General features: G+C 63.8%; 57 protein-coding genes (2 of these 57 only partly in view). 29 read left to right on the plus strand and 28 right to left on the minus strand.

Annotated features, from left to right (window positions below; genetic code table 11):
* From HX851_RS01045 to HX851_RS01060, 4 genes are all read right to left on the minus strand, one after another.
* Positions 1-708 carry the 5' portion of a M16 family metallopeptidase gene (locus HX851_RS01045; RefSeq protein WP_177064640.1) on the minus strand. 639 nt of this gene lie to the left of the window's left edge, so the window shows 708 of its 1,347 coding nt (coding positions 1-708); it begins with the start codon at positions 706-708; its stop codon lies beyond the left edge, outside the window.
* Between the two features lie 125 nt (positions 709-833).
* Complete coding sequence (gene rsmD / locus HX851_RS01050; RefSeq protein ID WP_177064641.1) at positions 834-1,448, minus strand: 16S rRNA (guanine(966)-N(2))-methyltransferase RsmD; 615 nt, start codon at positions 1,446-1,448, stop codon at positions 834-836.
* Complete coding sequence (locus HX851_RS01055; RefSeq protein WP_177055942.1) at positions 1,448-2,938, minus strand: M16 family metallopeptidase; 1,491 nt, start codon at positions 2,936-2,938, stop codon at positions 1,448-1,450. The genes rsmD and HX851_RS01055 overlap by 1 nt, the downstream gene beginning before the upstream one ends.
* A complete protein-coding gene (locus tag HX851_RS01060; protein ID WP_177055944.1) occupies positions 2,935-4,287 on the minus strand; it encodes a M16 family metallopeptidase in 1,353 nt (450 codons plus the stop codon). Before HX851_RS01060 ends, HX851_RS01055 begins: the two co-directional genes overlap by 4 nt.
* A 174-nt stretch (positions 4,288-4,461) precedes the next feature.
* On the opposite strand from HX851_RS01060, the gene ftsY reads away from it, so the two are divergent.
* From ftsY to rpoH, 4 genes are all read left to right on the plus strand, one after another.
* Positions 4,462-5,895, plus strand: a complete 1,434-nt coding sequence (gene ftsY / locus HX851_RS01065; protein WP_177064642.1) for a signal recognition particle-docking protein FtsY — start codon at positions 4,462-4,464, stop codon at positions 5,893-5,895.
* A complete protein-coding gene (gene ftsE, locus HX851_RS01070; RefSeq protein WP_017124871.1) occupies positions 5,892-6,563 on the plus strand; it encodes a cell division ATP-binding protein FtsE in 672 nt (223 codons plus the stop codon). The genes ftsY and ftsE overlap by 4 nt, the downstream gene beginning before the upstream one ends.
* Complete coding sequence (ftsX, locus tag HX851_RS01075; protein ID WP_177055948.1) at positions 6,560-7,582, plus strand: permease-like cell division protein FtsX; 1,023 nt, start codon at positions 6,560-6,562, stop codon at positions 7,580-7,582. Before ftsE ends, ftsX begins: the two co-directional genes overlap by 4 nt.
* Positions 7,583-7,711: 129 nt before the next feature.
* A complete protein-coding gene (gene rpoH / locus HX851_RS01080) occupies positions 7,712-8,566 on the plus strand; it encodes an RNA polymerase sigma factor RpoH (protein WP_017124869.1) in 855 nt (284 codons plus the stop codon).
* Positions 8,567-8,772: 206 nt separating this feature from the next.
* On the opposite strand, the gene mtgA is transcribed toward rpoH, so the two are convergent.
* Entirely contained in the window at positions 8,773-9,495 is a 723-nt protein-coding gene (gene mtgA, locus HX851_RS01085; RefSeq protein WP_177055950.1) for a monofunctional biosynthetic peptidoglycan transglycosylase, read from the minus strand.
* Positions 9,496-9,565: 70 nt separating this feature from the next.
* Between mtgA and HX851_RS01090 the strand changes: the two genes are divergently transcribed.
* The 4 genes from HX851_RS01090 (at position 9,566) to trmB (ending at position 11,952) form a co-directional block, all read left to right on the plus strand.
* Positions 9,566-9,946, plus strand: a complete 381-nt coding sequence (locus HX851_RS01090) for a DUF423 domain-containing protein (protein WP_177055952.1) — start codon at positions 9,566-9,568, stop codon at positions 9,944-9,946.
* A gap of 87 nt (positions 9,947-10,033) precedes the next feature.
* Complete coding sequence (thiS, locus tag HX851_RS01095) at positions 10,034-10,234, plus strand: sulfur carrier protein ThiS (protein WP_177055954.1); 201 nt, start codon at positions 10,034-10,036, stop codon at positions 10,232-10,234.
* A 188-nt stretch (positions 10,235-10,422) separates the two neighbouring features.
* Positions 10,423-11,217: a thiazole synthase gene (locus tag HX851_RS01100; protein ID WP_017124865.1), complete on the plus strand. Its 795-nt coding sequence runs from the start codon at positions 10,423-10,425 to the stop codon at positions 11,215-11,217.
* Positions 11,218-11,226: 9 nt separating this feature from the next.
* Positions 11,227-11,952 carry a tRNA (guanosine(46)-N7)-methyltransferase TrmB gene (gene trmB / locus HX851_RS01105; protein WP_177055956.1) on the plus strand — a complete coding sequence of 242 codons (726 nt, stop codon included), beginning with the start codon at positions 11,227-11,229 and terminating at the stop codon, positions 11,950-11,952.
* A gap of 131 nt (positions 11,953-12,083) precedes the next feature.
* Here trmB and HX851_RS01110 read toward each other — a convergent pair whose 3' ends face one another.
* From HX851_RS01110 to HX851_RS01150, 9 genes are all read right to left on the minus strand, one after another.
* Complete coding sequence (locus HX851_RS01110; RefSeq protein ID WP_177055958.1) at positions 12,084-12,407, minus strand: DUF3392 domain-containing protein; 324 nt, start codon at positions 12,405-12,407, stop codon at positions 12,084-12,086.
* Between the two features lie 9 nt (positions 12,408-12,416).
* Positions 12,417-13,619 (minus strand): radical SAM family heme chaperone HemW, encoded by a 1,203-nt coding sequence (gene hemW, locus HX851_RS01115; protein WP_256262313.1) that lies wholly within the window; start codon positions 13,617-13,619, stop codon positions 12,417-12,419.
* The gene (gene rdgB, locus HX851_RS01120; RefSeq protein WP_177055961.1) at positions 13,616-14,212 is read right to left on the minus strand and encodes an RdgB/HAM1 family non-canonical purine NTP pyrophosphatase; all 597 of its coding nucleotides are present in this window, start codon (positions 14,210-14,212) and stop codon (positions 13,616-13,618) included. The genes hemW and rdgB overlap by 4 nt, the downstream gene beginning before the upstream one ends.
* Positions 14,209-14,643: a DUF4426 domain-containing protein gene (locus tag HX851_RS01125; protein WP_177055963.1), complete on the minus strand. Its 435-nt coding sequence runs from the start codon at positions 14,641-14,643 to the stop codon at positions 14,209-14,211. The genes rdgB and HX851_RS01125 overlap by 4 nt, the downstream gene beginning before the upstream one ends.
* A gap of 26 nt (positions 14,644-14,669) precedes the next feature.
* Entirely contained in the window at positions 14,670-15,290 is a 621-nt protein-coding gene (metW, locus tag HX851_RS01130) for a methionine biosynthesis protein MetW (protein ID WP_177055965.1), read from the minus strand.
* A 7-nt stretch (positions 15,291-15,297) separates the two neighbouring features.
* Positions 15,298-16,437, minus strand: coding sequence for a homoserine O-succinyltransferase MetX (gene metX / locus HX851_RS01135; RefSeq protein ID WP_177055967.1), 1,140 nt, complete (start codon positions 16,435-16,437; stop codon positions 15,298-15,300).
* A 204-nt stretch (positions 16,438-16,641) separates the two neighbouring features.
* A complete protein-coding gene (locus HX851_RS01140) occupies positions 16,642-17,232 on the minus strand; it encodes a YggT family protein (protein ID WP_017124856.1) in 591 nt (196 codons plus the stop codon).
* 18 nt (positions 17,233-17,250) lie between these two features.
* Entirely contained in the window at positions 17,251-18,069 is an 819-nt protein-coding gene (gene proC, locus HX851_RS01145) for a pyrroline-5-carboxylate reductase (protein WP_177055969.1), read from the minus strand.
* Between the two features lie 33 nt (positions 18,070-18,102).
* Positions 18,103-18,789 carry a YggS family pyridoxal phosphate-dependent enzyme gene (locus HX851_RS01150; RefSeq protein ID WP_177064644.1) on the minus strand — a complete coding sequence of 229 codons (687 nt, stop codon included), beginning with the start codon at positions 18,787-18,789 and terminating at the stop codon, positions 18,103-18,105.
* Positions 18,790-18,845: 56 nt separating this feature from the next.
* On the opposite strand from HX851_RS01150, the gene HX851_RS01155 reads away from it, so the two are divergent.
* A complete protein-coding gene (locus HX851_RS01155; RefSeq protein WP_017124853.1) occupies positions 18,846-19,880 on the plus strand; it encodes a type IV pilus twitching motility protein PilT in 1,035 nt (344 codons plus the stop codon).
* Positions 19,881-19,946: 66 nt separating this feature from the next.
* The gene (locus HX851_RS01160) at positions 19,947-21,053 is read left to right on the plus strand and encodes a PilT/PilU family type 4a pilus ATPase (protein WP_177055973.1); all 1,107 of its coding nucleotides are present in this window, start codon (positions 19,947-19,949) and stop codon (positions 21,051-21,053) included.
* 186 nt (positions 21,054-21,239) lie between these two features.
* Here HX851_RS01160 and HX851_RS01165 read toward each other — a convergent pair whose 3' ends face one another.
* Positions 21,240-21,896 (minus strand): C40 family peptidase, encoded by a 657-nt coding sequence (locus HX851_RS01165; RefSeq protein ID WP_177055976.1) that lies wholly within the window; start codon positions 21,894-21,896, stop codon positions 21,240-21,242.
* A gap of 251 nt (positions 21,897-22,147) precedes the next feature.
* On the opposite strand from HX851_RS01165, the gene HX851_RS01170 reads away from it, so the two are divergent.
* Positions 22,148-22,567, plus strand: a complete 420-nt coding sequence (locus HX851_RS01170; protein WP_177055978.1) for a TM2 domain-containing protein — start codon at positions 22,148-22,150, stop codon at positions 22,565-22,567.
* A 72-nt stretch (positions 22,568-22,639) separates the two neighbouring features.
* On the opposite strand, the gene HX851_RS01175 is transcribed toward HX851_RS01170, so the two are convergent.
* The 7 genes from HX851_RS01175 to gshB form a co-directional block, all read right to left on the minus strand.
* A complete protein-coding gene (locus tag HX851_RS01175) occupies positions 22,640-23,911 on the minus strand; it encodes a dihydroorotase (protein ID WP_177055980.1) in 1,272 nt (423 codons plus the stop codon).
* A complete protein-coding gene (locus tag HX851_RS01180; protein ID WP_177055982.1) occupies positions 23,908-24,912 on the minus strand; it encodes an aspartate carbamoyltransferase catalytic subunit in 1,005 nt (334 codons plus the stop codon). The genes HX851_RS01175 and HX851_RS01180 overlap by 4 nt, the downstream gene beginning before the upstream one ends.
* A gap of 23 nt (positions 24,913-24,935) precedes the next feature.
* Positions 24,936-25,442 (minus strand): bifunctional pyr operon transcriptional regulator/uracil phosphoribosyltransferase PyrR, encoded by a 507-nt coding sequence (gene pyrR, locus HX851_RS01185; protein ID WP_177055984.1) that lies wholly within the window; start codon positions 25,440-25,442, stop codon positions 24,936-24,938.
* 68 nt (positions 25,443-25,510) lie between these two features.
* Positions 25,511-25,951 (minus strand): Holliday junction resolvase RuvX, encoded by a 441-nt coding sequence (gene ruvX, locus HX851_RS01190; protein WP_177055986.1) that lies wholly within the window; start codon positions 25,949-25,951, stop codon positions 25,511-25,513.
* Complete coding sequence (locus tag HX851_RS01195; protein ID WP_177055988.1) at positions 25,951-26,520, minus strand: YqgE/AlgH family protein; 570 nt, start codon at positions 26,518-26,520, stop codon at positions 25,951-25,953. The genes ruvX and HX851_RS01195 overlap by 1 nt, the downstream gene beginning before the upstream one ends.
* Before the next feature lie 332 nt (positions 26,521-26,852).
* Complete coding sequence (locus HX851_RS01200; protein ID WP_177064646.1) at positions 26,853-27,752, minus strand: energy transducer TonB; 900 nt, start codon at positions 27,750-27,752, stop codon at positions 26,853-26,855.
* A gap of 77 nt (positions 27,753-27,829) precedes the next feature.
* Positions 27,830-28,783 (minus strand): glutathione synthase, encoded by a 954-nt coding sequence (gshB, locus tag HX851_RS01205; protein WP_177055992.1) that lies wholly within the window; start codon positions 28,781-28,783, stop codon positions 27,830-27,832.
* Positions 28,784-29,032: 249 nt separating this feature from the next.
* Here gshB and pilG point away from each other — a divergent pair, with 249 nt between their 5' ends.
* From pilG to madM, 15 genes are all read left to right on the plus strand, one after another.
* The gene (gene pilG / locus HX851_RS01210; protein WP_017124841.1) at positions 29,033-29,440 is read left to right on the plus strand and encodes a twitching motility response regulator PilG; all 408 of its coding nucleotides are present in this window, start codon (positions 29,033-29,035) and stop codon (positions 29,438-29,440) included.
* A gap of 45 nt (positions 29,441-29,485) precedes the next feature.
* A complete protein-coding gene (pilH, locus tag HX851_RS01215) occupies positions 29,486-29,851 on the plus strand; it encodes a twitching motility response regulator PilH (protein WP_042934830.1) in 366 nt (121 codons plus the stop codon).
* 12 nt (positions 29,852-29,863) lie between these two features.
* A complete protein-coding gene (locus HX851_RS01220) occupies positions 29,864-30,403 on the plus strand; it encodes a chemotaxis protein CheW (RefSeq protein WP_177064648.1) in 540 nt (179 codons plus the stop codon).
* Positions 30,404-30,406: 3 nt separating this feature from the next.
* Positions 30,407-32,464: a methyl-accepting chemotaxis protein gene (locus HX851_RS01225; protein ID WP_177055997.1), complete on the plus strand. Its 2,058-nt coding sequence runs from the start codon at positions 30,407-30,409 to the stop codon at positions 32,462-32,464.
* A 7-nt stretch (positions 32,465-32,471) separates the two neighbouring features.
* Positions 32,472-38,396 (plus strand): hybrid sensor histidine kinase/response regulator, encoded by a 5,925-nt coding sequence (locus tag HX851_RS01230; RefSeq protein ID WP_177064650.1) that lies wholly within the window; start codon positions 32,472-32,474, stop codon positions 38,394-38,396.
* Complete coding sequence (locus HX851_RS01235; RefSeq protein WP_177056007.1) at positions 38,389-38,844, plus strand: chemotaxis protein CheW; 456 nt, start codon at positions 38,389-38,391, stop codon at positions 38,842-38,844. The genes HX851_RS01230 and HX851_RS01235 overlap by 8 nt, the downstream gene beginning before the upstream one ends.
* Positions 38,845-39,309: 465 nt before the next feature.
* On the plus strand, positions 39,310-40,986 hold the full coding sequence (gene mdcA / locus HX851_RS01240; RefSeq protein ID WP_177056009.1) for a malonate decarboxylase subunit alpha: 1,677 nt from the start codon (positions 39,310-39,312) through the stop codon (positions 40,984-40,986).
* Entirely contained in the window at positions 40,987-42,105 is a 1,119-nt protein-coding gene (locus tag HX851_RS45325) for a triphosphoribosyl-dephospho-CoA synthase (protein WP_177056011.1), read from the plus strand.
* Positions 42,105-42,404 (plus strand): malonate decarboxylase subunit delta, encoded by a 300-nt coding sequence (locus HX851_RS01250; RefSeq protein WP_177056013.1) that lies wholly within the window; start codon positions 42,105-42,107, stop codon positions 42,402-42,404. The genes HX851_RS45325 and HX851_RS01250 overlap by 1 nt, the downstream gene beginning before the upstream one ends.
* Positions 42,397-43,248, plus strand: coding sequence for a biotin-independent malonate decarboxylase subunit beta (locus HX851_RS01255; RefSeq protein WP_177064652.1), 852 nt, complete (start codon positions 42,397-42,399; stop codon positions 43,246-43,248). Before HX851_RS01250 ends, HX851_RS01255 begins: the two co-directional genes overlap by 8 nt.
* Complete coding sequence (gene mdcE, locus HX851_RS01260; protein WP_177056017.1) at positions 43,245-44,048, plus strand: biotin-independent malonate decarboxylase subunit gamma; 804 nt, start codon at positions 43,245-43,247, stop codon at positions 44,046-44,048. Before HX851_RS01255 ends, mdcE begins: the two co-directional genes overlap by 4 nt.
* 6 nt (positions 44,049-44,054) lie before the next feature.
* Positions 44,055-44,684, plus strand: coding sequence for a malonate decarboxylase holo-ACP synthase (locus HX851_RS01265; RefSeq protein WP_177056018.1), 630 nt, complete (start codon positions 44,055-44,057; stop codon positions 44,682-44,684).
* Positions 44,681-45,610: a malonate decarboxylase subunit epsilon gene (mdcH, locus tag HX851_RS01270; RefSeq protein WP_177064654.1), complete on the plus strand. Its 930-nt coding sequence runs from the start codon at positions 44,681-44,683 to the stop codon at positions 45,608-45,610. Before HX851_RS01265 ends, mdcH begins: the two co-directional genes overlap by 4 nt.
* 65 nt (positions 45,611-45,675) lie before the next feature.
* On the plus strand, positions 45,676-46,092 hold the full coding sequence (gene madL, locus HX851_RS01275) for a malonate transporter subunit MadL (RefSeq protein WP_177056022.1): 417 nt from the start codon (positions 45,676-45,678) through the stop codon (positions 46,090-46,092).
* Position 46,093: 1 nt separating this feature from the next.
* A complete protein-coding gene (gene madM, locus HX851_RS01280) occupies positions 46,094-46,858 on the plus strand; it encodes a malonate transporter subunit MadM (protein WP_177056024.1) in 765 nt (254 codons plus the stop codon).
* Between the two features lie 4 nt (positions 46,859-46,862).
* On the opposite strand, the gene HX851_RS01285 is transcribed toward madM, so the two are convergent.
* From HX851_RS01285 to HX851_RS01295, 3 genes are all read right to left on the minus strand, one after another.
* The gene (locus HX851_RS01285) at positions 46,863-47,777 is read right to left on the minus strand and encodes a LysR family transcriptional regulator (protein ID WP_177056026.1); all 915 of its coding nucleotides are present in this window, start codon (positions 47,775-47,777) and stop codon (positions 46,863-46,865) included.
* 64 nt (positions 47,778-47,841) lie between these two features.
* Positions 47,842-48,384: a chromate transporter gene (locus tag HX851_RS01290; RefSeq protein ID WP_177064656.1), complete on the minus strand. Its 543-nt coding sequence runs from the start codon at positions 48,382-48,384 to the stop codon at positions 47,842-47,844.
* Positions 48,385-48,387: 3 nt separating this feature from the next.
* Complete coding sequence (locus HX851_RS01295) at positions 48,388-48,954, minus strand: chromate transporter (protein WP_177056030.1); 567 nt, start codon at positions 48,952-48,954, stop codon at positions 48,388-48,390.
* A 182-nt stretch (positions 48,955-49,136) separates the two neighbouring features.
* Between HX851_RS01295 and trhA the strand changes: the two genes are divergently transcribed.
* Entirely contained in the window at positions 49,137-49,754 is a 618-nt protein-coding gene (gene trhA, locus HX851_RS01300; protein WP_177056032.1) for a PAQR family membrane homeostasis protein TrhA, read from the plus strand.
* A 123-nt stretch (positions 49,755-49,877) separates the two neighbouring features.
* Here trhA and HX851_RS01305 read toward each other — a convergent pair whose 3' ends face one another.
* Together HX851_RS01305 and HX851_RS01310 are read right to left on the minus strand one after the other, a co-directional pair.
* A complete protein-coding gene (locus HX851_RS01305; protein WP_177056034.1) occupies positions 49,878-50,597 on the minus strand; it encodes a 16S rRNA (uracil(1498)-N(3))-methyltransferase in 720 nt (239 codons plus the stop codon).
* A 173-nt stretch (positions 50,598-50,770) separates the two neighbouring features.
* Entirely contained in the window at positions 50,771-52,177 is a 1,407-nt protein-coding gene (locus HX851_RS01310; RefSeq protein ID WP_177056036.1) for an adenosylmethionine--8-amino-7-oxononanoate transaminase, read from the minus strand.
* 341 nt (positions 52,178-52,518) lie between these two features.
* Between HX851_RS01310 and HX851_RS01315 the strand changes: the two genes are divergently transcribed.
* Positions 52,519-53,070, plus strand: a complete 552-nt coding sequence (locus HX851_RS01315; RefSeq protein WP_177056038.1) for a cytochrome b — start codon at positions 52,519-52,521, stop codon at positions 53,068-53,070.
* Positions 53,071-53,101: 31 nt separating this feature from the next.
* A complete protein-coding gene (locus tag HX851_RS01320; RefSeq protein ID WP_177056040.1) occupies positions 53,102-53,680 on the plus strand; it encodes a YceI family protein in 579 nt (192 codons plus the stop codon).
* 87 nt (positions 53,681-53,767) lie between these two features.
* Here the strand turns inward: HX851_RS01320 and rhlE2 are convergent, their stop codons facing one another.
* Positions 53,768-55,060, minus strand: partial view of an RNA helicase RhlE2 gene (gene rhlE2 / locus HX851_RS01325; RefSeq protein WP_177056042.1) — the 3' portion only. Its footprint extends 576 nt past the window's final position; 1,293 of the gene's 1,869 nt are visible here — the last part of the coding sequence; the start codon falls outside the window, past its right edge; the stop codon is at positions 53,768-53,770.

Consider the following 55,060-nt stretch of genomic DNA (forward strand, 5'->3'; position numbering starts at 1 on the left):
CCCGGGCAGGTCGGCGAAGTAGCGACGGGCCAGGGTTTCGACCTCCTCGGCTGTCACATCGCCGACCACCACCAGGGTGGCGTTGTTCGGTGCATACCAGGCGGTGTACCAGCGGTGCAGCTGTTGCACGCTCATGCGTTCCAGGTCGTGTTGCCAGCCGACGGTCGAGGTGCGATAGCCGCTGGTGCCAAAGGCAATAGCGCGCATTCTCTCGTCGAGCAGTTCACCGGGGCTATCGTCGACGTTCTGCCATCGCTCGTTCTTGATGACCTCGATTTCACGCTGGAAGGCGGCCGGCGACAGTTGGGCGGTGCTCATCTGGTCAGCCATGATTTCCAGCGCGACCCCCAGGGCATGGCGCGGCATAAGGTATTCATAGGTGGTGGTGTCGTGGTTGGTGAAGGCGTTGATCCTGGCGCCGAGGCGTTCCATGATCGGGAAAGCATGGCCTGGGCAGACTTTGCTGCTGCCCTGGAACAGCATGTGCTCCAGCGCGTGGGAAAGACCGGATTCACCCGGCGGTTCGTGGCTGGAACCGACCTTGTACCAGAGCTGGGCGGCCACGACGGGGGCGCGATGATCTTCGCGGACGATGATTTTCAGGCCGTTGTCCAGCCGGAGTTCGTGGGTGTCGGGTGTAGGCGCTGCGAGGGCGACGGCCGGCAGCAGGAGCAAGCCGAACGCGAAGCGTAAGGTGGGGCGTTTCATCGGTAGGGGATCCTTGTGTCCTTGCGATTTTCGAAGGAACACAGTGATCCGGCTGGCGGCTGCGATGGCGGTACAGGAATAGTGATGACGGCCGGCGGATCACCTGGCCGTCATCAGGGATCGCTCTACAGGTCGGCTACGCTACGTTGCCACAGCGCATAGTAGACCCGTCCCGACTTCTGCTCGCGGTGCAGGCGCCAGTTGCCCGGCAGACCAAGGGTCGAGGGCGCGGTTTCGCTTTCGGTGTAGACCCAGGCGTCGTCCGCCAGCCACTGGCGTTCTTCCAGCAGGGCACAGACACCGGGCAGCAGGTTCTGGTTGAACGGCGGGTCGAGGAACACCAGGTCGAACGCCGTGGCCGTCTGGGTTTCCAGGTAGCGCAGGGCGTCGGCGGTCTGCACCTGACCGACGCTGCAACGCAGGGTGCCGAGGTGTTCGTGCAGGCTCGATACCGCCACATTGCTGGCGTCCAGCGCCTGGCCCATGGCGGCGCCACGGGACAAGGCTTCGAGAAACAGGGCACCGCTGCCGGCGAACGGGTCGAGCACCTTGGCCCCGGCGACATAGGGCGCCAGCCAGTTGAACAGGGTTTCGCGCACACGGTCCGGGGTTGGGCGCAGGCCCAGGACATCGGGAAAGCTCAGGCGTCGGCTGCGCCATTCGCCGCCGATGATACGCAACTGGTTCACGCCGTTATGCGTGTGTGCGGGTTTCTTGCTGGGACGGGATGAACTGGCCATTAATGCTCCGGAACCCCGAGTGGCTGCTCGGCGGGTTTGTCAGTCGGCGGCGGCAACGGCTTTTGCGGCACCGTGGGACCTGCGGTGACGACGATCATCTTGTCGACATCCAGGTGTTTGTTCATGGCCGCCTTGACCTGCTCGACGGTCAGCGCCTGGGTCTGCTGCATGAAATCTTCCAGGTAGTTCAGCGGCAGGTCATAGAAGCCCATGGAACCCAACTGGCCGACGATATCGCTGTTGCTGGCGTTGGACAGCGGGAAGCTGCCGGCCATTTCGCGCTTGGCATCGTCGAGTTCCTTCTGGGTCGGGCCGGACTTCAGGTAGTCGGCCAGGACTTCTTCAACCAGTTTGCGCGTGCCTTCGCTCATCTCGGCACGGGTCTGCAGATTGATCATGAAGGGGCCGCGGGCCTGCATCGGGCTGAACCCGGAGTAGATGCCGTAGGTCAGGCCGCGTTTTTCCCGCACTTCACTCATCAGGCGCGTACCGAAGCCACCGCCGCCGAGGATCTGGTTACCCAGGGACAAGGCCGCGTAGTCGGGATCGGCACGGTCGATGCCCATCTGCGCGAGCAGGATGGTGGTCTGCTTGGACGGGAACTCGATATGCCCGGTGCTGGGCTGCGGGTCCTTGGCCGGGGCGATTTTCGCCAGGGCCGGGCCTTTTGGCAGCGCGGCCGAGACCTGGGCGGTGAGGGCTTCGGCTTCGCCGCGCGAGAGGTCGCCGACCAGGGCGATCACCACGTTGCCGGCGGCATAGGCCTTGGCATGGAACGCCCGCAGCTGCGCGAGGGTGATCGGCGGGATGCTTTTTGCGGTGCCATCGCTGGAATGAGCATAAGGATGATCGCCATAAAGACGCTGGGACAGGTCCTGGCTCGCCAGTTTGCCGGGGTTCTGCTTCTGGAACTCGAAGCCGGCCAGCAACTGGTTCTTGATCCGGGCCAGGGAACCGGCCGGGAAGGTCGGCTTGCCGACGACTTCGGCGAACAGCTTCAGCGCCGGTTCGCGTTTGTCGGCAGCGCTGAGGCTGCGCAACGAGGCAATCGCCATGTCCTTGTAGGCACCGTTGCCGAAGTCCGCGCCGAGCCCTTCGAAGCCCTGGGCGATGGCACCGACGTCCTTGCCGGCCACTCCCTCATTGAGCATGGCGTTGGTCAGCACGGCCAGGCCGGGGACCTTGCCATCCTGGCTGCTGCCGGCGGCGAAGGTCAGGCGCAGGTTGAACATCGGCAGCTCGTGGGCCTCGACGAACAGCACCTTGGCGCCTTCGGCGGTGTTCCAGGTCTGCACGTTCAAGGTCCGGCGCGCCGGGGCCTTGTCGTCGAGTTCGGCCAGCGATTGCAGCTTGTGGCTCGACTTGGCGTCTTCCAGCACCTCGCTGGCCCGGGCGCTGCGGGTGTCGAGCAGGGACAAGCCCAGACTGCCCGTGGCAATGATCAGGGCCAGGCCGAGCAGCGTGAAACGGGAACCCTTGGGCGTGCTCATGGGCGGGTCTCCTCGGGCAATACATGGGCGACGCTGAGACGTTCGCGGATAAAGTAGGTGCGGGCGGCCTTCTGGATATCTTCCGGCGTCACGCTCTGCAGCTCGGCCAGTTCGCTGTCCATCAGTTTCCAGGAGAGGCCGACGGTTTCCAGCTGGCCGATGGCACTGGCCTGGCTGGTGATGGAATCACGCTCGTAGACCAGCCCGGCGATGACCTGGGCGCGCACGCGTTCGAGTTCCTCGGCGGTGGGCGGCTTGGTCTTCAACTGGTCCAGCAGGCGCCAGAGGCCGGCTTCGGTATCGGCCAGGGTTTTCTTCTTCTGCGTGTTCGGTGTCGCCGACAGGGTAAAGAGGCTGTCGCCACGGGTGTAGGCGTCGTAGCTGGCCGAGCCGCCGGAGATCAGCTCTTCGCCGCGTTCCAGCTGGGAGGACAGGCGGGCACTGTAGCCGCCGTCGAGCAGGGCGGCGATCAGGCGCAGCGCGTTGACCGCGCGCGGGTCCTGGGCGGTGGCGATGCTCGGCACGTTGAACCCGAGCATCAGGCTCGGCAGTTGGGTCTTCACGTGCAGGGTGATCAGCCGCTCGCCGGGTTCGTCCAGCTCGCGCGGGATCTTCGCCGGCGGCGTGTCCCGCCGCGGGATCGTGCCGAAATAGCGCTGGGCCAGGTTTTTCACCTCATCCGGGGTCACGTCGCCGACCACCACCAGGGTGGCGTTGTTCGGCACGTACCAGGACTGGTACCAGTGGCGCAGTTCCTCGACCTTCATGCGGTCGAGGTCGGCCATCCAGCCGATGGTCGGCGTGTGGTAGCCGCTGGCCGGGTAGGCCATGGCCTTGAAGCGCTCGTAGGCCTTGCCCATCGGCTTGTCGTCGGTGCGCAGGCGGCGTTCTTCCTTGATCACTTCGATCTCGCGGCTGAACTCGTCGGCCGGCAGGCGCAGGCTGGCCATGCGGTCGGCTTCGAGTTCGAAGGCAACACCCAGGCGATCGCGGGCCAGGACCTGGTAATAGGCCGTGTAGTCGTCGCTGGTGAAGGCGTTTTCCTCGGCCCCCAGGTCCCGCAGGATCAGCGAGGCTTCGCCGGGGCCGACTTTCTCGCTGCCCTTGAACATCATGTGTTCCAGGGCATGGGAAAGACCGGTCTGGCCCGGTGTCTCATAGCTCGAGCCGACCTTGTACCAGATCTGCGAAACCACCACGGGCGCGCGGTGATCTTCACGGACGACGACCTTCAAGCCGTTGTCGAGGGTGAACTCATGGGTCGGTTGTGGATCGGCAGCCAGGGCTGCAAGCGGCAGACAAAGCGTGCTGAGCAACAGGCCAGCGGCGCGGCGGGCTAGAGCATTCATTCGTTTTTAAACCTGTAGGACGGCCCGCTTGGTCTTAGCGTCGGCGGGCGAGGAGGTGCTAGGATACTGTGTTGCGCGCGAACAATCTGGTCAAAAAGCAGTCTGTTACGCATCAGAATATTATTTGCCGAAGCGCCCCCTTGGCGCGTCGCTACCTTGAGATAGCCGTCCTCCATGTTTGGTTCCAACGACGACAAGAAGACCCCAGCTGCGGCTGGCGAGAAAAAAAGCCTGTTCGGATGGCTGCGCAAAAAGCCGCAGGAAGCCGTCGTCGAACAGCCACAAGCCCAAGCTGAAGCCGCACCGGCCCCGTTGGTCGAAACCGCCCCGGTCGCCGTCGAGCCGTTGCCGCGGGTTGCGCCGCTGATCGAACCCGCGCGGGTCGAAGTCGCTGCGGCGCCCGAGCCATGGCTGACCCTGCCAGTGGCCGAAGAGCCGGTGGCACTGGTTGAAGATGTGCGGGCCGAACATCTCGTGCCGCCGATTCCACCGGTGGCTGAAGTCGTCGCGCCCACACCGTTCGTCGTGGCGCCGGAGCCGACGGTGGTGTCCGTGGTGCAGCCGGCGGTTGTCGAGGCACCTGCGCCGGTTATCGTTCCTGTAGTCGCCCCCGCCCCGGTAGCGTTTCCCGAGCCCGAGCCCGAGCCAACGGCCACGCCGGTTGCCGAGGAAGCCAGGGCCGGCTTCTTTGCCCGCCTCAAACAGGGCCTGTCGAAGACCAGCGCCAGCCTTGGCGAAGGCATGGCCAGCCTGTTCCTCGGCAAGAAGGCCATCGACGATGACCTGCTCGAAGAACTCGAAACCCGCCTGCTGACCGCCGACGTCGGCGTCGAAGCCACCGGCGTGATCATCCAGAGCCTGACCCAGAAGGTCGCGCGCAAGCAGTTGACCGACAGCGATGCGCTCTACAAGTCGCTGCAGGCCGAGCTGGCCGCCATGCTCAAGCCCGTCGAGCAGCCGCTGCGGATCGACACGCGGCACAAGCCTTTCGTGATCCTGGTCGTCGGTGTCAACGGCGCGGGCAAGACCACCACCATCGGCAAGCTGGCCAAGAAGCTGCAACTGGAAGGCAAGAAGGTCATGCTGGCGGCGGGCGATACCTTCCGCGCCGCCGCGGTGGAGCAATTGCAGGTCTGGGGCGAGCGCAACAGTATTCCGGTGATCGCCCAGCACACCGGCGCCGACTCGGCTTCGGTGATCTTCGATGCGGTGCAGGCGGCCAAGGCCCGTGGCATCGATGTGCTGATCGCCGATACCGCCGGACGCCTGCACACCAAAGACAACCTGATGGAAGAGTTGAAGAAGGTCCGTCGGGTCATTGGCAAGCTCGACGCCGACGCGCCGCACGAAGTGCTGCTGGTGCTCGATGCCGGTACTGGGCAGAACGCCATCAACCAGGCCAAGCAATTCAACCAGACGGTCCAACTGACCGGCCTGGCATTGACTAAGCTCGATGGCACCGCCAAGGGTGGGGTGATCTTCGCCCTGGCCAAGCAGTTTGGCCTGCCGATCCGCTACATCGGTGTCGGTGAAGGCATCGACGATCTGCGTACCTTTGAAGCCGAGCCCTTTGTCCAAGCCCTTTTCGCCGAGCGGGAGCGTTCATGATTCGTTTCGAACAGGTCGGTAAACGCTATCCGAACGGTCACGTCGGCTTGCATGAGCTGAGCTTTCGGGTGCGTCGTGGTGAATTCCTGTTTGTGACCGGGCACTCCGGCGCGGGTAAAAGTACTTTGCTGCGGCTGCTGCTGGCGATGGAACGTCCGACCACCGGCAAGTTGCTGCTGGCCGGTCAGGACCTGGGCCAGATCAGCAATGCGCAGATTCCCTTCCTGCGTCGGCAGATCGGCGTGGTGTTCCAGAATCACCAGCTGCTGTTCGATCGCACGGTGTTCAATAATGTCGCCTTGCCGTTGCAGATCCTCGGCCTGTCCAAGGCCGAAGTCGCCAAGCGCGTGGATTCTGCCCTGGAGCGTGTGGCGCTGTCGGACAAGACCGACCTGTATCCCGGCGACCTGTCCACCGGCCAGCAACAGCGCGTGGGTATTGCCCGGGCCATCGTCCACCGCCCGGCATTGCTGCTGGCGGACGAGCCGACCGGTAACCTCGACCCGCGCCTGGCCGCGGAAATCATGGGGGTGTTCGAGGATATCAACCGCCTCGGCACCAGCGTGCTGATCGCCAGTCACGACCTGGCGCTGATCGCCCGCATGCGCCATCGCATGCTGACCCTGCAGCGTGGTCGATTGATCGGCGACGGGGAGGCCGGCGTATGAGTGCGACCCGCAGCCCGAAAGTGGCCGAACGCGTGGCTCCGAAAGCCTCCGATCAGCAGCCGCCGAAGAAGAAACGCGACGAAGACGACGGCCCGGACTTCAGCACCCTGCTGCACGCCTGGATCGAAAGCCATCGTGCCAGCCTGCTGGACAGCCTGCGCCGCCTGGGCAAACAGCCGATCGGCAGCTTCTTTACCTGCCTGGTGATGGCCGTGGCCCTGAGCCTGCCGATGGGCTTGTCGCTGCTGCTCAACAACGTCGAGCGCCTGGGCGGCTCCTGGCAGCGCGCGGCACAGATTTCGCTGTACCTGCAACTGGACGCCAGCGCAACGGAAGGCGAGAGCCTGAGCGAGCAGATCAAGGCCATACCGGGCGTGGCGGATGCCGAGTTCATCAGCAAGGAAAAAGCCCTGGACGAGTTCCAGCAGCAGTCCGGGCTGGGCGAGGCGCTCAAGGAACTGCCGCAGAACCCGCTGCCGGGCGTGGTCCTGGTGACGCCGAACGAGGTCGACAAGGCGACACTGGAAGCCTTGCGCCAGCGCCTGTCCGAGTTGCCCAAGGTGCAACAGGCCCAGTTGGACCTGGTCTGGGTAGAGCGTCTGGCGGCAATTCTCAAGCTGGGCGACCGGTTTGTCTTCGGCCTGACGGTGCTGCTGGTTTCTGCATTACTTTTGGTGATAGGCAATACCATTCGTCTTCATATTGAAAACCGCCGCACCGAGATCGAAGTGATTAAACTGGTGGGCGGAACGGATAGTTATGTGCGTAGGCCGTTTCTGTACATGGGCGCGCTTTATGGCTTCGGTGCAGGAATTCTTTCCTGGGGCGTCCTGGCTTTCGGCCTCAACTGGCTGAACGAGGCGGTTGTCGGGCTGGCCGGCCTGTATGGCAGCGATTTCGCTCTGGCGGGCGTGCCGTCTGCCGATGGTCTGTCGCTCTTGCTTGGCGCCGTGCTGTTGGGGTATATCGGTGCTTGGATTGCGGTCGCACGGCATCTTCGCGAGCTGGCGCCGAAATAGTTAATGTCAAATTAATGTGTTTTTGTTGGTATTGACCGTAATGGCTGCTCTTGGAACTTGTTCTGCGGTTCCCGGTCAATTTTCGCAGTGCTTCACTGCACGAGTCATGTGAGTCGGAGGTTTTTTCGTATGACCACTTCTTTGCAACCTGCCTATGCGCTGGTCCCGGGTGCGAACCTGGAGGCCTACGTCAATACGGTGAACAGCATTCCACTGCTGACGCCGGAGCAGGAGCGTGAACTGGCCGAGAGTCTCTATTATGAGCAGGATCTGGGGGCGGCTCGGCAGATGGTGCTCGCCCACCTGCGTTTTGTCGTCCATATCGCCCGTAGCTATTCCGGCTACGGCCTGGCCCAGGCTGACCTGATCCAGGAAGGCAATGTCGGCCTGATGAAGGCCGTGAAACGCTTCAACCCGGAAATGGGTGTGCGCCTGGTGTCGTTCGCCGTGCACTGGATCAAGGCGGAAATCCACGAATTCATCCTGCGCAACTGGCGGATCGTCAAAGTGGCGACCACCAAGGCCCAGCGCAAGCTGTTCTTCAACCTGCGCAGCCAGAAGAAACGTTTGGCCTGGCTGAACAACGAGGAAGTCCATCGCGTGGCGGAAAGCCTTGGCGTGGAGCCACGTGAAGTGCGCGAGATGGAAAGCCGGCTGACCGGCCAGGACATGGCGTTCGATCCGGCGGCGGAAGCCGACGATGACAGTGCGTTCCAGTCTCCGGCCAACTACCTGGAAGACCACCGCTACGATCCGGCACGCCAGCTGGAGGATGCCGACTGGAGCGAAAACTCCAACAGCAACCTGCACGAGGCCCTGGAAGTTCTGGACGAGCGCAGCCGTGACATCCTCTACCAACGCTGGTTGGCGGAAGACAAAGCCACGCTGCACGACCTGGCGCAGAAGTACAACGTCTCCGCCGAGCGTATCCGTCAGTTGGAAAAGAGCGCGATGAACAAGCTCAAGCTGTCGATTGCCGCGTAAGCACTCAAGGCAATAAAAAACGCCCCGATCTGATCGGGGCGTTTTTGTATGCAAGGGTCAAGTCTTGTGGTGCGGCTGAAGGCCCATTCGCGGGCAAGCCCGCTCCCGCAATGGGGAGCGTCGAACGCAGGTTTTGTGTACGCCCACGCCCCGTGGGAGCGGGCTTGCCCGCGAAGGCGTCCTTCCAGTCACCGCCATATCCGGGCTTATAGCGCCCACGGCGCCTTGCGTGAATTGTTCAGCCCCACCAGGTACTCATCGCCGCCCAGCTGGCTCATCTGCTGGCGAATCCAGCCGGCGCGACGGGCGACGTAGGTGCTCGGATGGCTGGCACTCCATTCCCGGGGATTGGGCAGCACCGCCGCCAGCAGGCTGGCCTGCTGACGCGACAAGGCCGCGGCACTGACGCCAAAGTGATGCCGCGCGGCGGCTTCGGCGCCAAACACCCCTTCGTCCCACTCGACGCTGTTGAGGTATACCTCGAGAATTCGTTGCTTGGGCCACATCACTTCGATCAGCGCGGTAAACCAGGCTTCCAGCCCCTTGCGCAGGTAACTGCGGCCGGACCAGAGGAACAGGTTCTTCGACACCTGCTGGCTGAGGGTGCTGGCGCCGCGGATCGAGCCGCCGCGCTCGTTATGGGCAAAAGCAGCCTGGATCGCACCGAAATCGAAGCCCCAGTGCTCGGGAAACTTCTGGTCCTCGCCGGCCATCACCGCCACCTTGAGGTCGTCGGAGATCTGGTCCCAGGATTTCCAGGTGCGTTGCAGGTCGATCGGCTCACCGTCGCTCCATGACTCGATCTTGCGCTCGACCATCAGCGCGGTGCCCGGTGGCGGCACCCAGCGGAACAGCAGCACCAGCAGTACGCTGGCGATGGCGAACCACTTCAGGGCGGTAGTGAGGCGACGGAAAAGAAAACGCAGCATAGAGATGGCTTGGCCGGGGCGTGGGAGCGGGCCATTATACAGACCCTGTGCCCCCTGAATGGAGTTCGTCATGCTGCGTGGTTTTCTGCTGCTCGCCGCGTTTTTCGGTTTCACCGGTGTCGCCCTCGGCGCCTTCGCTGCCCACGGCCTGAAGAACCGCCTGAGCGCGGACTACCTGGCGATCTTTCATACCGGCGTGACCTATCAATTGGTACATACCCTGGCGTTGTTCGGCGTCGCCTTGCTGGCGGCGCATATTCCCGGACGCCTGGTCACCTGGGCCGGTGTTTCATTCGCCATCGGGATTATCCTGTTCTCCGGCAGCCTGTACCTGTTGACCCTGACCGGTATCAGCAAGCTGGGGATCATCACCCCGTTGGGTGGGCTGGGCTTCCTGATCGGCTGGTTCTGCCTCGGTCTGGCCGCCTGGCGCTTGCAAGCGGCAGCTTGAGCGGATCGCCAGGTCGACGAATGGCTTGGGTCACCCGGACTGATCGGGCTAGAATGCTGGCCCCTAAAAATGATGGCAGCCCGGCGCATGCGCATTCAATTGAACGGTGAATCCTTTGAACTGCCCGACGGCGAAACCGTCGCGGCATTGCTGACCCGGCTCGACCTGACCGGGCGGCGGGTAGCGGTGGAGCTGAACCTGGATATCGTCCCGCGCAGCCAGCATGCCGGGACCGCCCTGCGTGAAGGCGATCAGGTCGAAGTGGTGCACGCCATCGGCGGCGGTTGAGCCAAACCCCGTGAAAACTACTGTGCTCGGTAATACTGCGTTAAAAACAGGCTCGGACTGCTCATTTACAGCCAGTAAACTCCGCGTCCTCGCCTGTTTTTGCCTTGTCTTCCCTTCGCTCGCTACGTTTTCACGCGGTTTTTTTGATCCACTCTGCAAGCCCTCAAACCTTTCAAGAGGATTTCCGAATGAGCACTGTTCGCAGCGACAAGCCCTTCGTGCTGGCCGGCCGTACCTTCCAGTCCCGCCTGCTGGTCGGTACCGGTAAATACCGCGATATGGAAGAAACCCGCCTGGCCATCGAGGCCTCGGGTGCCGAGATCGTCACCGTGGCCGTGCGCCGCACCAACCTGGGCCAGAACCCGGGTGAGCCGAACCTGCTGGATATCCTGCCGCCGGATCGCTACACCATCCTGCCGAACACCGCCGGCTGCTACGACGCCATCGAGGCCGTGCGCACCTGCCGCCTGGCCCGTGAGTTGCTGGACGGCCACAACCTGGTGAAGCTGGAAGTCCTGGCCGACCAGAAGACCCTGTTCCCCAACGTGATCGAAACCCTCAAGGCCGCTGAAGTGCTGGTCAAGGAAGGTTTCGACGTGATGGTCTACACCAGCGATGATCCGATCATCGCCCGCCAGCTGGCGGAAATCGGCTGTATCGCGGTCATGCCGCTGGCCGGCCTGATCGGCACCGGCCTGGGGATCTGCAACCCGTACAACCTGCAGATCATCCTGGAAGAAGCGAAGATCCCGGTGCTGGTGGACGCCGGTGTCGGTACCGCCTCCGACGCCACCATCGCCATGGAACTGGGTTGCGAAGCGGTGCTGATGAACTCGGCCATCGCCCATGCCCAGCAACCGATCCTGATGGCCGAAGCGATGAAGCACGCCATCGTTGCCGGCCGCCTGGCCTACCTCGCCGGCCGTATGCCGAAAAAACTCTATGCCAGCGCTTCCTCGCCGCTGGATGGTCTGATCAAGTAAGAGCCTTTGATGACTGAATCGAACGACACGCCCATTTCCACGGAAGACGGCGAAGAGCGCCAACACCGCCGCATCAAGAGTTTCGTGATGCGCGCCGGGCGCATGACCGAAGGCCAGCAGAAGGGCCTGGAGCAGGGTACGCCGCTGTTCGTCCTGCCGCTGGCCGATGCGCCGGTGGATTTCGACCAGGTGTTCGGCCGTTCCGCGCCGCGCTCCCTGGAAATCGGCTTCGGCATGGGCCATTCCCTGCTGGAAATGGCGGCTGCTGCGCCGGAGCAGGACTTTATCGGCGTTGAAGTGCATCGTCCGGGTGTTGGCGCGCTGCTTAACGGCGTGCTGACCCAGGGCCTGAAAAACCTGCGGGTCTACGACTGCGACGCCATCGAAGTGCTCAACCGCTGCGTGGCGGACAACAGCCTGGACCGGCTGATGCTGTTTTTCCCGGATCCCTGGCACAAGAGCCGCCATCACAAGCGCCGTATCGTCCAGGCTTCCTTCGCCGAACTGGTGCGCAGCAAGCTGAAGGTTGGCGGGATCCTGCACATGGCCACCGACTGGGAGCCCTATGCCGAATACATGCTGGAAGTGATGAACGTCGCGCCGGGTTATCGCAATCTGGCCGAAGACGGCCAATGCGTACCGCGCCCGGCGGAACGCCCGATCACCAAGTTCGAACGCCGCGGCGAGCGACTGGGGCACGGGGTCTGGGACCTGAAGTTCGAGAAGCTGGCCTGACGCCTATGGCTCACACCGCAACCCCTGTAGGAGCCGGCTTGCCGGCGATGGCGTCCGTCAGGTTGATGCAAGGCTTGCGGGCCTCATCGCCGGCAAGCCGGCTCCTACACTGAGCGCGTTAACCTTCTGAGTCAGCGCCGATCCGCCACCACCCCGATCAGCACCAGAACCACCAAAAGCACCGGCGCCAGGCTGTAGTTGTTGAACTGGCTCAGGCCCCGCACCACCCAGGGCGTGGCATAGATCAATGCCAGGCCGCTGCCGATCATGCACAGCAGGGCCAGCAGCGGCACGCGCAGGGCGCCGGCGATGCTGCCCAGGCGCTGATCGATCCAACCCTTGATATCCGCGCCAAACAGCACCAGCAGGCAGCCCACCAGCGCCAGGGAGATTTCCGATAGGTTGCTGCGGCTCCAGCGTGACACCGTGGCGAGCAGGTCGAGTACCAGGTCCATGGGGTTTCCTTAGGTCAAGAAGTATTGCAGCAGGTCATTGAGAAACAGCTGGCCGCGGGCGGTCGCCGCCAGGCGTGTGGGTTCGACCTGCAACAGGCCGCTTTGTTCTGCCTCGGCCCGCCCTTCGTTCAAGCTGTCGAGACCCAGCCCGGTGCGTTGCGCAAACAAGGCCGCATCGACACCCTCGGTCAGCCGCAGGGCATTCATCAGGAACTCGAACGGCAGCTCGTCGTTGCCCAGGGTTTTCTCCCCGGCCTTGAAGCTTTTGGCCGGGTTCAGGTAGTCCTTGGGCAGGCGGGTTTTCCAGGTGCGGATGATGCGTCCGTCCGGGTGGCTGAGCTTGCCGTGGGCCCCGGCACCTATGCCGATAAAGTCACCGAAGCTCCAGTAATTGAGGTTGTGCCGCGCCGGACGCCCGGGCTGGGCATAGGCCGAGACTTCGTACTGGACGTAGCCGTGGTCGGCCAGCAGGGCCTGTCCGGCTTCCTGGATATCCCACAGGGTGTCGTCTTCGGGCAGCGTCGGCGGTTGGTTCCAGAACACGGTGTTGGGTTCCAGGGTCAACTGGTACCAGGACAGATGCGTCGGCTTCAGCGCGATGGCCTGGCGCAGGTCGCCGAGGGCGTCTTCCAGGGATTGGTCGGGCAAACCATGCATCAGGTCCAGGTTGAAGTTGTCGAAGCCGGCCTGGCGCGCCATGTCCGCTGCCCGCACGGCTTCGCCGCCGGTGTGGATGCGACCCAGGGCCTTGAGTTTTTCTTCCTGGAAACTCTGGATGCCGATCGACAGCCGGTTGATCCCCAACTGCCGGTAGGCGACGAATTTTTCCTGTTCGAAGGTCCCGGGATTGGCTTCCAGGGTGATTTCGATATCGCTGGCGAACGGGATGCGCGCCTCGACACCCTTGAGCAGGCGGCCCAGCGCCTCGGCGCTGAACAGGCTCGGCGTACCGCCGCCGAAGAAAATCGAACTCAGTTCACGGCCATAAACGGCGTGCAGGTCCTGGTCGAGGTCGGCCAGCAGCGCGTCGACATACTCCTGCTCCGGCAGCACCGGGCTGGCGGCGTGGGAGTTGAAGTCGCAATATGGGCATTTGCGCACGCACCAGGGGATATGGACGTACAGCGCCAGGGGCGGCAATTGTGGCAAGGCCGCCCGAGGAGGTTGCGCACCGCCATGGATCAGCGGCTGCGCGGAAGAAGTCCGGGTCATTTCAGGCCCAGGCGTTGCCGCAGCAGGACCATGGCGCGGGCGCGATGGCTGAGCTGGTTCTTTTCCACGGGGTTCAGTTCGGCACTGGAGCAGTCGCGTTCCGGTACCCAGAACAGCGGGTCGTAGCCGAAGCCGTGGTCGCCGCTGGCGGCGGTCAGGATACGGCCGTGCCACAGGCCTTCACAGAGGATCGGCAACGGGTCGTCGGCATGCCGCACCAGGGCCAGGACGCAGACGAACTGGGCGCCGCGCTCGGCCTGCGGGACATCCTTGAGGGCGTCCAGCAGCTTGGCGTTGTTCGCCGCATCGCCCTGGCCGTCGGCGTAGCGGGCCGAGTAGATGCCTGGCGCACCGCCAAGGAAGTCCACGGCCAGGCCGGAGTCGTCGGCCAGCGCCGGCAAGCCGGAAATGCGTGCGGCATTGCGGGCCTTGAGGATGGCGTTCTCGACGAACGACAGGCCGGTCTCTTCCGGCTCGACGCTGCTGAACTCGCCGATCGAGCGCAGTTGCACCGAGTCGCCGAGCATGGCCTGGAGTTCTTTGAGTTTGCCAGCGTTATGGCTGGCCAGTACCAGTTGGGTGAAGTTCATCATTCGCTTGGGAAAAGCTCTTGGTTGAAGCTGAATTTATGGGTCTGGCCGCCAGCGGTGACCGCGATCTCGAAAGTCCGGATTTCCTGCTGGGGAACCGGATACTGGGCGATATAGTAGACCGCGCCCTGCTCGGTGATCTGCTTGAAAGTCAGCGGCAGGCTGTTGCTGGTCAGGTCCTTGATGGTGCCGCTGACCTGGGCAACCAGCGGTTTGTCGCCCTTGAGCACGGAAATATTGATCACGCCCTGATTCTTGCTGCGGATCAGCTCGGCAGCCTTGGCGATATCCGGTTGCAGGTAGGTGGAGTTGAAGGTGTTGTAGTGCACGGTGGTGTCACCGAACACTTCCTGACGCTCGCCCTTGATGATGTCGGCGGCCATGGCCGAGACACCCAGGCAGGCAGTCAGCAGGAAAATTGCCAGACGACCCATGATCATGCTCCTTGAAGTCACGTGATTCATACCGCGATCTGGTGTTCCAGCAGGCCGGGGCTGCTGACGCGGTAGATGCCGATCTCACCTAACAGATTAGGCCATAGCTTGCTTGCCCACCCATGGCGGTGCTGTTGATCCACGGCCAGCCGATCAATGACCTTGGCTTCACGTTCGCGACACAGCGCTTCGAAGTCTTCGAAGGTGCAGAAGTGGATGTTCGGCGTGTTGTACCAGGTGTACGGCAGGAATTCCGAAACCGGCATCCGGCCCTTGCTCGCCAGGTACCAACGGCAGCGCCAGTGACCGAAGTTGGGGAAGGTGATGATGCACTGGCGTCCGACCCGGAGCATTTCGTCGAGGATCTTGTCCGGGTAATGCACGGCCTGCAGGGCCTGGGTCATGACCACGACGTCGAAGCTGTTGCTGGCGAAGTTGCCCAGGCCCTTGTCCAGGTCCTGCTCGATAACGTTGATGCCCTTGGCCACGCACTCGGCGATGTTGTCCGGGTCGTTTTCCAGGCCGTAGCCGGTGACCTGCTTGTTGTCGCGCAGCCAGGTCAGCAGTTCGCCATCACCGCAACCGAGGTCGAGCACGCGGCTGCCGGCGGGGATCCACTCTTGGATGATTTCCAGGTCGGCTCTCATGGCGTTCTCACACTTCAACTCGGTTCATGTAGTTACCGAATGCCTGCAGATAACGCGGGATCGGAATCAGGAAGGCGTCATGGCCTTGCGGAGCATCGATTTCCAGGTAGCAGACATCCTTGCGGGCCGCCATCAGCGCGTCGACCAGTTCCCGCGAACGGGCCGGGGAGAAGCGCCAGTCGGTGGTGAAGGACATCACGCAGAACTTGGCCCGGGCGTTGGCGAAGGTCTTCGCCAGGTCGTCGTCGAAGTTCGCCGCCGGATCGAAATAATCCAGGGCCTTGGTCATCAGCAGGTAGGTGTTGGCGTCGAAGCGCCCGGAAAACTCTTCACCCTGGTAACGCAGGTAGCTTTCGACCTGGAACTCCACGCTGTGGAAGTCGTAATTGAGCTTTTCACTCTTGAGCCCACGGCCGAATTTCTCGCCCATGGAGTCGTCGGACAGGTAGGTGATGTGCCCGACCATCCGTGCCAGCATCAGGCCGCGCTTGGGGATCACGCCGCGTTCCTGGAAGGAGCCGCCATGGAACTCCGGATCGGTGAGGATCGCCTGGCGTGCCACTTCGTTGAAGGCGATGTTCTGCGCCGACAATTTCGGCGCCGAGGCGATAGCCAGGCAATGGCGCACGCGATCCGGGTAGGTGATGGTCCATTGCAGGGCCTGCATGCCGCCCAGGCTGCCGCCGATCACCGCGGCCCATTGGCCGATGCCCAGGCGGTCGGCGAGACGGGCCTGGCTGTGGACCCAGTCTTCCACGGTCAGCACCGGGAAGTCGGCGCCGAAGGGTTTGCCGGTCTCGGGGTTGATGCTGCTCGGGCCAGTGGAGCCGTTGCAGCCGCCGAGGTTGTTCAGGCTGACGACGAAGAATTTGTTGGTGTCGATAGGCTTGCCGGGGCCTATGCAACTGTCCCACCAGCCGGGCTTGCGCTCGTCGGCGCTGTGATAGCCCGCCGCGTGATGATGGCCGGACAGGGCATGACAGATCAGCACGGCGTTGTTCGCCGTGGCGTTGAGGCTGCCGTAGGTTTCGTAGATCAGGTCGTAGGCGGGCAGGGAGCGACCGCAGGCCAGGGCCAGGGGTTCGCTGAAATGTGCCGTTTGCGGCACGACCAGCCCGACGGAATCGTGGGGAAAGACAGTGGACATCAACCCTGCTCACGCTTGAATGAGGCGTAAGTCTAATGAGCGGGGGGGTTAGCGGCAAGCAGGGAGACCGCAGTGTGTACTGCTGGCGGCTGTATGAACATCGTGGGAGCCGGCTTGCTGGCGATAGCGGCGCGTCAGGCGACAATGATGTCGGCTGTCAGACCGCAATCGCCAGCAAGCCGGCTCCCACGAGGCAGGGTGGGATCAGATCAACCGGAACAACACCTCAGGCATGCCGCTCATCACCGCCAGCGGTGGAATCACGTAGCTCTGCAGCAACTGGATGACCAGGAACGCGAGGATCGGCGAGATATCCAGCCCACCGAGGTTCGGCACGATCTTGCGGAACGGCGCCAGGGCCGGCTCGCTGATCTGGAACACCAGCTCGGCCGCCGGACTGTGGCTGCCCGGGGCGACCCAGGAAAGGATCACGCTGATGATCATGGCGAAGAAGAACACCTTGAGGAACAGCGAGGTGACGCCGATGATCGCCCAGATCAGCAGGTAGCCGATATTGCCGGTCACGCCGTAGCTCAGCAGCAGGATCACCGCCATCAGCAGCATCTGCACGATGATCGCCAGCACCAGCGAGGACATGTCCAGGCCGAACAGGCTTGGAATGATCCGGCGCAGCGGCTTGAGCAGCGGCTGGGTGGCCTTGACGGTGAACTGGCAGAGCGGGTTGTAGAAGTTCGCCCGCACCAGTTGCAGGATGAAGCGCAGCAGAACCACCAACAGGTACAGGCTGCCCAGGGTCTGGATGACAAAAATGGCAGCGCTATTGAGTGCAAACATTAAGTGTTCCCTCGAGGATTACTGGCCGAGTTGCTCGGCCATTTCAGCCGAACGCCGGGCGGCGGCGCCAAGCGCCTGTTCTACCAGGGCTTCGAAGCCGCCGGCCTGGAAGGTCTTGATCGCGGCTTCGGTGGTGCCGGCCGGCGAGGTCACCCGACGGCGCAGTTCGGCGGCGTCGACGTCGCTGGTGACGGCCATGCGGGCCGCACCGAGGGCGGTCTGCTGGCTCAGCTGGATGGCGACTTCACGCGACAGGCCGAGTTTCTCGCCGGCGGCGGTCATGGCCTCGATCAGCAGGAAGAAATACGCCGGGCCGCTACCGGAGACCGCGGTGACCGCGTCCAGTTGTTGTTCTTCGTCCAGCCACAGGGCGGTGCCGACGGCCGACAGCAGGGTCTGCGCCTGCTGGCGTTGCTCGGCGGAGACCTGCCCGGTGGCGAACAGGCCGCTCACGCCCTGGCGCAGCAGCGCCGGGGTGTTGGGCATGCAGCGCACGATCGGCTGGGCGCCGAGCCAGTTGTTCATGCTCGCGCAGGTGATACCGGCGGCGATGGACACTACCAGTTGATGGGGCTTGAGGTGCGGGCGCAAGGCCTCGCACACGGCTTTCATGGCCTGCGGCTTGACCGCCAGTACCACCACGTCGGCCCCTTCGATGGCTTGGGCGTTGTCGGCGAACACTTCGATACCGTGTTCGGTCTGGACCCGAGCACGGGTCTCGGCGCCCGGATCGCTGGCGCGAATCAGCGCGGCGTCCAGGCCTTCGGCGCGCAGGCCGCCGATCAGGCTGGCCGCCATGTTGCCGGCACCGATGAAAGTGATTCGATTATTGCTCATGACGGATCCTTTGAACGAGTGTGTATGGCCATTTCAGGCCTGGCCGTAGTCGCGGGCGCCAAACAGTGCGGTACCGATCCGCACCCAGGTGGCGCCCTGGGCAATGGCCGATTCGAGATCGTGGCTCATGCCCATGGAAAGTGTGTCAAGCGGCAGGTGCAGGCTGTCTTGCAAAGTCCGCACGGTGGCGAACGCGGCGTCTTGTGCGGCACGCTCTTCGGTGGGTTCGGGAATCGCCATCAGGCCGCGCAGGACCAGGTTCGGCAAGGCGCCGATGGCCGCGACCAGGGCCGGCAGGTCGGCCGGTGTGCAGCCGGATTTGCTGGCTTCGCCGCTGACATTGACCTGGATGCAGATGTTCAGCGGCGGCAGGTCGGCCGGACGCTGTTCGGACAGGCGTTGTGCTATTTTCAGGCGGTCCACGGAGTGCACCCAGTCGAAATGCTCGGCGATGGCTCGAGTCTTGTTCGATTGAATGGGGCCGATAAAGTGCCAACACAAGGGCAGGTCGGTCAATTGCGCCTGTTTGCCGAGGGCTTCCTGCAGGTAGTTCTCGCCGAAATCCCGCAGGCCGGCGGCATGGGCTTCACGCACGGCCTCGGCGGGCTTGGTCTTGCTCACGGCGAGCAGGCGGATGTCGGCGGCGTCGCGGCCGCAGGCTTGAGCGGCGGCGCTGATACGGGCTGCAACGGAGGCAATGTTGTCTGCTATCGTGGTCATTCAATTTCGCCAGCAGGTCAAAAGTCTGCGGCATTCTACCTGTATTGGGGAGTCTCATGGATATCACCGAGCTGCTGGCCTTTAGCGCCAAACAGGGCGCGTCGGACTTGCACCTCTCGGCCGGGCTGCCGCCGATGATCCGTGTCGATGGTGACGTGCGCCGGATCAACCTGCCGGCGCTGGACCACAAGCAGGTCCACGACCTGATCTACGACATCATGAATGACCGCCAGCGCAAGGATTTCGAGGAGTTCCTGGAAACCGACTTCTCCTTCGAGGTGCCGGGCGTGGCGCGCTTCCGGGTCAACGCCTTCAACCAGAACCGCGGCGCGGGAGCGGTCTTCCGGACCATTCCGTCGAAAGTCCTGACCATGAACGACCTGGGCATGGGCGAGGTGTTCCGCAAGATCACCGAGGTGCCCCGTGGACTGGTGCTGGTGACCGGGCCCACTGGCTCGGGCAAGTCGACCACCCTGGCGGCGATGATCGACTACCTGAACAACAACAAGCATCACCATATCCTGACCATCGAGGACCCGATCGAATTCGTCCACGAGTCGAAGAAGTGCCTGGTCAACCAGCGCGAAGTGCACCGCGACACCCAGAGTTTCTCCGCCGCCCTGCGTTCGGCCCTGCGCGAAGACCCGGATGTCATCCTGGTGGGCGAGATGCGCGACCTGGAAACCATCCGCCTGGCCCTCACCGCCGCCGAAACCGGCCACCTGGTGTTCGGTACGCTGCACACCACTTCCGCGGCGAAGACCATCGACCGGGTGGTCGACGTGTTCCCGGCGGAGGAGAAATCCATGGTCCGCTCGATGCTCTCCGAATCCCTGCAGGCGGTGATTTCCCAGAGTCTGCTGAAAAAGGTCGGCGGTGGACGGGTCGCGGCCCATGAGATCATGCTCGGCACCCCGGCGATCCGTAACCTGATCCGCGAGGACAAGGTGGCGCAGATGTATTCGTCGATCCAGACCGGCGGCTCCCTCGGTATGCAGACCCTGGATATGTGCCTCAAGGATCTGTTGGCCAAGGGCCTGATCACCCGTGATAACGCCCGCGAGAAGGCGAAGATTCCCGACAACTTCTAGGGCCCAAAGACGCTGGAGCTTCTACGCTGTCACACAGGTAATGCCTGAACTGACGCGGAGAAGCTCATGGAGTTCGAGAAACTGCTGCGCCTGATGGTGGAGAAGGGCGGTTCCGACCTGTTCATCACCCCGGGTCTGCCGCCGTCGCTGAAGGTCAACGGCCAGATCCTGCCGGTGACCCGCACCCCGCTGACCCAGGAACAGACCCACGACGCGGTGTTCGGACTGATGAGCGAGCGCCAGAAGCTCGACTTCACCCACCTGCACGAATGCAACTTCGCCATTCATCCCAAGGGCATCGGCCGCTTCCGCGTCAGTGCCTTCTATCAGCGCAACCAGCCGGGCATGGTGCTGCGGCGTATCGAGACACAGATTCCGCAGCTGGCCGACCTGAAGTTGCCGGAGATCATCGAGCAACTGGCACTGCTCAAGCGCGGGCTGGTGATGTTCGTCGGGGCCACCGGTACCGGCAAGTCGACGTCCCTGGCGGCGATGATCGGCCACCGCAACCAGCAGGGCAGCGGGCATATCGTCACGGTGGAGGACCCGATCGAGTTTATCCATGAGCACCAGAACTGCATCATTACCCAGCGCGAAGTGGGCATCGATACCGATTCCTACGAAGTGGCGCTGAAAAACACCCTGCGCCAGGCGCCGGACCTGATCATGATCGGTGAAGTGCGCAGCCGCGAAACCATGGGCCATGCCCTGGCCTTCGCGGAAACCGGGCATCTGTGCCTGGCAACCCTGCACGCCCCGAATGCCGACCAGGCGCTGGAGCGGATCATCAACTTCTTCCCGGTGGACCGGCATCCGCAGATCTGGATGGAGTTGTCACTCAATCTGCGCGCAATCGTCGCCCAGCAGTTGATCCCGACCCGGGATGGCAGCGGAAGGCGGGCGGTGGTGGAAGTGCTGCTGAATACGCCGCTGATGGCCGACCTGATTCGCAAGGGCGAGATCAAGGAACTCAAGTCGCTGATGAAGCGCTCCACCGAGCAGGGCATGCAGACCCTGGACCAGGCGTTGTACGTGTTGTACCAGGAAGGCGCGATCAGCTACCGCGATGCCCTGGCCTATGCCGATTCGGCCAATGACCTGCGGTTGATGATCAAGCTGGAGAAGGGGGCTGGCGCGGAAGGGGCGGCTGACTTGAGCCTGAATCCGGAGTAAACGGGAGGGTGAAGGACTCTACTTGTGGCGAGCGGGCTTGCCCGCGCTGGGTTGCGAAGCAACCCTGAAATCTGTGCCCGCGGAGTATCCGACGTATCTCGATGGCTGGTTTACGACTGCTTCGCAGCCGAGCGCGGGCAAGTCCGCTCGCCACAACAAGCCCGCTCGGCAACCTCAGCGGTCAGATCAGCGCTGAACAACCCGCAGGTGGCTGTTCTGTTCTTTCGGAATCACCCGCTTGGCGATTGCGTAGTGGCTGTCCCAGTAGGGTTTCTTCAGGGTGTCGATGGTCACGGCCTTGCCGCGACGCGGGGCATGGATAAACCGGTCATTGCCCAGGTAGATGGCGACGTGGTTGACCTTGCGGCTCTTGATGTTGAAGAACAGCAGATCGCCCGGTTTCAGGTCCTTGCGGTCGACTTTCTGCCCGTGGCCGGCGGCCATGGCGTTGGATGTACGCGGCAGATCGCCGGCGGCGACGCCGTTGAAGGCATACTTGACCAGGCCACTGCAGTCGAAGCCCTTGCTCGGGCTGCTGCCGCCCCAGCGATAAGGCGTGCCCAGCACGTTCACCGCGCGGCTCAGCACGGCGCTGCTCTGCTTGGCGTTCGGTGCACCGGCGACAGCCGTGGTGACCACGCTGTGCTTCACTTTGAGCGAGCTGTTGTGCTTGCCTGGGTGCTTGCTGGTTGGAACGGTGATCTCGGACAGTTTGGCAACGGTTGCAGGTGACTTTGCGGTATGACCGTTGATGGATGGAAGACGTTGCTCACGATTGGTGGCGTGGGCGGCCAGTGGCATCAGAAGGCAAATGGTCAGCCATGTCTTGAAAAATGGTCGCATTAGGCAAGGCTCATATGGGTTAGCGCGCAACTTTATAACAGCTTTTTGGTCATTTCCGAGGCCGTTTGTCGATTCTATACAGGGGTCAAAACCGCTCCGGGACAGCGAAAAGAGACTCATGGGTCACGTGCAGGTCAGGCCCCACAAGGCTTTCAGCGATTTTCGGCAAGAGTTTGTTACATGTTTTGAGACAGTAAAAAAGTCACACGAAATGACGAAAAATTTATCTATCGGGCTCAGAGAGGTCGTTCATGAACAGCTATCGGCAAGATGGCACACCGGCTAGTACCCATAATGTTTTACTCGGGTATTTGCTGTGGATTTTCGGTTTTACCGGTTCTCACCGCTTCTATTACGGCAAGCCGATCACCGGCACGATCTGGTTTTGTACCCTGGGGCTCCTCGGGATCGGCTGGCTGATCGACGTGTTCCTGATTCCGGGCATGGATCGTGAAGCCGACCTGCGGTTTACCCCGGGGCCACTCGACTACAACGTCGCCTGGTTGCTGCTGACCTTCCTCGGCCTCCTGGGCGTGCACCGGATGTACCAGGGCAAATGGCTGACCGGGCTGCTTTATCTGGTGACGGGTGGGCTGCTGGGGTTGGGCGTGCTGTATGACTTCTGGACGTTGAATGACCAGATATCGCTGAAGAACAGCGGGCGGGGCTGAGACCGCCGCACAGATCGTTCCCACGCCGAGCGTGGGAACGATCGACCTTTGTGCCGCAGCGCTGCTGCGGTGTCAGGCCTGGTGGGTGATCCGTCCGTCCATCAGCGTGTAGCGCACTGTTCCCGGCAACGCGTGGCCGATGAACGGGCAGTTCTCGCCACGGGACAGCCAGTGCTCGCCGGCCACGGTCGACGTACTTGGGTCGAACAGCACCAGGTCCGCCGCCGCCCCCACCGCCAGCTTGCCCGCCGGCAGGCGCAGGGCGTCGGCCGGGCCGGCGCTCAGGCGCGCGAGCAGGGTCGGCAGGTCCAGCAGGCCATCCTCAACCAGGGTCAACGCCAGCGGCAGCAGCAGCTCGACGCTGCTGATCCCCGGCTCGGTCGCGCCGAACGGTGCCAGCTTGGCGTCGCGCTCATGGGGCTGGTGATGGCTGGAAATCGCCTGGACCACCCCGGATTTCACCGCTTCACGCAGGCCGTCGCGGTCGGCGCGGGTGCGCAGCGGCGGTTGCACGTGATAGAGGCTGGAGAAATCGATCAGCGCTTCGTCGGTCAGGATCAACTGGTACAGCGCCACATCGGCGGTGACCCGCAGGCCTCGTGCCTGTGCCTGGGCGATCAGCGCCACGCCGCGGGCGCTGGTCAGCTGGCTGAAGTGCGCGCGTACGCCGGTCTGTTCCACCAGTAGCAGGTCGCGGGCCAGGGCCACGGTTTCCGCGGTTTCCGGGATGCCCGGCAAGCCGAGGAAGCTGGCGGTCGCGCCTTCGTGGGCCAGGCCGCCTTCGGCCAGGTCATGGTCCTGGGAGTGGAATACCACCGTCAGGTCGAAGGTTGCCGCGTAATCCAGCGCGCGGCACAGGGTGCGGCTGTTGCGGAAACTGTCCAGGCCGTTGCCGAAGGCCACGCAACCGGCGTCACGCAGGGCAACCAGTTCGGCCAGTTGCTCGCCGTCGAGGCCCTTGCTCAGCGCGCCGATCGGGAACACCTTGGTGTTGCCGGCCTCGCGGGCGCGGTCGAGGATCAACTCGGCCACCGCCGAGGTGTCCAGCACCGGTCTGGTCCGTGGCGGACAGCACAGGCTGGTGACACCGCCGGCGGCGGCGGCGCGGGTTTCGCTGGCGATGCTACCTTTGCGGCTGTAGCCCGGCTCGCGCAGGGCGACGTTGAGGTCCACCAGCCCGGGGGCGGCGACCAGGCCGTTGGCGTCGATGGTTTCACTGGCGGCGAAACCCGCCGGGGCGGCGCCGATGGCAATGATCTTGCCGGCTTCCAGGTGCAGATCGATAACTTGATCCAGGCCACTGCTTGGATCGATGACGCGGGCGCCGAGAATGCTGAGCTTCACTGGGCGTTCTCCTGCTCGAATTGGCGCTGGGCGGTTTGCCCGCTCATGGCCATGGACAGCACGGCCATGCGCACGGCGATACCGTAGGTGACTTGATTGAGGATGACCGAGCGCGGGCCGTCGGCCACCGCCGACTCGATTTCCACGCCGCGGTTGATCGGGCCAGGGTGCATCACGATGGCATCCGGCTTGGCCCCGGCGAGGCGCGCGGTGGTCAGGCCGAACAGGCGGTAGAACTCGCCTTCACTGGGTAGCAGGCCGCCGGTCATGCGTTCACGCTGCAGGCGCAGCATGATCACCACGTCGACATCCTTCAGGCCTTCGGCCAGGTCGGTGTAGACCTTCACACCGTATTGCTCGATACCGATCGGCAGCAGGGTTTTCGGCGCGATCACGCGGATATCCGGACAGCCCAGGGTCTTCAGCGCGAGCATGTTCGAGCGCGCGACCCGCGAGTGCAGGATGTCGCCGACAATCGCCACGGAGAGGTTTTCGAAGCCGCCCTTGTGGCGACGGATGGTCAGCATGTCGAGCATGCCCTGGGTCGGGTGGGCATGGCGGCCGTCGCCGCCGTTGATGATCGCCACCTGCGGGCAGACGTGCTCGGCGATGAAGTGCGCGGCGCCGGAGTCGCCGTGGCGCACCACGAACATGTCGGCGGCCATGGCTTCGAGGTTGCGCAGCGTGTCGAGCAGGGTTTCGCCCTTGCTCGCCGACGAGGTCGACACGTTCAGGGTGATCACGTCCGCCGACAGCCGCTGGGCCGCCAGTTCGAAGGTGGTGCGGGTGCGGGTGGAGTTCTCGAAGAACACGTTGCACACGGTCTTGCCGCGCAGCAGCGGGACTTTCTTCACCGCCCGGGCGCCGACCTCGAGGAAGGAATCGGCGGTATCGAGGATCTCGGTCAGCAGCTCGCGGCGCAAACCGTCAAGCGACAGGAAGTGGCGCAGCTGGCCCTGATCATTGAGCTGCAGGGGGCGCTTGGCGTCTGGAGGCGTCATCGCAAGGGACTCTTTTTAAGTGCTTAAAGGGCCAGGTCTTGAAGTTCAAGTTGGAGCGGTGCGGGGCCGGACAATTTTACCCGTTCCGTGGGCGCCAGTGACAGGGTCGCGCCCACCACATTCGGCCGGATCGGCAGCTCGGCGGCGTCCAGGTCCAGCAGGCAGACCAGGGTCACGCTGGCCGGGCGGCCATAGTCGAACAGTTCGTTGAGGGCGGCGCGGATGGTGCGGCCGCTCATCAATACGTCGTCGATCAGCACCAGGTGCTGGCCTTCGATCTCGAACGGCAGCTCGGAAGGACGCACCTGCGGATGCAGGCCGTTCTGGCTGAAGTCGTCGCGGTAGAAGGAGACGTCCAGGGTGCCCAGCGGCGAATCGCTGTCCAGCGCCTTGAGCAACGCCTGCGCGACCCACACGCCGCCGGTGCGGATGCCGATATAGCGCGGGGTGTCTATGCCACGCTGTTGCAGGTGGGCCTTGAGGCGGATGGCCATCTGGTCGATCAGTTCGGCGGGATTGGGCAGGCTCATGGTGGCTCCTTCAAGGGCCCCGCCCGGCAAGCGCGGCGGGGGCTGAAACGGTGGGGCGTGAAACGCCTTCAGGATTCGGGGGGTGCAGGGTTTTCTTCGATCCAGCTTTGCAGCAGCAGCCTGGCGGCGATGGCGTCCACCGGGTTGTCGCGATAGGTGCCTTTCTGCCCGCCCCTGGCCATGCGTTCGCCCTTGGCCTCGAAGGTGGTCAGGCGTTCATCCTGGGTGAAGAACGGCACGTTGTAGCGACCGTTGAGCCGGCGGGCGAATTTTTCCGCCCGGGCGCACATCTCGCTGGGGGTGCCGTCCATGTTCAGGGGCAGGCCGACCACCACGGCGTCGGGTTTCCACTCCTTGATCAGGGCTTCGACCTGATTCCAGTCGGGAATGCCGTTCTGCGCCTTGAGGGTACACAGCTCGCGGGCCTGGCCGGTGATCATCTGGCCGACGGCGACGCCGATCTGCCGGGTCCCGTAGTCGAAGCCCAGCAGCAGGCGGATAGTGGCCATCAGGCGTGGCCCGCCTGGCTGGTGAGCAGGCTGAGGTTGACGCCCAGCTGGGCGGCGGCGGCGGCCAGGCGGGCATCGCTGTCGGTTTCGAAGAGGATGTCCGGCGAGAACGGGCAGGTCAGCCAGGCGTTGTCGGCCAGTTCGGCTTCCAGTTGCCCGGCCTCCCAGCCGGCGTAGCCGAGGGCGATCAGGCTGCGTTCCGGGCCGATGCCGTCGGCGATGGCGAACAGCACGTCCTGGGACGTCGACAGCGCCAGGCCTTCGAGTTCGACGGTGGCCTGGTAGGTCTTGCCGATCGGATGCAGGACAAAGCCGCGATCGGTCTGCACCGGGCCGCCGGAGTAGATCGGCACATGCTGGCAGAGTCCGGGCGGATCGATGTCCGGGCGCAACTGTTCGAGGATATCGGCCAGGTTCAGCGATTGCGGGCGGTTGATAACCAGTCCCATGGCACCGTTCGCGGTGTGCTCGACGATATAGGTCAAGGTCTGCGCGAAATTCGGGTCGGCCATATGCGGCATGGCGATCAGGAAGTGATGCTTGAGGTAAGTCGGGGTGAGGTTTTTCATGAGCCCTAGTGTGGCGTTGGGCGGGCAAGCTGACAAGCTGAGGATGATGCAGGCGTCTCAATGTGTGACACGCGTTGTGGGGACGGGGCTGTGTGGGAGGACTTGTGTGGATAGGGGCTGCTTGGGAGGGGCTGTGTAGGAGGGTCTGGGTGGGAGGGGGCTTGCCCCCGAAGGCGTCCTTGAGGGCGGCAAGAGCTTCGGGGGCAAGCCCCCTCCCACAGGTTCTCCTGCAAGCTCTCCACAGGCTCTCCTGCAGGTTCTCCTGCAAGCTCTCCCACAGGTTCTCCTGCAAACTCTCCCACAAGTTCTCCTGCAAGTTTCCTCACAGGGTTTCAGTTGCTGGACAGCTTGTCTCCCCGGGCAAAACGCCAGGTGCGGATGATTTCCAGGCGGTCGATGTCCGACAGGTCGCCGGTAAAGGGCGCGAAGGGCGCCGCCAGGCGCACGATGCGCTGGGCCGCCTGGTCCAGCAGGGGTTGCCCGGACGACTCCAGCACCAGCACCTCATACAGCGAACCGTCGTGGTTGATCGAGACCATCAGCCGCAGGTTGCCGTAGATCTGCTGGCGCCGGGCTTCCTCGGGATAGTTGAGGTTGCCGATCCGCTCGACCTTCTTGCGCCACTCGTCCTTGTACCAGGCGCCCTTGTCGCGCATGGTCGAGGCCGCGCTGAGGCGATGGATGCGCGGGCGTTTGGCGTACAGTTGCTGCTCCTTGGCCAGTTCCGCTTCCAGGCTGGCGATATCGCTGGACAGCTGCGAGCTGTCGAACGTCGGCACCTCGGCCTTGGGCACGACTTCGGCCTTGGTTTCCTCGCGCCGGGTGACGGTTTTCTTCGGCTTTGACGCCACGGTGGCGACCGCGGCCTTGGGCGCCGCTTCCTTGACTTCCTGCTTGACCGGTGGGGGCGGGGTCACTTTATTGACGATGTTGTCCTGGAAGGGCGCGACCTCGGTGGTGGTGGGGATCGCCTTTTTATCCAGGGTGCCGCTGCCCTGCTGGTTCTCCTGGGCGATGAAGTCGGCCTTGGCCGGCTTGGTTTCGCTCTTGAAGGTGGCCAGGGTGATTTCCAGGGTCCTGCTGATCTGCTTGGGTTCGACGAAGCTGAAGCCGATGCCGAGAATCAGTGCCAGGTGGATCAGGGCGGCGAGAAACAGGGTAAAACCGAGCCGATCGGCCGGGCGCACGCCGGTGCGGGAGAGTTCGGGGGGCAGATCGGCGGGGAGTGTCATGACCAGAAAACCAACATCACGCGTATCAGAGGCGATGCATGATAACGCAATGTTGGTTTCATCTCGGCTGTTCTACATCAACGGCTTTTGAGCTTCTGCTCGATGGCATCCATCAACAGGCCGCCGATATTGGTGCCGAAGGCGTTGTCGATTTCGCGGATGCAGGTGGGGCTGGTGACGTTGATTTCCGTCAGGTGCTCGCCGATCACGTCGAGGCCGACGAACAGCAGGCCTTTTTCGCGCAAGGTCGGGCCGACCTGGGCGGCGATCCAGCGATCGCGGTCGGTCAGCGGACGGGCTTCGCCACGGCCACCGGCGGCCAGGTTGCCGCGGGTTTCGCCGGCCGCCGGGATCCGCGCCAGGCAGTACGGCACCGGCTCGCCGTCGATCATCAAGATGCGTTTGTCGCCGTCCTTGATCCCCGGCAGGTAGGCCTGGGCCATGATCTGCTGGGTGCCGAGGGCGGTCAGGGTCTCGAGGATCACCGACAGGTTCGGATCGCCGACGCGGTGACGGAAGATCGAGGTGCCGCCCATGCCGTCCAGCGGCTTGAGGATCACATCGCCGTGCTTGGCGGCGAATTCACGCAGGACATCGGCCCGGCGGCTGACCAGGGTCGGCGGCGTGCAGTGCGGGAACTGGGTGGCGAACAGCTTTTCGTTGCAGTCGCGCAGGCTCTGGGGCTTGTTCACCACCAGTACGCCGGCACGCTCGGCCTGTTCCAGCAGGTAGGTGGAGTAGACGAACTCCATGTCGAACGGCGGATCCTTGCGCATCAGGATCACGTCCAGCTCGCTCAGGGCCGCGTCGGTCTCGGCTTCCAGCTCGAACCAGTGCTCGGGGTTGGCGAACACCTTCAAGGGCTTCATCCGCGCCCGGGCCACGCCGGCATCCTGGTAAAGGTCCTGCTGCTCCATATAGAACAGCGTCCAGCCGCGCTCCTGGGCGGCCAGCAACATGGCCAGCGAGCTGTCCTTCTTATAGGAAATGCTGGCGATGGGGTCCATGACAATCCCGAGACGAACGCTCATGGGCTATATCCTCTGTTGGCCGTGAAGGCCGCAATGGCTTGAAAAAGTGGCGTCAGAGTGGCGCTACACCGATTCCCGGTCAAGGAAAAACCGCCTCTGGCACGCGCGCCGAGGCCGCTCATGGATTGCGTGGGGAGACTGTGCTAAAAAGGTTCGCATCCTGTACGAAATCCTTCCACATCAAGGGTTTCGCGCCCGGAAACCGGGTACCCGTAGAAAACGACTCGCTGTGGCGATGGTAGAGCAGATATGGAACAGCATTCCACCGCCTTGAAAGTCATGGTCATCGATGACTCCAAGACGATTCGTCGCACCGCCGAAACGCTGCTCAAGCATGTCGGTTGTGAAGTCATCACCGCCATCGACGGTTTCGACGCGCTGGCCAAGATTGCCGATCATCATCCGGGCATCATCTTTGTCGACATCATGATGCCGCGCCTGGATGGTTATCAGACCTGCGCCCTGATCAAGAACAACAGTGCGTTCAAGTCGACGCCGGTGATCATGCTGTCGTCCAAGGACGGCCTGTTCGACAAGGCCAAGGGACGCATCGTCGGTTCTGACCGGTTTTTGACCAAGCCCTTTAGCAAGGAAGAGCTGCTGGATGCGATCAAGGCCCATGTACCGGGGTTCGCGGCAGTGGAACAAGCACATTGACGGGCGGCCGGTGGGCCGCCCGCTTTATAAGAAATGGGGAACACCATGGCACGCATCCTGATCGTCGATGATTCGCCGACTGAAATGTACAAACTGACCGGCATGCTGGAAAAGCATGGTCATGAAGTCCTCAAGGCCGAGAACGGCGCCGACGGCGTGGCCCTGGCCCGCCAGGAAAAGCCCGACGCGGTGCTGATGGACATCGTCATGCCCGGCCTCAACGGTTTCCAGGCGACCCGCCAGTTGACCAAGGACCCGGAAACCGCGGCGATCCCGGTGATCATCATTACCACCAAGGATCAGGAAACCGACAAGGTCTGGGGCACGCGCCAGGGCGCCAGGGACTACCTGACCAAGCCGGTCGACGAAGAGACCCTGCTCAAGACCCTGAACAACGTCCTGGCCGGTTGACGGCCGGCGCCCATGGCTGAGTCGCAGACCGCCTTCCAGCTGCTGCTGGAAATCGACCAGCGCTGCCGGTTGCTGGCGGCGGACCTGCCGTCCCAGGAAGCCCGCCAGGACACCTGGAGCGGTATCGGCTTCCGGCTCGGCGAGCAATGGTACGTGGCGCCGATGGGTGAAGTGGCCGAGGTCCTCCATGAGCCGCGCTACACCCTGTTGCCGGGGGTGAAGCCCTGGGTCAGGGGCGTCGCCAACCTGCGCGGGCGGTTGTTGCCGATCATGGACCTGTGCGGTTTCTTCGGCCATGAGTTGTCGGTATTGCGTAAACAGCGGCGGGTGCTGGTGCTGGAATACAAGGAAGTGTTCGCCGGCCTGCTGGTGGATGAGGTGGCGGGCATGCAGCACTTTCCCCAGGGCAGCCGGCAGATGCATTCGGTCGAGCGCCCGGAACTGGTGGTGGCGCCCTTTGTCCAGGGCTGTTTCGAGCGTGGGCGCAGCTGGTGGGTGTTCAGCCCGTTTGTCCTGGCCCAGGCGCCGGGTTTTCTCGATGTGGCGGTCTGATCGATGATTAAAGCCAAAACCAGCAAGCCCGAAGAGGCTTCGCGCAGCCGTTCGCAGATCATCGTGCTGTTTATCGCGCTGATCGTGTTCATCATGCTGCTGTTCGCCAACTTCGCGTACCTGAACACCCAGTCCAACTACGACAAGCAATACATCAGCCACGCCGGCGAGCTGCGGGTGCTGTCCCAGCGCATCGCCAAGAACGCCAGCGAGGCCGCCTCCGGCAAGGCCGCGGCGTTCAAGTTGCTCAGCGACGCGCGCAACGATTTCGCCCAGCGCTGGGGCTATCTGAAGAAAGGCGACCCGGCCACTGGCCTGCCTGCCGCGCCGCCGGTGGTGCGCACGGAGATGCACGCGGTGCAGCAGGACTGGGAAAGCCTGCTGAAGAATACCGACGCGATCCTGGCCAGCGAACAGACCGTGTTGTCCCTGCATCAGGTGGCCGCGACCCTGGCCGAAACCGTGCCGCAGTTGCAGGTCGAATACGAAAAGGTCGTGGAAATCCTCCTGCAACGCGGCGCCCCGGCGGCCCAGGTGGCCATGGCCCAGCGCCAGTCGTTGCTTGCCGAGCGCATTCTCGGTGCGGTGAACACCGTGCTGGCCGGCGATGAAACCGCATCCCAGGCCGCCGACGCCTTCGGGCGTGACGCGGCGCGCTTCGGCCAGGTGCTCAACGGCATGTTGCAGGGCAATGCGGCGCTGAAGATTTCCCAGGTCGAGGACAAGGACGCCCGCGCCCGGCTCGGCGATATCGCCGAACTCTTCGAGTTCGTCTCCGGCTCCGTCGACGAGATTCTCGAAACCTCGCCGGAACTGTTCCAGGTCCGTGAGTCCGCCAGCAATATCTTCAGCCTGTCGCAAACCCTGCTGGACGAAGCCTCGCACCTGGCCAACGGTTTCGAAAACCTGGCGGGCGGACGCTCCCTCGATACCATCGGCGGTTACGTCCTGGGCCTGCTGGCGTTGGCCTCGATCATCCTGATCGGCCTGGTGATGGTGCGCGAGACCAACCGGCAACTGCACGAAACCGCAGAGAAGAACGAGCGCAACCAGCACGCGATCATGCGTCTGCTGGATGAAATAGAGGATTTGGCCGACGGTGACCTGACCGTGACCGCCTCGGTGACCGAAGACTTCACCGGGACCATCGCCGACTCGATCAACTATTCGGTGGACCAGTTGCGCGACCTGGTCGCGACCATCAACCTCACCGCCGGCCAGGTCGCCGCCGCCGTGCAGGAAACCCAGGCTACCGCGATGCAATTGGCCGAGGCCTCCGAGCATCAGGCCCAGCAGATCAGCGAGGCGTCCGCCGCCATCAGCGACATGGCCGAGTCCATCGACCAGGTGTCGGCCAATGCCGCCGAATCCTCGGCGGTGGCCGAGCGCTCGGTGGAAATCGCCAACAAGGGTAACGAGGTGGTGCACAACACCATCCACGGCATGGACAATATCCGCGAGCAGATCCAGGACACCGCCAAGCGCATCAAGCGTCTGGGCGAGTCGTCCCAGGAAATCGGCGATATCGTCAGCCTGATCGACGATATTGCCGACCAGACCAACATCCTCGCCCTCAATGCGGCGATCCAGGCGTCCATGGCCGGCGATGCCGGGCGGGGCTTCGCGGTGGTCGCCGACGAAGTCCAGCGCCTGGCCGAGCGGTCCTCAGCCGCGACCCGGCAGATCGAGACCCTGGTGCGGGCGATCCAGGCCGACACCAACGAAGCGGTGATTTCCATGGAACAGACCACCACCGAAGTGGTGCGCGGTGCCCGGCTGGCGCAGGATGCCGGTGTCGCCCTGGAGGAAATCGAAGGCGTGTCGAAGACCCTGGCGGCACTGATCCAGAGCATCTCCAACGCGGCCCAGCAACAGACCTCGTCGGCGGGGCAGATTTCACTGACCATGAACGTGATCCAGCAGATCACCACCCAGACCTCATCCGGCTCGACCGCCACCGCCGACAGCATTGGCAACCTGGCGAAAATGGCCAGCCAGCTGCGGCGTTCGGTCTCCGGCTTCACCTTGCCCCAGGCGCAAGATGCGCGTGAAACCCGGTAGTGCAAGCATGAGCGACCAGCACGATTATGTGGCCCTGGAATGGGTCAAGGGCGAAATCGCCGACACCTTGAAGCAGGCCCGCCAGGCCCTGGATGCCTTCGACGAGCCGGGGCATTCGAGCCAGGACATCGCCGAGTGCCTGGCCTGCATCCACCAGGTGCACGGCAGCTTGCAGATGGTCGAGTTCTACGGCGCGGCGCTGCTGGCCGAAGAAATGGAACAGTTGGTACTGGCCATGCAACAGGGCCGGGTCGGTGAGCAGGAAGAGGCCATCAGCCTGTTGCACCAGGCTTTCGGTCAACTGCCGTTGTACCTGGACCGGGTGCACAGCGCCCGGCGCGACCTGCCGCTGGTGGTGCTGCCATTGCTCAACGACCTGCGCAGCGCCCGCGGCGAAAGCCTGCTTTCGGAAACCAGCCTGTTCAGTCCGACCCTGCTGGAGCTGCCGCCCCTCGACGCCGCGACGCTGGCCCGCCTGGCCCCGGCAGAGCTGCCGAACCTGCTGCGCAAGCTGCGGCAGATGCTGCAGACGGCGTTGGTCGGGTTGCTGCGTGAGCAGGACGACGCGACCAACCTCGGTTATATGGCCAAGGTCTTCGCCCGTCTCGAAAACCTGTGCCAGAACGCCCCGCTGGGCCAGCTCTGGCAGGTCGGCTCGGCGCTGGTCGAAGGCATGCTCGGCGGGGCCATCGGCAACAGCCCGGCCTTGCGCAGTCTGCTCAAGGACTCCGACAAGGAGCTCAAGCGCCTGCTGGAACAGGGCATTGCCGGCATCAACCAGGCCGCGCCGGAGGAATTGCTCAAGAGCCTGCTGTTCTATATCGCCAAGGCCGAGCGGCCCACTGCGCAGATGCTTGCTCTCAAGGCGCGCTACGGCCTGGACGAGGCCTTGCCGACCACCTCGGTGGTCGACGAAGAGCGGGCGCGCCTGGCCGGCCCCGACCGCGATGCCATGCGCTCGGTGGTCTCGGCGCTCTGCGAGGAACTGGTGCGGGTCAAGGAGCGACTCGACCTGTTCGTGCGCAGCGATCGCCAGCACACCGATGACCTGGCCAGCCTGCTGGCGCCGTTGCGGCAGATCGCCGATACCCTGGCGGTGCTCGGTTTCGGCCAGCCGCGCAAGGTCATCATCGACCAGTTGGCGGTGGTCCAGGGCCTGGCGCAGGGCCAACGCGAACCCAATGACGCGGTGCTGATGGATGTCGCCGGGGCCCTGCTCTATGTCGAGGCGACGCTGGCCGGGATGATCGGCACGGTGGAGCCGGAAAGCCGCGAAGAAAGTCGCTTGCCGACCACCGACCTGACCCAGATCCACCAGATCGTGATCAAGGAGGCGCGGATCTGCCTGCAACAGGCCAAGGACCTGATCGTCGACTACATCGATGCCGACTGGGACCGCGAGCGCCTGGCAGCGCTGCCCGAGCTGCTGACCCAGGTCCGCGGCGCCTTGTCGATGATTCCCCTGAGCCGCGCGGCGAGCCTGCTGGAAACCTGCAACCGTTATATCCGCGAGCACTTGCTGGCGGACCCGGCACCGCCGTCCTGGCAACAGCTCGACCGCCTTGCCGATGCGTTGACCAGCATCGAGTACTACCTCGAACGCCTCGCCGAAGACCACGAGGCGCCCGGCGAGCGGGTCCTGGACAAGGCCGAGGAAAGCCTCGATGTGCTGGGTTATGTGCCGGTTGAACTGGATGTGCCATTGCTCGAAGAAGTGCTGAGCCCCAGTGAAGCCCAGGTCATGCACGATTTGCAGGCGCTGGACGACCCACAGGTGGTGCAGTCCCTGGCCGATGTACTGGCCAGCCCGGTCTCGGCACTCAACCCGCCGGCCCGGCAGATGCCGGGGAGCCTGCTGCCGCCACCGGCCGACGAAGCGCCGGTCGACGATGAGTTGCGCGAAGTGTTCCTCGAGGAAACCGAGGAAGTCCTCGATGCGCTGCGCGATTATCTGCCGCGCTGGCTCGCCGATCTTGAGAGCAAATCGGCCCTGGCCGAGTTGCGCCGGGCCTTCCATACCTTGAAGGGCAGCGGGCGGATGGTGCGTGCGCTGGTGCTGGCCGAACTGGCCTGGGCGGTGGAGAACCTGCTCAACCGGGTGCTGGAGCGCAGCGTCGAGCCGGGGCCGGCGGTGCAGCAACTGATCGCCGACGTGCTGGCGTTACTGCCGGAACTGATCGACGAGTTTGCCGCCAATGCCCAGCGCCAGCGTGACGATGTCGACTGGATAGCGGCCCGGGCCCATGAACTGGCGAGCTCGGATGACGACGAGGCTGACGCCGCTGACGAAATCGAGGGCCTCGATCCACAATTGCTGGAGATCTTCCGCAACGAGGCCGAAACCCACCTCGACAGCCTCAACCGTTTTCTCGAGCAGGCTGCCGAGCACCTGCCGCTGCAGGCCAGCGACGAGTTGCAACGGGCCCTGCACACCCTCAAGGGCAGTGCCTATATGGCCGGGGTCCTGCCGATGGCCGAACTGGCCGCGCCGCTCGATCATCTGGCACGGGAGTTCAAGGCCCATCTGCTGGCGCTGGACCTGGACGAGGTCGAGCTGCTGTTCGAGGCCGAAGGGCTGTTTCGCCGTGGCCTGAAGCAATTGACCGACGATCCGCTGGCCGCCATCAGCGGCGCGGCGCAATTGATCCAACGCACCGAGACGCTGCTGGCCACGCGGCTTGAAGCGTTACTGAGCCAGCCCAGCAGCACCCTGCGGACCAAGCGCGACCCGCAACTGATCAACAACTTCCTCGCCCAGGGCATGGATATCCTGCTGGACGCCGAGAACCTGTTGCTGCGTTGGCAGCAGCATCCCGGCGAGCGCCAGGAACTCAACGACCTGCTGGACGAACTGACCACCCTCGGACAGGGCGCGCATATCGCCGACCTGGAACCGGTGGATGAATTGTGCGAAGCCCTGCTGGATCTCTACGGTTCCGTCGAAGAGAGCAGCCTGGCGGCCAGCGAGCGGTTTTTCCATGAGGCCCAGCAGGCCCATGAAGCGCTGATCAACATGCTCGACGAACTGGCCGCCGGCCAGGAAATCAACCCGCAACCGGAGCGTGTCCGGGCCTTGCGCGAGTTGCTCGACGAGGCTCTCGACCCGTCCGCCACCGGCCTGATCAAGACCGACGGCAGCCGCACCCTGAGCATTACCGAGCTGGCCACGGCCACCGCTGCTGCCGATCAGGTTGCAGACGCAGTGGGTCTGGATGACGAGATCGTCACGATCTTTCTCGAAGAGGCGGCGGATATTCTCGACAGCGCCGGCCTGGCCTTGCAGCGCTGGCTCGACGAGCCGGACAACGCCGCGCCGCTGCTGTCCCTGCAACGTGACCTGCATACCCTCAAGGGCGGCGCGCGGATGGCCGAGATCGGCCCGGTCGGCGACCTGGCCCATGAGCTGGAAAACCTTTACGAAGGCCTGGTGGACCGGCGCTTCAGCCACTCCACGGCCTTGGCGCTGTTGTTGCAGAAGAGCCATGACCACCTCGCCGTGTTGCTGGAGCAATTGCAGGATCAACGACCCCTGAGCGATCCGGCGGCCCTGATCGATGGCATCCGTGCGTTTCGCCAGCAGGCGGTGGAGGTGGAGCCGTTCGAATCGAATGAGCCCGCCGAATTACCGGCGGTGGTCAGCGACCCGGAGTTGCTGGAGGTCTTTCTCGAAGAAGGCTTCGACATCATTGAAAGCTCCGGTGCGGCGTTGCAGCGCTGGCAGGCCGAACCGTCGAGCCGCCAGGAAGTGGAAACCCTGCTGCGCGACCTGCACACCCTCAAGGGCGGCGCGCGGATGGTCGAAATTGCGCCCATCGGCGACCTGGCCCATGAGCTGGAGTTTCTCTACGAAGGCGTGTCGACCCTGCTGCTGCAGCCTGGTGAGGCGTTGTTCGAGCTGTTGCAGAGCGGCCAGGACCGTCTGGCGCAGATGCTCGACGCGGTGCGCGACGGACAGCCGGTGGTCCCGGCCGATGCCCTGATCGCCGAGATCCAGGCCTTCGGTCGCCAGCCGCTGGTCGAGTTGCCGGTGACGCCGGAGCCTGCGCCGCTGCTGCAGCCAAAGAGTGACGCGGCGGTGCTGGCCGAAGCCGAGCGTCCGCCCCAGGACATGGTCAAGGTCTCGGCGGATGTGCTGGAAGACCTGGTCAATCTGGCGGGGGAAACCTCGATCTTCCGCGGTCGTATCGAGCAGCAGGTGAATGACGCCACGGTCGCGCTCAACGAAATGGAGACCACCCTCTCGCGGATGCGCGACCAACTGCGGCGGATGGACATCGAAACCCAGGGGCGGATCCTCAGCCGCCAGCAGGTCGAGGCCGAACGTCTGGGCTACGAAGAATTCGATCCGCTGGAAATGGATCGCCACTCGCAGTTGCAGCAACTGTCGCGGGCCTTGTTCGAGTCGGCCTCCGACCTGCTGGACCTCAAGGAAACCCTGGCCGGACGCAACCAGGATGCGCAGAACCTGCTGCTGCAACAGGCACGGGTCAATACCGAGTTGCAGGAAGGCCTGATGCGCACGCGCATGGTGCCGTTCGAACGCCTGGTGCCACGGTTGAAGCGCATCGTCCGGCAGGTGGCCGGAGAGTTGGGCAAGGACGTCGATTTCATTGTCGGCAATGCCGAAGGCGAGATGGACCGTAATGTCCTCGAACGCATGGTCGCCCCCCTGGAGCACATGCTGCGCAACGCCGTCGATCACGGCCTGGAAAGCGCGCCGGTGCGGTTGGCCGCCGGCAAGCCGGAACAGGGTCGGATCACCCTGGACCTGTCCCACGAAGGCGGCGACATCGTCTTCGATATCCGCGACGACGGTGCCGGGGTGCCGCTGGATGCGGTGCGGCGCAAGGCGATCAAGCGCGGAATGATCGAGGAAGACATGCTGATCAGCGACCGCGATGTGTTGCAGTTCATCCTCCAGCCGGGCTTCTCCACCGCCGAGCGCATCACCCAGATTTCCGGACGCGGCGTCGGCATGGACGTGGTTCACGAGGAGGTGCGGCAACTGGGCGGGACCATGACCATCGACTCGATCAAGGGGCAGGGCGTGCACTTCCAGATCCGCCTGCCGTTCAGCGTCTCGGTGAATCGTGCATTGATGGTGCAGTGTGGCGATGAGCAGTATGCGATCCCGTTGAATACTGTCGAAGGCATCGTGCGGGTGTTGCCCAACGAGCTGGAAGGTTATTACCAGATGAACCCGCCGCGTTACGAATACGCCGGGCAGACCTACGAATTGCGCTACCTGGGCGAATTGCTGCAAACCGTCAGCAAGCCCAAGCTGCTTGGCCTGGGCGAGGCGTTGCCGGTGTTGCTGGTGCACTGCAACGAGCAGCGGGTGGCATTGCAGGTGGATACCCTGGTCGGCACCCGGGAAATCGTGGTCAAGAGTCTGGGACCGCAGTTTGCCGCGGTATCGGGATTGTCCGGCGCGACGATTCTCGGCGATGGCCGGGTGGTGCTGATTCTCGACTTGCTGGCCCATGTGCGTACCTCCCAGGCCTGGGTACCGGTGCCGCGTGCGTTGAGCGACCTGGCGGTGGACTTCACGCCGATGCGCCCGACGCTGGTCATGGTGGTCGACGACTCGGTCACGGTGCGCAAGGTCACCAGCCGGCTGCTGGAGCGCAACGGCATGAACGTGATCACCGCGAAAGACGGTGTGGATGCGATGACCCTGTTGCAGGAACACACCCCGGACCTGATGCTGCTGGATATCGAAATGCCGCGCATGGACGGTTTCGAAGTGGCGACCCAGGTCCGCAACGATCCGCGCCTGAAGGACTTGCCGATCATCATGATCACTTCCCGTACCGGCCAGAAACACCGCGACCGGGCCATGGCCATCGGCGTCAACGACTACCTGGGCAAGCCGTACCAGGAGTCGGTGCTGCTGGAGAGCATCGCCCACTGGAGCCATGTTCATGCATGAGCATCGCGCGAGCAGCCTGACTGGACTGATGCTGCCGTTGGCCGACCGTTACCTGTTGCTGCCGAACGTGGCGGTGGCGGAGCTGATCGACTACCAGCGCGGCGAACCGGCCAGCGACGCGCCGCCGTGGTACCTGCGACAAATCACCTGGCGTGACTGGCAACTGCCGCTGATCAGCTTCGAGGCCGCGTGTGGCGGGGCGATTGCCGTCGGCGACCGCTCGCGGATCGTCGTCCTCAATGCCTTGGGCGGCCGGCCGGAACTGAAGTTTATCGCGCTGGTGATCCAGGGTATTCCACGCTCGTACAAACTCGACAGCCAGTTGAGCTTTGTCGACGTGCCGTTGTGCCACCTGGAAAAAGCCGCCGTGCAGGTCGCCGACCTGGTGGCAAAAGTGCCGGACCTGCTGGGGCTGGAGCGCCTGGTGCTGGAGTCGGGGCTGGCCTGAGCACTGGTGTCGTGACGGCCGGCCTCTTCGCCGGCAAGCCAGCTCCCACAGGTTCCAGGCTGTCTCGCAAGCTTGTGAGCGACACCCACACTGTAGGAGCCGGCAAGCCAACTCCCACAGGTTCCAGGCTGTCTCGCAAGCTTGTGAGCGACACCCACACTGTAGGAGCCGGCAAGCCAGCTCCCACAGGTTCCAGGCTGTCTCGCAAACCTGTCAACGACTCGGACATTGTGGGAGCCGGCTTGCCGGCGAAGAGGCCAGATCAGGCGCAGCGATTGTGTTCGCAAGTAAAAGAGGAAAATCTTATACGGCCCGTTTCGAACGGTCCCGATAAGGAACTGATCAGTCCCTTGTCGGGATCGGTAATCATTACCCTGAGCGTAACGATCCACCGCCGGGCTTGATTGATGCCCCGGCGATTCACTCCTACTGTCTACTCCACGAAAGCGAACCCGTGGAGTGAGCATGACAACCCCCAATTCCCCCGACTCGCGCTGGACACGGCGGCGTACCGAGAAGCAGCGCCGTCTTGAGCAGGTGCGGGCCCTCGCCGATGGCGTGGTGTTGCCGACCGACAAGATCGTCGCCGCCCTCGAAGCCCTGATCATGCCCGGCGACCGGGTGGTGCTGGAGGGCAATAACCAGAAGCAGGCGGATTTTCTCTCGCGCTCCCTGGTGAAAGCCGACCCGGCCAAGCTCCACGATTTGCACATGATCATGCCCAGCGTCGGGCGTGCCGAACACCTGGACCTGTTCGAACGCGGCATTGCCCGCAAGCTGGACTTCTCCTTCGCCGGCACCCAGAGCCTGCGCATCAGCCAGTTGCTGGAAGACGGCCTGCTGGAAATCGGCGCCATTCACACCTACATCGAACTCTATGCCCGGCTGGTGGTGGACCTGATCCCCAACGTGGTGCTCAGCGCCGGCTTCATGGCCGACCGCGCCGGCAATATCTACACCGGCGCCAGCACCGAGGACACTCCGGCGCTGATCGAACCGGCGGCGTTCAGCGATGGCATCGTGATCGTCCAGGTCAATCAACTGGTCGATGACGTCAGTGAGCTGCCGCGGGTGGATATCCCGGCCTCCTGGGTCGACTTCGTGGTGGTCGCCGACAAGCCTTTCTATATCGAGCCGCTGTTTACCCGCGACCCGCGCCATATCAAGCCGGTGCATGTGTTGATGGCGATGATGGCGATCCGCGGGATCTACGAGAAACACAATGTGCAGTCCCTCAACCACGGGATCGGCTTCAACACCGCCGCCATCGAGCTGATCCTGCCGACCTATGGTGAATCCCTTGGTCTCAAGGGCAAGATCTGCCGCAACTGGACCCTCAACCCGCACCCGACCCTGATTCCCGCCATCGAGAGCGGCTGGGTCGAAAGCGTGCATTGCTTCGGCACCGAACTGGGCATGGAAAACTACATCGCCGCCCGGCCGGATGTGTTCTTCACCGGACGCGACGGCTCGATGCGTTCGAACCGGATGTTCTGCCAATTGGCCGGGCAGTATGCGGTGGACCTGTTTATCGGTGCGACGTTGCAGGTCGACGGCGACGGTCATTCCTCCACCGTGACCCGTGGTCGCCTGGCCGGTTTCGGTGGGGCGCCGAACATGGGGCATGACCCACGCGGTCGTCGCCACGGCACGCCGGCCTGGCTCGATATGCGCCTCGATACCGGCGATGCGCCCGAAGCCTTGCTCGAACGCGGCAAGAAGCTGGTGGTACAGATGGTCGAGACCTTCCAGGAAGGCGGTAAGCCGACCTTCGTCGAAACCCTCGATGCCGTGGAAGTGGCGCGAAAAAGCGGGATGCCGCTGGCGCCGATCATGATCTACGGCGACGACGTCACCCATCTGCTGACCGAAGAAGGCATCGCCTACCTGTACAAAGCCCGTTCCCTGGAAGAGCGCCAGGCGATGATCGCCGCCGTGGCCGGTGTCACTGCCATCGGCTTGCGGCATAACCCCAAGGACACGGCGCGGATGCGTCGCGAAGGTTTGATCGCCTTGCCCGAAGACCTGGGGATTCGTCGCACCGACGCCAGCCGCGAACTGCTGGCGGCCAAGAGCGTGGCCGATCTGGTGGAGTGGTCGGGTGGTCTCTACAACCCGCCCGCCAAATTCAGGAGCTGGTAAATGCACGCCTTCAATCTGCACGCTCAACCCCTGCCACTGGCCGAGCGCCTGGCGGACTTCGCGGTGGAAGCGCTGATCGACGAAGCCGACCTGTCGCCCAAACCGGCGTTGGTCGATCGCCGTGGTAACGGCGCACACAGCGATCTGCACCTGGGCCTGATGCACGCCTCGGCCTTGTCGCTGTGGCCGATGTTCAAGGAGATGGCCGAAGCCGCTATAGCGAGCCAAGCGACCAATGTGTGGCGCAAAGAGATGTTGTGCCCAGAGGAGACATTGTGGCGAGCGGGCTTGCCCGCGTTCGACGGCGAAGCCGTCGCAAACCCAGGCAGCCCGGTCTGTCTGATGCCCCGCGTTATCAGGTTTTGGGGGCGCTTCGCACCCCAGCGCGGGCAAGCCCGCTCGCCACAATATGGTGGTCTGCCACAACACCCTTGCCTGCCACAGCAAGATTGTTCACCACAACAAGCAGCTTCGCCGCATTCGGAAATTATAATCAATCTGTCGCTACGCGAAGCCCTGGGCCGGATCGGTCGTGAAGGCGAGCAGGCGATGCTGCAGACCACCGGCGGGGTGAATACTCATCGCGGCGCGATCTGGGCCCTGGGGCTGTTGGTCGCCGCCGCCGCGCTGGACCCAAACGCCGTCAGCGCCAACGCCCTGACCCTGCGCGCCGCGCGCCTGGCCTTGCTGGAAGACCGTTACGCGCCCCACGGCAGCAGCCACGGCAGTCAAGTCGCCCAGCGCTATGGCGCTCGTGGTGCCCGGGAAGAAGCGCAGTTGGGCTTCCCGGCGGTGACCCGCCTCGGTCTGCCGCAACTCAAGCGCAGCCGGCTTGCCGGTCACGGCGAACAGAACGCCCGGCTGGATGCCTTGCTCGCGATCATGACCAGCCTGGCTGACACCTGCGTGCTCTATCGCGCTGGTGTGCCGGGCCTACAGGCCATGCAACAGGGCGCCCGCGCGGTGCTGGAGGCGGGCGGCAGCGCCAGCCTGGCCGGACGGCGCAGCCTGCATGAATTGGATCAACAACTGTTGGCGATGAACGCTTCACCGGGTGGCGCGGCGGATCTGCTCGCCGCCTGCCTGCTGATCGACCGCCTCGAACAGGAAGCCTTGTGATGGAAAAATTGTCCTTTGAATTTCCCGCCGGGCAACCGCCAAAAGGCCGTGCGCTGGTGGGCTGTGTCGGCTCGGGTGATCTGGAAGTGTTGCTGGAGCCTGGTCATCCGGGTCGGTTGTCGATCGAGGTGACGACGTCGGTGAACGGCAGTTCGGCGCGCTGGCAGCATCTGTTCGAGCGGCTGTTCGAGGGGCAACTGCCGCCCGCGCTGAGCATCGATATCCACGACTTCGGGGCGACTCCCGGTGTGGTCCGCCTGCGTCTGGAACAAGGCTTCGAGGAGATCGGTCATGACTGATAGCGAGCGTTTGCTGCACAAGCACAGCTTCGTCGAACTCGGTGCCCGCCAGCGCGCCCGGGCCTTGCTCGACAGCGGCAGTTTTCGCGAACTGCTCGATCCCTTTGCCCGGATCATGTCGCCCTGGCTCGAACGCCAGGGCGTGGTACCCCAGGCCGATGACGGCGTGGTGATCGCCAAGGGCAGTATCGACGGCCTGCCGGTGGTGGTCGCGGCTATCGAGGGCGCCTTCCAGGGTGGTAGCCTCGGCGAAGTGGGCGGGGCGAAAATCGCCGGTGCCCTGGAGCTGGCTGCCGAAGACAACCGCAAGGGTATCCCGACCCGCGCCGTGTTGTTGCTGGAAACCGGCGGCGTGCGCTTGCAGGAAGCCAATCTGGGCTTGGCGGCCATCGCCGATATCCATGCGGCGATTGTCGACCTGCGCCGCTATCAGCCGGTGATCGGCGTAGTGGTCGGCAGCGTCGGCTGTTTTGGCGGCATGTCCATCGCGGCGGCACTGTGCAGTTATCTGCTGGTGACCCAGGAGGCCCGGCTGGGTCTCAACGGTCCGCAAGTGATCGAACAGGAAGCCGGGCTGGAGGAGTACGACTCCCGTGACCGGCCGTTTATCTGGAGCCTGACCGGCGGCGAACAGCGTTTTGCCAGCGGCCTGGTGGATCGTTACGTGGCCGATGATGTGGCGCTGGTCCGCGAGCAGATCGCGGCCTTGCTGGAGGCCGGTGTGCCCGAAGTGCAGCGCAGCCGGCAGGCGGACTGGTACCTGCAACGGTTGGCTGAACTGGATGCCGAACCGCAGATCGACCCGGCCACGGTGCGCCGTCTTTTCCAAGGAGATCGTTCATGAGCGCCTATTCCCTGCGCGGTTTGCACTGGTTCCAGGCGCTGGCGGCGCAGGCCGTTGAAGTGTCCGGCCTGCCACCTTCATTGAAAGTCGCCGACGGCCGGCTCGGCGACCAGCCGGTACGTTTTCTGGCGGTCGTGGCCGACCCGGCCAATCGATTTGCCCGCGCCCGCAATGGCGAGGTCGGATTGCTGGAAGGTTGGGGCCTGGCCAAGGCCGTGGACGAAGTGATCGAGGCCGACAGCGGCCGTGCGGACAAGCGTGCCCTGATCGCCATTGTCGATGTGCCGAGCCAGGCTTACGGGCGTCGTGAAGAAGCCCTGGGTATTCACCAGGCCCTGGCCGGAGCGGCGGACAGTTATGCCCGCGCCCGTCTGGCCGGGCATGCGGTGATCGCGCTGCTGGTGGGCAAGGCGATGTCCGGGGCATTTCTCGCCCACGGCTACCAGGCCAACCGGCTGATCGCCCTGCGTGATCCGGGTGTGATGGTGCATGCCATGGGCAAGGCGTCGGCGGCACGGGTAACCCTGCGCAGCGTCGAGGAACTGGAAGCCCTGGCCGCCAGTGTGCCGCCGATGGCCTATGACATCGACAGCTACGCCAGCCTCGGACTGCTGTGGAAAACCCTCGGTGTTGAGCAGATCGAACAGCCTGGCGCGGCCGACCTGGCGCAGGTCGAGGATTGCCTGGTCGAAGCTATCCATGATGTGGCGGCCAGGGGCACTGATTTGAGTGGTCGTCTGGGGGCGGGCAATCGGGCGGCGTCCAGTCGGGTCCGGCAGCTGTTGCGCGAGCAGTGGTGAACGGCGATGCGCGCTGACGACGACTTTCTCCCCCACGACCTGCTCTGGGGGCTGACCCCGGCGCAGTTGCCGGACGATGCGCCGGCCTGGGTGAGCGAGGCGCTGAGTCTCGGCCAGCCGGTGGTGGTGCGCCGGGCACTGACGGCAGCGGAGCAACTGCCGGTGGGCATACGCGGGGCTTTGCGTGAGCAACGTTTCGCCACGCTGATGCCGCGGGCGCTGGTCGAGCGTCGTGTCTCGCCCGAAGCGCTTATCGATATTGAAATCGGCGTGCAAGGCTGGCCGGCCTTGCAGGCACTGCATTACCTGCGGCCCTTGCTGAACGCTTCGGGCCTGGCCTGGGGTGTCAGCGGCAGTGCCGGTTTCGAATTGGCCACCGGTTTGCCGACCCTGCATCAATACAGCGACCTGGATCTGATCCTGCGTGCACCGCAAGCGCTGCCGCGCCGGCAGGCCGCTGGCCTGTTGCGGCAACTCGACAATCCGTTCTGCCGCGTCGACCTGCAAGTGCAGACGCCACACGGCGCGGTGGCACTGGCGGAGTGGGCGGGCACGGCACGCCGGGTCCTGCTCAAGCGGGCCGAGGGTGCGCTATTGGTACTCGATCCCTGGACTGTCCAGGAGTGGGCGGCATGAGCAGCCTGCTGGTGTTTCCCGGCCAGGGCGCACAACAGCCCGGCATGTTGCAGCGTCTGCCCGACGCGGCTGTCGTCCACGATTGCTTGCGCGAAGCCGGCGATGTATTGGGCGAGGATGTCCGCGCGTTGGATACACCACAGGCCCTGGCGTCGACCCGTGCGGTCCAGCTCTGCCTGCTGGTCGCCGGGGTGGCCGCTGCCCGGTTGTTGCTGGAGAACACCGCGCCGCCGATCCATGTCGCCGGCCTGTCCATCGGCGCTTACCCGGCGGCGGTAGTGGCCGGGTCGCTGGATTTCGACGATGCCGTGCGGCTGGTGAGCCTGCGTGGCGAGCTGATGCAACAGGCTTATCCACAGGGCTATGGCATGACCGCCTTGATCGGGTTGGAACTGGCGGCTGTGGATAAGTTATTGGCCCGGGTACACAGCGAGCGCACGCCGGTCTACCTGGCGAATATCAACGCCGATAACCAATGCGTGATCGCCGGCAGCGAAGCGGGCATGACCGCGTTGGTCGCATTGATGAGAAAGGACGGCGCGGCGCGGCGCCTGGCGGTCAGCGTGCCCTCCCATTGCCCGTTGCTGGACGAACCGGCCCGGGTATTGGCCGCCGCGTTCGCCAGGGTGTCGCTGCGGGCACCGCGCCTGGGTTACCTCAGTGGCAGCAGCGCGCGGTTGCTGCGCACTGCCGAACAGCTTCGCGATGACCTGGCGTTCAACATGTGCCGGGTCGTCGACTGGCGCGGGACCGTGCAAAGCGCCTATGAGCGCGGCGCCCGCCTGCAGATCGAACTGCCACCGGGTTCGGTGCTCACCGGTCTGGCGCGCCGGGTGTTTGAGCAAGGCACCGTTATTGCCTTCGACGGTGCCCGGCTGGACAGCCTCAAGGCGCTGATGGATGAGGAGGGACGCCGTCACCGATAAACACCGGCTGCTGCTTCGAAGGACAAAAACAACAACTTCGACAACGCGATGCGAGGACAACAAGAATGATTATTTACGGTGTGGCGCTGTTGGCGATCTGTACGCTGGCAGGGGTGATTCTGGGTGACATGCTGGGCGTGTTGCTGGGGGTGAAATCCAATGTCGGCGGGGTCGGGATCGCGATGATCCTGCTGATCTGCGCGCGGCTGTGGATGCACAAGCGCGGCGGCATGACCAGGGACTGCGAGATGGGCGTGGGTTTCTGGGGCGCCATGTACATTCCGGTGGTGGTCGCCATGGCCGCCAACCAGAACGTGGTCACGGCGCTGCACGGCGGGCCGGTGGCGGTGTTGGCGGCGATCGGTTCGGTGGTGCTCTGCGGTTGCACCATTGCCCTGATCAGCCGGACCCACAAGGGCGAGCCGCTGCCGGATGAACCGGCGGATATCGTGCCGGCCGCTCCTGTCGCGGGAGGTCGCTGATATGTGGGATCTCATCGAGAAGGGCCTGGAACACAATGGCTTGATCACCGCGTTTGCCTTTGTCGGCGTGGTGATGTGGGTGTCGGTGGTGCTGTCCAAGCGCCTGACCTTTGGCCGGATCCACGGCTCGGCGATTGCCATCGTGATCGGCCTGGTGCTGGCCTGGGTCGGCGGTACGCTGACCGGCGGGCAGAAAGGCCTGGCGGATCTGACGCTGTTCTCCGGCATTGGTCTGATGGGCGGGGCGATGCTGCGGGACTTCGCCATCGTTGCCACGGCCTTTGAAGTGCAGGCCACCGAGGCCAGGAAGGCCGGGTTGATCGGTGCGCTGGCGCTGCTGCTGGGCACGGTGCTGCCGTTTATCGTCGGGGCGAGCATGGCCTGGGCCTTCGGTTATCGCGATGCGGTGAGCATGACCACCATCGGTGCCGGGGCGGTGACCTATATCGTCGGGCCGGTGACCGGTGCGGCGATTGGCGCGAGTTCCGATGTGGTGGCGCTGTCGATCGCGACGGGGTTGATCAAGGCGATCATGGTGATGGTCGGCACGCCGGTGGCGGCGCGCTGGATGGGTCTCGACAACCCGCGCTCGGCGATGGTCTTCGGTGGCCTGGCCGGTACGGTCAGTGGCGTGACCGCAGGCCTGGCGGCGACGGATCGGCGGCTGGTGCCCTATGGCGCGCTGACGGCGACCTTCCACACCGGGCTGGGCTGCCTGCTCGGGCCTTCGGTGCTGTTCTTCATCGTGCGCGGCCTGGTGGGCTGAGCCGTCAATTCAACCTGTTGGCATACATGCGGCATTCCGCGAGGAGTGCCAGCAGGTTGGGATCACGCTCCTTGGCCTTGAGAAACACCACGCCGATATGCTGTTGCAGGTGATAACGCGCCTGCAGCGGGATCAGCTTCACCCGGTTCTCGTACACCGCGGCGATCCGCCCCGGCAGCAGGGCGTAACCGACGCCGGAGCTGACCATGCTCAGCAGGGTGAAGATATCGTTGACCTGCATCGCCACCTTCGGCTCGAACCCCGCCTGCTCGAATACCCGATTGCCGTCGCGGTGGGTGGCGAAGCCCTGGGTCAGGGTGATGAAGGTCATGTCCTTCAGGTCGGCCAGGTCGACCTCGTCCTGCTGGGCGAAGGGCGAGTCGGCGGGTGTCGCGAGGAAAATATCGTCGGCGAACAGCGGCAGGTGCTCGCAGTCCGGATCGTTGGTGGTGTCGTCCAGCGACACCAGGATCGCGTCCACTTCCATGTTCTTGAGCTTGTACAGCAGGTCGAAGTTCGAGCCCAGGATCAGGTCGATATTCAGCTCGCTGCGGCGGATCTTCAGGCCCATGATCAGTTGCGGTACGGTTTTCACCGTCAGCGAATAGAGCGAGCCGAGCTTGAAGCGTTCGGCGGAGAACCCGGCGGCCTCCCGGGTCATGCGCACGCTTTCGACCACGTCCTGGATCAGCTTCTGCGCGCGTTCTTCCAGCACATAGGCGCTCTCCAGCGGTGTCAGGTTGCGCCCCTCATGCTTGAACAACGGGCAACGCAGGGCGCTTTCCAGGGAGTGGATGGCCCGGTGCACGCTGACGTTGCTGGTCTGCAACTCGGCCGCCGCCCGCGCCAGGTTGCCGGTGCGCATGAAGGCCAGGAACACTTCCAGCTTTTTCAGGGTCAGCTCTTCGTCGATCAGCATGGCGCGGGCTCTTTTTCGAATGCCTCGATTGTGCCCAAGTCCCGGGGTTTTGGCTGGAGCTTTTTCAGAACCAGTTGGCTCCCAGGGTACTGCTCAGCAAGCCAAGGGCGACGCCGGCGATGATCAGCCAGATGGCATTGACCCGGCTGAAATACACCACGGCGGCGCTGACCAGTGTCAGCAGCAGGCTCAAGGTGCTGGTTTCCATGCTGCGGATCAGGATGTAGCTGGCGGCGAGGATCAGCCCCACCGAGATCGGCAGCAGGGCGCGCTTGATCCGCTGCACCCACGCTGTCCCGGTGTGTTTTTCCAGCCAGCCGGCACCGAACCAGGTCAGCATCGAGCACGGCAGCAGCTTGGCCGCCAGGGCGACCATGGCCCCGGGCAGGCCGGCCGCCTGCTGGCCGATAAACACCAGGAACATGCCGTTGGGCCCGGGCAATGCCTGGGACAGGGCGAAGAAGGCGACGAACTGGGCGTCGCTGATCCAGTTCATCTGGGTCACGGTGTAGCGGTGGATGTCGCCCAGGGCCACGGTGTTGCCGCCGATGGCCATCAACGACCAGAGCGCGCATTGGATCATCAGGTGGAACAGTACGGTCTGCATGGCTCAGGCTCGCTTGTCGACAAAACGCAGGGCAATCGACAGCGGGATGCAGATCAGCAGGACGCTCCACAACGGCAGCACCAGCACGCCCATCAGGATAAAGGTCAGGCCGAAGGCGCAGTAGTTGGCGAGGTTGCGCGGCATCGCCTTGAGCAGGCGCAGGGTGCTGCCGAGCATCAGCCCGGTGGCGATCGGCATGATGGCGCCGAACACCTGTTGCACCGCGTCGTTGCTCCACCAGCGGGCATAGGCAAAGCCCGCGAGCACGGTGATGATCGAGGGGAACAGATAGAGCCCGAGCAGCGCCACGCAGGCCCCCGGCAGGCCCTGCTGGCGCCGGCCATAGATGATGCTGACGTTGCCGATATTCGGTCCCGGGAAAAACTGGCCGGTGGTCAGCAGTTCGTTGAAGCCCTGTTCGTCGACCCAGCGTCGCCGGTCGACCATCATCTGCCGGGCCCAGGGCATCACGCCGCCGAAACCGAACAGGCCGACCATGGCGAAGTTGTAGAAGAGTTGCCAGAGGTTGGGCGAAGGGGCGAGGGCGGTGGTGGGCGCCGTGGCGGACATCGATGGGCTCCTTGGAACAGGTGGGGGCCGTTGCGGGTTTGGCAGTGGGCCATCAGTAAAACCGGTTCGGGCCCGGCACACCAGATACCCGTGGAGAAATTGCCGGTCGCCGGGCATTGCATTCCGCGCCGCGAGGCGTGAGCCTAGTGGGCGATGTCCTGATCAACGGAGGTAGGCGGCAGATGTATCACGGGGAACGATTCAACGCCTGGACCCACCTGGTGGGGGCGGTGCTGGCGTGCATCGGCGCAATCTGGCTGCTGGTGATGGCGAGCCTGGATGGCAGCCCGTGGAAGATTGTCAGCGTGGCGATCTACGGTGTCACGCTGCTGGCCTTGTACAGTGTGTCGACGGTTTATCACAGTGTGCGCGGGCGGGCGAAGGTGATCATGCAGAAGGTCGATCACTTGTCGATCTATCTGTTGATTGCCGGCAGTTACACGCCGTTCTGCCTGGTGACCCTGCGCGGCCCTTGGGGCTGGACCCTGTTCGGTATCGTCTGGGGGCTGGCGGTGATCGGCATGTTGCAGGAGATCAAGCCGCGCTCCGAGGCGCGGGTCCTGTCGATCGTGATCTATGCGGTGATGGGCTGGATCGTGCTGGTGGCCATCAAGCCCTTGCTGGCGGCGTTGGGCATGGCCGGTTTTATCTGGCTGGCCACGGGCGGCGCGCTGTATACGCTGGGGATCATCTTTTTTGCCCTGGATCACCGGCTGCGCCATTCCCATGGGATCTGGCACCTGTTCGTGATCGCCGGCAGTGTCCTGCATTTCGTGGCGATCTCGTGGTTTGTGATCTGACTTCAAGGTCGAGCACAGATCCCTGTGGGAGCCGGCTTGCCGGCGATGGCGGCCGCCCGGGCGATGCAGGGCTCAGGGGCCTCATCGCCGGCAAGCCGGCTCCTACAGGTTTTGCGGTGTCTGTCAGAAATCGCCCCACAGCTGTTGGGCCACGGCCAGGGCCACCACCGGCGCGGTTTCGGTGCGCAGGACCCGCGGGCCGAGGCGCGCCGGCAGGTAGCCGGCCTTTGCCGCCTGCTCGACTTCGCTGTCGGACAGGCCACCTTCCGGACCGATCAGAAACGCCAGGGTGCCCGGTTTCGGGTGGCTGGTCAGCGGTTCGGCCACCGGGTGCAGGACCAGTTTCAGGTCGGCTTCGGTCTGTTTCAGCCACTCGCCCAGCAACAGTGGCGGATGGATCACCGGCAGCGTGGAGCGACCGCACTGTTCACAGGCGCTGATCGCGATCTGCCGCCAGTGGGCCAGGCGCTTGTCGGCGCGTTCATCCTTGAGGCGCACTTCGCAACGCTCGCTGACGATCGGGGTGATGGCGTTGACGCCCAGTTCGGTGGCCTTCTGGATCGCCCAGTCCATCCGCTCGCCACGGGACAGGCCCTGACCGAGATGGATGTGCAGCGACGAATCGGCTTGGCCGACGAAGCTTTCGTGCAGTTGGATGCGCACGCGCTTCTTGCCGACTTCCAGCAGGGTGCCGAGGAATTCGCTGCCCGAGCCGTCGAACACTTGCAGCGCGTCGCCTTCGCTCATGCGCAGCACGCGGCCGATGTAGTGCGCCTGGGCCTCCGGCAGTTCGTGTTCGCCGAGGCTCAGGGGAGTGTCGATAAAGAAGCGGGACAGGCGCATGGTGAGTCTCTGAATAACTGAATGATGTTTTGTCTGGGAGGGGCTTTCGCGGGCAAGCCCGCTCCCACAGTGTTCGTGCCTGGCCAAGCGTCCGTGGCACGACCTCGGACCCGTGGGAGCGGGCTTGCCCGCGAAGGCGTCATGGCCGGCCCCGCTGACGTCAAGGCAACACCTTAGCCCGGGTCACGAAAATCCGGATGGAAGTTGGCCGGTACCGCCACGCTGACAGTGCTGCGAGTGGCGATGTCGATGCCTTCGCTGGCGACTTCGGCGAGGAAGTCGATCTGTTCCGGGGTGATCACATAGGGCGGCAGGAAATACACCACGCTGCCCAGGGGACGCAGCAGGGCGCCGCGTTCCAGCGCGTGCTGGAAGACCTTCAGGCCACGGCGCTCCTGCCACGGATAGGCGGTCTTGCTCGCCTTGTCCTGGACCATCTCGATGGCCAGGGCCATGCCGGTCTGCCGTACTTCGGCCACATGGGTATGGTCCGCCAGGTGTGCGGTGGCACTGCCCATGCGCCGGGCCAGGGCCTTGTTGTTCTCGATGACGTTGTCCTGCTCGAAGATATCCAGGGTCGCCAGGGCCGCCGCGCAGGCCAGGGGATTGCCGGTGTAGCTGTGGGAGTGGAGGAACGCGCGCAGGGTCGGGTAGTCGTCGTAGAAGGCGCTGTACACCTCTTCGGTGGTCAGGCAGGCCGCCAGCGGCAGGTAGCCGCCGGTCAGGGCTTTCGACAGGCACAGGAAATCCGGGCGGATGCCGGCCTGTTCGCAGGCGAACATGGTTCCGGTACGGCCGAAGCCCACGGCGATTTCATCGTGGATCAGGTGCACGCCGTAGCGGTCGCAGGCCTCGCGCAGCAGCTTGAGGTAGACCGGATGGTACATGCGCATGCCACCGGCGCCCTGGATCAGCGGCTCGACGATCACGGCGGCGACGCTGTCGTGATTTTCCGCGAGGGTCTGTTCCATGACCAGGAACATATTGCGCGAATGCTCCTCCCAGCTCATGCCTTCCGGACGCAGGTAGCAATCCGGGCTCGGCACCTTGATGGTGTCCAGCAGCAGCGCCTTGTAGGTCTCGGTGAACAACGGCACATCGCCCACCGACATCGCCGCCACGGTCTCGCCGTGATAGCTGTTGGTCAGGGTGACATAGCGCTTCTTTTCCGGCCGGCCGCGGTTGAGCCAGTAGTGAAAGCTCATCTTCAATGCGACTTCGATGCAGGACGAACCGTTGTCGGCGTAGAAGCAGCGGGTCAGGCCTTCGGGCGTCATCTTCACCAGGCGCTCGGACAACTCGATCACCGGCTGGTGGCTGAAGCCGGCGAGGATCACGTGCTCCAGTTGATCGACCTGGTCCTTGATGCGCTGGTTGATCCGCGGGTTGCAGTGGCCGAACACGTTGACCCACCACGAGCTCACGGCGTCGAGATAGCGTTTGCCGTCGAAGTCTTCCAGCCAGACGCCTTCACCGCGTCTGATCGGGATCAGCGGCAGCAGTTCGTGATCTTTCATCTGGGTGCAGGGGTGCCACACGACCTCGAGGTCGCGTTTCATCCACTGGTTGTTCAGGCTCATTTCCACTCTCCCACGGGCGGCTCGCGACAGGCGCGGGCAAACAATCCGCAAGCCTATGCAATGCGTGGCCGCGGGACAACCCATTGGGGCATTTACCCGACCCGGAATCCATCGGTGAGGCCATCCTGTGGGGGACAGGAGTGATTTCTGCGATTGTGGCCTTGGCGGTTCGAATAAAACCGCTTCCCGGGCTGTTCTATCTAAGCGACGACCTTAATATTTTCTTAACCCGCTCGTCTCAGACTCATGATCGTATTTCTCGATATTTCAAAGCGAAATTTTCCGCTTTAATTCGATAGGTAAACCATTAGTCTTGGACGCAATACTTACAGGATCCGGCCATGCAGCTACGTAATTCATCTTCTCGCTACGGTGCAGTCAGCATGTTCCTGCACTGGGGTGTGGCGCTGGTGGTCTTCGGTCTGTTTGCGCTGGGCTTGTGGATGGTCGGTCTCGACTACTACAGCGAATGGCGCAAGTCTGCTCCGGACCTGCATAAAAGTATCGGCTTGACCCTGTTCGCGGTGATGGTTCTGCGGCTGCTCTGGCGCTTTGTCAGCCCGCCGCCGCCGGCACCGTCCAATCATGGCCGCCTGACCCGCGTTGCCGCCAAGCTCGGCCATGGCTTTCTCTATCTCGGCCTGTTCGCCCTGATGTTTTCCGGGTACCTGATTTCCACCGCAGAAGGTGTCGGGATTCCGGTGTTCAACCTGTTCGACGTACCTGCCTGGATTTCCAGCATCCCCGACCAGGCGGATGTAGCGGGCACGGTGCACCTGTACCTGGCCTGGACGGTGGTGATCTTTGCCGTGCTCCATGGTCTGGCAGCCCTCAAGCACCATTTTATCGACCGTGATGCGACGCTGACCCGCATGCTGGGTCGCAAAGCCTGATGTTCAACCTCGACTCAAAAGGAATAGAAGTATGTTGAAAAAGACTCTCGCCGCTCTGGCAATCGGTACCGCTCTTCTGTCTGCCGGTCAGGCGATGGCCGCTGAGTACACGATCGACAAGGAAGGCCAGCACGCCTTCGTTGACTGGAAAATCAGCCACCTGGGCTACAGCTTCGTACACGGTACCTTCAAGGACTGGAGCGGCAAGTTCAGCTTCGACGCCAAGACCCCTGAAGCGAGCAAGATCGAAGTCGAACTGAAAACCGCCAGCGTGTTCTCCAACCACGCCGAACGTGACAAGCACATCTCCAGCAAAGATTTCCTGGACGTGGCCAAGTACCCGGAAGCCAAGTTCGTCTCCACCGCGGTCAAGTCCACCGGCGAGAAAACAGCTGACGTGACCGGTGACCTGACCCTGCACGGCGTGACCAAGCCGGTCACCTTCAAGGCCACGTTCAACGGCGAAGGCAAGGATCCATGGGGCGGTTACCGTGCCGGCTTCAATGGCACCACTACCCTCAACCTGAACGATTTCGGCATCAAGGGCCCAGGTCCGACTTCCCAGACCCTGGACCTGGATATCTCGTTTGAAGGTGTGCAGGCGAAATAACGTGTAGGTGTTTCGGCTCTTTGCACCAAACAAAAAAACGCCCCCGGCTCTCATGAACCGGGGGCGTTTTTTATCGCTGTTGAAAACTCAGCGATTGCGCGTCAGCAGCGCCGGTTTCTCGCCGCGAGGGCGGTTCGGCAACTGATCCAGCTGCTCAGGTGTCAGCGAGCGATCACTCTTCGATTCCTTGTGAATGATCTTCGGTGCCGGACCGCGCGGGTTCTGCACGGCCGGTTCTTCACGTGGTTGATCATCACGGGACGGGCGACGGTTGCGCGACTCTTCGCGACGGGCCTGGCCGTCACGTGGCGCACCATTGCGTGGACCGTTGCGCTTGGCCGGCGGGGTGCCAGTGGTTGCGCCATTGCTGTTGCGCGGACCGTTCTGGCGACCTTGTGGCTGGCCTGTACGCCCGGCGCCTGCGCCCGCACCCTGTGCCGGAGCGCCAGGACGACGACCACGACCCTGGGCCGGCTTGGCCTGGGGCACGTAGTCGACGCGGTTACCGAAGTTATCCACATCGTCGTCGAGGAACTCGTCCGGAGCGCGATCCGCGGCTGGGCGAGGCACTGGACGTTGCTGTTCGCGAGGCGTGCCTTCACGGGGTTTCTGCTCGCGGGCCGGGCGCTCACCACGACCGTTGGCGTTGGCGGCCGGTTTTTCCTTGCCGCCCTTGTCCTTGCCCTTGTCTTTACGACCGCCACCACCGCCGCCGCCATTCGGACCGTCGCCGCGCGGACCACGTGGGTTGCGCGGATTACGTACATCCGGACGCTCGCGGACTTCCGGTTTCTCGGCTTCCACGGCACTGGCATCAAAGCCCATCAGGTCGCCGTCGGCGATTTTCTGCTTGGTCATGCGCTCGATGCTTTTCAGCAGTTTTTCTTCATCCGGCGCAACCAGGGAGATCGCCTCGCCCGAACGGCCGGCACGGCCGGTACGGCCGATACGGTGCACGTAGTCTTCATCGACGTTCGGCAGTTCGAAGTTGACCACGTGAGGCAACTGGTCGATATCGAGGCCGCGGGCGGCGATATCGGTGGCGACCAGGATCCGCACGTCACCGGCCTTGAAGTCGGCCAGGGCTTTGGTGCGGGCGTTCTGGCTCTTGTTACCGTGGATCGCGACAGCGCTCAGGCCGTGTTTGTCCAGGTACTCGGCCAGGCGGTTGGCGCCGTGCTTGGTACGGGTGAACACCAGGACCTGTTCCCAGGCGCCGGCGGTGATCAGGTGCGCCAGCAGCGAACGCTTGTGGCTGGCCGCCAGGCGGAACACGCGTTGTTCGATACGCTCGACCGTGGTGTTCGGCGGCGTGACTTCGATGCGCTCCGGGTTGTGCAGCAGCTTGCCGGCCAGGTCGGTGATGTCCTTGGAGAAGGT

Source organism: Pseudomonas gingeri (assembly GCF_013385635.1).
Classification (GTDB): domain Bacteria; phylum Pseudomonadota; class Gammaproteobacteria; order Pseudomonadales; family Pseudomonadaceae; genus Aquipseudomonas; species Aquipseudomonas gingeri_A.

Coding starts and splice junctions, on each gene's coding strand:
- HX851_RS01285 (WP_177056026.1), bottom strand. CDS start 47,777: ATGCTGATCGACGAAGAGCTGACCCTGAAAAAGCTGGAAGTGTTCCTG.
- proC (WP_177055969.1), bottom strand. CDS start 18,069: ATGAGCAATAATCGAATCACTTTCATCGGTGCCGGCAACATGGCGGCC.
- hemW (WP_256262313.1), bottom strand. CDS start 13,619: ATGACCCGGACTTCTTCCGCGCAGCCGCTGATCCATGGCGGTGCGCAA.
- HX851_RS01160 (WP_177055973.1), top strand. CDS start 19,947: ATGGAGTTCGAGAAACTGCTGCGCCTGATGGTGGAGAAGGGCGGTTCC.
- pilH (WP_042934830.1), top strand. CDS start 29,486: ATGGCACGCATCCTGATCGTCGATGATTCGCCGACTGAAATGTACAAA.
- mdcE (WP_177056017.1), top strand. CDS start 43,245: ATGAGCGCCTATTCCCTGCGCGGTTTGCACTGGTTCCAGGCGCTGGCG.
- HX851_RS45325 (WP_177056011.1), top strand. CDS start 40,987: ATGCACGCCTTCAATCTGCACGCTCAACCCCTGCCACTGGCCGAGCGC.
- HX851_RS01110 (WP_177055958.1), bottom strand. CDS start 12,407: ATGGACCTGGTACTCGACCTGCTCGCCACGGTGTCACGCTGGAGCCGC.
- metX (WP_177055967.1), bottom strand. CDS start 16,437: ATGTCCACTGTCTTTCCCCACGATTCCGTCGGGCTGGTCGTGCCGCAA.
- rpoH (WP_017124869.1), top strand. CDS start 7,712: ATGACCACTTCTTTGCAACCTGCCTATGCGCTGGTCCCGGGTGCGAAC.
- HX851_RS01180 (WP_177055982.1), bottom strand. CDS start 24,912: ATGACGCCTCCAGACGCCAAGCGCCCCCTGCAGCTCAATGATCAGGGC.
- ftsY (WP_177064642.1), top strand. CDS start 4,462: ATGTTTGGTTCCAACGACGACAAGAAGACCCCAGCTGCGGCTGGCGAG.
- pyrR (WP_177055984.1), bottom strand. CDS start 25,442: ATGAGCCTGCCCAATCCCGCCGAACTGATCGACCAGATGGCCATCCGC.
- pilG (WP_017124841.1), top strand. CDS start 29,033: ATGGAACAGCATTCCACCGCCTTGAAAGTCATGGTCATCGATGACTCC.
- HX851_RS01155 (WP_017124853.1), top strand. CDS start 18,846: ATGGATATCACCGAGCTGCTGGCCTTTAGCGCCAAACAGGGCGCGTCG.
- HX851_RS01090 (WP_177055952.1), top strand. CDS start 9,566: ATGCTGCGTGGTTTTCTGCTGCTCGCCGCGTTTTTCGGTTTCACCGGT.
- HX851_RS01265 (WP_177056018.1), top strand. CDS start 44,055: ATGCGCGCTGACGACGACTTTCTCCCCCACGACCTGCTCTGGGGGCTG.
- HX851_RS01200 (WP_177064646.1), bottom strand. CDS start 27,752: ATGACACTCCCCGCCGATCTGCCCCCCGAACTCTCCCGCACCGGCGTG.
- trmB (WP_177055956.1), top strand. CDS start 11,227: ATGACTGAATCGAACGACACGCCCATTTCCACGGAAGACGGCGAAGAG.
- HX851_RS01250 (WP_177056013.1), top strand. CDS start 42,105: ATGGAAAAATTGTCCTTTGAATTTCCCGCCGGGCAACCGCCAAAAGGC.
- trhA (WP_177056032.1), top strand. CDS start 49,137: ATGTATCACGGGGAACGATTCAACGCCTGGACCCACCTGGTGGGGGCG.
- HX851_RS01170 (WP_177055978.1), top strand. CDS start 22,148: ATGAACAGCTATCGGCAAGATGGCACACCGGCTAGTACCCATAATGTT.
- mtgA (WP_177055950.1), bottom strand. CDS start 9,495: ATGCTGCGTTTTCTTTTCCGTCGCCTCACTACCGCCCTGAAGTGGTTC.
- mdcA (WP_177056009.1), top strand. CDS start 39,310: ATGACAACCCCCAATTCCCCCGACTCGCGCTGGACACGGCGGCGTACC.
- HX851_RS01235 (WP_177056007.1), top strand. CDS start 38,389: ATGCATGAGCATCGCGCGAGCAGCCTGACTGGACTGATGCTGCCGTTG.
- HX851_RS01310 (WP_177056036.1), bottom strand. CDS start 52,177: ATGAGCCTGAACAACCAGTGGATGAAACGCGACCTCGAGGTCGTGTGG.
- HX851_RS01165 (WP_177055976.1), bottom strand. CDS start 21,896: ATGCGACCATTTTTCAAGACATGGCTGACCATTTGCCTTCTGATGCCA.
- madM (WP_177056024.1), top strand. CDS start 46,094: ATGTGGGATCTCATCGAGAAGGGCCTGGAACACAATGGCTTGATCACC.
- mdcH (WP_177064654.1), top strand. CDS start 44,681: ATGAGCAGCCTGCTGGTGTTTCCCGGCCAGGGCGCACAACAGCCCGGC.
- rsmD (WP_177064641.1), bottom strand. CDS start 1,448: ATGGCCAGTTCATCCCGTCCCAGCAAGAAACCCGCACACACGCATAAC.
- HX851_RS01230 (WP_177064650.1), top strand. CDS start 32,472: ATGAGCGACCAGCACGATTATGTGGCCCTGGAATGGGTCAAGGGCGAA.
- HX851_RS01100 (WP_017124865.1), top strand. CDS start 10,423: ATGAGCACTGTTCGCAGCGACAAGCCCTTCGTGCTGGCCGGCCGTACC.
- HX851_RS01305 (WP_177056034.1), bottom strand. CDS start 50,597: ATGCGCCTGTCCCGCTTCTTTATCGACACTCCCCTGAGCCTCGGCGAA.
- HX851_RS01255 (WP_177064652.1), top strand. CDS start 42,397: ATGACTGATAGCGAGCGTTTGCTGCACAAGCACAGCTTCGTCGAACTC.
- HX851_RS01320 (WP_177056040.1), top strand. CDS start 53,102: ATGTTGAAAAAGACTCTCGCCGCTCTGGCAATCGGTACCGCTCTTCTG.
- HX851_RS01125 (WP_177055963.1), bottom strand. CDS start 14,643: ATGGGTCGTCTGGCAATTTTCCTGCTGACTGCCTGCCTGGGTGTCTCG.
- HX851_RS01195 (WP_177055988.1), bottom strand. CDS start 26,520: ATGAAAAACCTCACCCCGACTTACCTCAAGCATCACTTCCTGATCGCC.
- metW (WP_177055965.1), bottom strand. CDS start 15,290: ATGAGAGCCGACCTGGAAATCATCCAAGAGTGGATCCCCGCCGGCAGC.
- HX851_RS01140 (WP_017124856.1), bottom strand. CDS start 17,232: ATGTTTGCACTCAATAGCGCTGCCATTTTTGTCATCCAGACCCTGGGC.
- HX851_RS01060 (WP_177055944.1), bottom strand. CDS start 4,287: ATGAATGCTCTAGCCCGCCGCGCCGCTGGCCTGTTGCTCAGCACGCTT.
- HX851_RS01290 (WP_177064656.1), bottom strand. CDS start 48,384: ATGCAGACCGTACTGTTCCACCTGATGATCCAATGCGCGCTCTGGTCG.
- madL (WP_177056022.1), top strand. CDS start 45,676: ATGATTATTTACGGTGTGGCGCTGTTGGCGATCTGTACGCTGGCAGGG.
- HX851_RS01295 (WP_177056030.1), bottom strand. CDS start 48,954: ATGTCCGCCACGGCGCCCACCACCGCCCTCGCCCCTTCGCCCAACCTC.
- ruvX (WP_177055986.1), bottom strand. CDS start 25,951: ATGGCCACTATCCGCCTGCTGCTGGGCTTCGACTACGGGACCCGGCAG.
- HX851_RS01220 (WP_177064648.1), top strand. CDS start 29,864: ATGGCTGAGTCGCAGACCGCCTTCCAGCTGCTGCTGGAAATCGACCAG.
- HX851_RS01315 (WP_177056038.1), top strand. CDS start 52,519: ATGCAGCTACGTAATTCATCTTCTCGCTACGGTGCAGTCAGCATGTTC.
- HX851_RS01150 (WP_177064644.1), bottom strand. CDS start 18,789: ATGACCACGATAGCAGACAACATTGCCTCCGTTGCAGCCCGTATCAGC.
- ftsE (WP_017124871.1), top strand. CDS start 5,892: ATGATTCGTTTCGAACAGGTCGGTAAACGCTATCCGAACGGTCACGTC.
- HX851_RS01055 (WP_177055942.1), bottom strand. CDS start 2,938: ATGAGCACGCCCAAGGGTTCCCGTTTCACGCTGCTCGGCCTGGCCCTG.
- thiS (WP_177055954.1), top strand. CDS start 10,034: ATGCGCATTCAATTGAACGGTGAATCCTTTGAACTGCCCGACGGCGAA.
- gshB (WP_177055992.1), bottom strand. CDS start 28,783: ATGAGCGTTCGTCTCGGGATTGTCATGGACCCCATCGCCAGCATTTCC.
- HX851_RS01225 (WP_177055997.1), top strand. CDS start 30,407: ATGATTAAAGCCAAAACCAGCAAGCCCGAAGAGGCTTCGCGCAGCCGT.
- ftsX (WP_177055948.1), top strand. CDS start 6,560: ATGAGTGCGACCCGCAGCCCGAAAGTGGCCGAACGCGTGGCTCCGAAA.
- rdgB (WP_177055961.1), bottom strand. CDS start 14,212: ATGATGAACTTCACCCAACTGGTACTGGCCAGCCATAACGCTGGCAAA.